The organism is Enhygromyxa salina (assembly GCF_002994615.1).
In the GTDB taxonomy this organism is placed as follows: Bacteria; Myxococcota_A; Polyangia; order Nannocystales; family Nannocystaceae; genus Plesiocystis; species Plesiocystis salina_A.
In genome coordinates this window covers 1-46,801 of sequence record NZ_PVNK01000290.1, presented here as the reverse complement: position 1 = coordinate 46,801, position 46,801 = coordinate 1, and the positions used below count along the sequence as shown (strand labels likewise).

The window sequence follows — 46,801 nt, the reverse complement described above, 5'->3', positions numbered from 1 at the left end:
TCCTCGGTCAGCTCCCCCGCCCCGCCCTCGCCCGCGCCTACGCCAGCGCCGACCTGTTCCTCTACCCGAGCACGACCGAGACCTTCGGCAACGTGACCCTCGAGGCCATGGCCTCGGGCCTGCCGACGGTCTGCGCCAAGGCGACCGGCAGCGACGCCCTCGTCGTCCCCGGCGAGACCGGCGAGCTCGCGACGCCAGGCGACCCCGCGGCCTTCGTCGCCGCGATCACCCCGCTGCTCCAGGACCGCGCGCGTCGCCAGGCCATGGCCCGCGCCGCCCGCTCCCGCGCCGAGTCGATGACCTGGTCCCGCGCCCTCGACCAGCTCGCCGGCCACTGGCGAGACGCCCGCGAGCCCTGAGCCGAGCTCCGAGCTCCCCTCGACCGCGGGTCCTGTCCAAGCGCCCGCCTGCATGCTACGCCCCGCCTCATGGCCCTGTCCGTAGGCATCGTCGGCCTCCCCAACGTGGGCAAATCCACGCTCTTCAACGCCCTGTCCGACGCCGGCGCCGAGGCGGCGAACTACGCGTTCTGCACGATCGAGCCCAACCACGGCATCGTCCCGGTCCCCGACCCTCGGCTCGACGCGCTCGTGAAGGTCATCGTGCCCAAGAGCATCGTCCCGACGACGATCGAGTTCGTCGACATCGCCGGCCTCGTCGCGGGCGCGAGCAAGGGCGAGGGCCTCGGCAACCAGTTCCTGGCCCACATCCGCAGCGTCGACGCGATCGCCCACGTCGTCCGCTGCTTCGAAGACGACAACATTCAGCACGTCGCCAACAAGGTCAGCCCGACCGACGACCTCGAGACGATCGACACCGAGCTGATCCTCCGCGACATCCAGTCGCTCGAAAAGCGGCTCGAGCGGGCGCGCAAGCAGGCCAAGAGCGGCGACAAGACCGAGAAGCTCGCGCTCGAGCTGTGCACCCGGGCGATCGATGAGCTCAACGAGGGCAAGCCCGCCCGCGCGCTCGAGCTCAGCACCGACGAGGCCGCGATCATGCGCGAGCTCGACCTGCTCACGTCCAAGCCCGTGTTCTACGTGGCCAACGTCGGCGAGGATCAGCTCGCCGCCGGGCTCGACGACCCGATCGTCGCGCGCCTCGTCGAGCGCGTCAGCGAGAGTGGCGCCGAGGTCGTCGTGATCTCGGCCAACCTCGAGGCCGAGATCGCCGCGCTCGAGCCCGAAGACCGGGCCGAGTTCATCGCCGAGGCCGGCCTCGACGAGCCCGGCCTCGACCGCCTGATCCGCACCGCCTACGCGCTGCTGGATCTGATCACCTACTTCACGGCCGGCGAAAAAGAGTGCCGCGCGTGGACGATCAAGCGCGGGACCAAGGCCCCGCAGGCCGCGGCCGTGATCCACACGGACTTCGAGCGGGGCTTCATCAAGGCCGAGGTCATCGGCTGGCGGACGCTGATCGAGCTTGGGTCCGAGGCCGCGGCCAAGGCCGCGGGCAAGCTCCGCATCGAGGGCAAGGAGTACGTCGTCGAAGACGGCGACGTCATGCACTTCAGGTTCAATGTCTAGCAGCCCGCCCTGCTAGCAGCCCGGCCCTCCCGGACAGGAGCCGGGCTGTGTCCGTCGGCGCTCAGCCGTCTTCGCGAACGAAGCGCTCGCCGAGGCCCGAGGACACGTGGAGCTGGCCGTCGGGCCCGATGATCACGGCCTCGAGCTGCGCGCGGGCCTCGACGAAGGCCAGGCCCTGCTCGGGGGTCATCACGCTGACGGCGGTGCAGTAGGCGTCGGCGTCGGTCGCGGTTTGGGCGATCAGGGTCACGCTCTTGGGGCTGCGATCGACGGGGATCGGCCAGCCGGTCCGAGGATCGAGGATGTGGGTGTAGTGGACGCCGTCCCACTCGAAGTAGCGCGCGTAGTTGCCCGAGGTCACGACGGCCTCGTCGCGGGCGACGATGTGGCCGACCCGGCCGACGGTCTCGTCGGGATCCTGGACGCCGACCCGCCACGACTCGGCGCCCTTCTTGCCGCTGACCTGGGTGTCGCCGCCGGCCTCGACGATGTGGTTGGCGAAGCCGCGCTCGTGGAGCAGCGCCGAGGCCCGGTCGACCGCGTAGCCCTTGGCGATCGCGCCGAGGCCGATCTTCATGCCCGGCTTGGCCAGGGCGACGGTCCCGGCCCCCGCGTCGAGCTCGACCGCGCGCCAGTCGACGCTGGGCAGCTGCGCGGCGATCGCCTCGGCCGGAGGCGGCTTGCTGCCGGCCTCGAAGCGCCACAGCTGGCCGACAGAGTAAAAGCTGACGTCGAACAGGCCCTCGGTGTCGGCCGAGATCGCGGCCGCCCGCCCGAGGATCTCGACGAGCTCCGGGGGGACCTCCACGGGCACGCCTTGGCCCCCGTCCTGGCGGTTCACGCGGCTCAGATCGCTGGTCTCTCGCCACTCCGACGCGATCGCCTCGATCCGCGCCATCTCGGTCATCGCGTCGGTGATCGCCTCGCTGGCCGCGAGCGCGTCGCCCTTGGTGCCGACCCACAGGTTGATCGACACGTGGGTGCCCATCAGCTCGGTCTCGGCGAAGATCGTGCCGTCCTTGCGGACGAGCGAAGCGGCCTCGCTCGCCGTCGCCCGCTCGGGCCCGGGCTTGGCCTGTGCGCGCTCGTCAGACGCCGCCGGCTCCCGCCTGCACGCGCCCGCCGAGGCCAACAAGACCACGACCACCGAGCACGCCAAGCACCTGGCCCCCCGCACCGCGAGCACGCTGCTACTTCTTCTTCCTGGGCGGTGGCGGCGGCGGCGGCAGCACGCCCGACTGGCTGGCGGCGGGATCCGGCGAGATCCTGTCGAAGGCGTCGGCGATGTCTTCGTCGTCATCGAACTCGCCGTGGATCAACGAGTCACCGGGGAGCTCCTCGATGTCGTCGATGTCGTCGATCTCCTCGAGCTCCTCGTCGTCGAGCATCGCGGCGAAGGGGTCGGCCTCACCGGGCTTGGTGACCCGCGGCGCAGGGCCAGTCCCGGCTCCCCCGGACCCGGTCGAGGGCGGCGCGACGGGCCCCTTGCCGGCCCCGCTGCCCTCGCGCTTGGGCAGGCGCGCGAGCAAGGACTTGGTCCCGCTCGCTTTGGGTCGCGTCTTGCCCGGCGGGGGCACGACCTCGGACTGCGCGCCGGGGATCGGCGGGATCGGGGCGACGCCCGACGAGCCGGCCCGCCGCGGGAGCTTGCTCGCCAGGCTGCCGCCGCCGAGGGGCTTGGGCGGCGGGAGCTTGGGCGCGTCGGCGCTCGGCGGAGGCGGGAGCTTGCCCGGCAGCGGTGAGGCCCCGCTCTCGCCCGACTTGCGACCTGGCAACCTGCTGGCCAAAGAGCCCCCCCGACGATGAGTCCCCGACTTGCTCGCGATCGGCCCGGTCCCGCTCTCGCCGGGCTTGGGCGCGAGGCCCGGAGGCCTGGGCGACACGCCGCTCTCGCCCGGCTGGCGCGACAGCCCCGGAGGCCTGCGCGACACGCCGCTCTCGCCCGGCTGGCGCGACCCCGAAGGCCTGCGCGACACGCCGCTCTCGCCCGGCTTGCGCACGGGCGCCTGGCTCTGCCCGGCGTCCAGCGGCACGGGCGGGTGCTCCATGGTCCCGAGGGTCGCCGCGCGACCGGAGGCGGCGTGCTTGCGCGGCTGGATCGTGGCCTCGACCTCGGCGTCCTCGGCCGCGAGCTCGGCCTCGGCCGCGGCCTCGGCGTCGAGCTCTTCGAGGAGGCCAGCGAAAGGGTCGTCGCCGCCGTCGAGGGCGACGTCCTCGACCGCGGGCAGCTCGTTGGCGCCGCTGACCTCCATGTCGGCGAAGCCCCGCCCGCCGTCGGCGAAGCCCGAGCCAGGCTCGAGGGTGTCGAGCGCGCTGGCCGAGTCGTCGGGCCCGGGAGCGCTGGGGGCCGCGTCGGACTCGTCGAGATCGATGTCGAGGTCGAGGTCGAACTCGAGATCATCGTCCGAGCCATCGAGGGCCTCGTCCCCGCCGACGCCCCAGAGCTTGGCGAGGCTCGGGTAGCGGCTCCAGTATCCGGCGGCGAAGCTGGCCCCGCTCTGATCGGGCACCCGCAGGCGCACGAGCCCGGCGACCACGGTCACGGCGAGGACGTGGCCCGCGTAGTAGGTGTCGATCGCCTCCTTGAACCGCCAAAACAGCGCCTGGGGCTTCTCGGCCCGGCCGATGATCGCCTTCCACAGGCGCAGCGGACCGTGCTCGATGACCGGCGAAAACAAGAACTCGCGGCCGCTGCGGAACAAGAGCTCGAAGCGCTCGTGCTCGACGACGAAGTCGCGCTCGCTGAAGCCGAGGGCCTCGAGCCCGGTGACCAGCTGCGAGGGCTTGGGTCGGCGGCGACGGAGCTTTTGCAAGGTCGCGACCTCGCGGCGCATGCCCTCGTCGCGGAGCATCTCCTCGAACAGATCTTCGACCTCTTGCCAGGTCCCGTACAGCGGCAGGGTCGTCATGACCTGACCGCCGGGCTTGGTCACGCGCACGAGCTCGGCGAGGGCCGGCTGCCACTCGACGACCTGCTCGCCGAGCACGAGGTTGGCGACGGCGAGATCGTAGGTGTCGTCGTTCATCCCGGTGACGTCGTCGATGTCACCGGACTTGAAGTACACGCGGCGCTTCCACTCGGGCCGCACGCGGGTCTTCGACACTTGCATCAGCCACGGGTCGCGGCCGAGGGCGACGATCCGCGAGCTCTCGTCGAGGCGCTGGAGCAGCTCGGCGGTCGTGTGGCCGGGGCCGCTGTGGATGTCGAGCGCGAAGGTCTCGGGCTCGCTCGGGAGCTCGCGCATCAGCAAGCGCGCGAAGCGATCGTGCCAGATCGGGGCGACCTCGCGGTCGATCACCCGCGCGAGCTTCTGCTCGCGCACGCTGGCTGCCGTGCTCCGCGGGTTGCTCACCGAGGCAGTCTAACGGGATCCGAGGGCCAGGGTCCGAGAGATCTCAGGGGTTGCCGGCGACGGGGTAGCCGACCACGTCGAAGTGGTATTTGGTCTGCGCGTTCTGATCGAAGTTCGCGCTGCCGACGTCGCAGTCGGCGCCATTGTCCGAGGTGCAGTAGAGCATCTCGAACGAGGCCACGAAGGGCCGGGTCGCGAAGCCCGCGCTCGGGGTCGGGCCCATCGCGGTCATCCCGTGGGTCATGCCCGTGTCGCTGCTTTCGGCGTTGAGCGCGAAGGGCGGATCGAAGGGCGAGCAGGTCACGTCGTAGCGGAACCCGTAGCTGTTGCAGAGCGCGGGGTCGTCGTTGCAGGCCGGGTCTTCGATGTCCCACACGTAGCTGCCGTCACCGAACAAGAGCGGCGCGTTGGGATCGAACTCGAGCAGCCCGGGCTTGAGGTCGGACTCCTCGACCGCGTTGGCGGTCACGGTGATGTCGTGGAAGGTGTCGACGTCGTTGCTCGCGCAAAAGGGCACGCGGGTCTTGAAGCCGCTCTGCTCGATCTCGACCATCCACACCCAGGTCCCGCGACGCTCGCCCGTGATGTTGCCCGAGTGGGTGCAGCTCGAGTCGTTGAAGGTGATCCCGGGCGGCAGGCGGCCGTTGCCGTCACCGAGCGGGCAGGGCAGATCCCCCGAGTTAACCGCGCTGCAGGTGATCTGCGTACCGTCGCCGCCGCCGAGCAGCGCGATCATCTCGTCGCGCGAGGAGGTGTGGGGGATGCAGTGCATCGGCTCGGTCAGGACGGCGTTGGAGTTGAGCGGCTCGTTGATCAGCAGCGGCCCGCAGCTGGCGTCGAAGGACTGGCCCTTGCCCTCGTCGAACACCGTGATCGTGATGTCCTGGTACTCCATGTTCCCGGGCGGCTCGGGGACGCCCATGATCTCGCCGGTGTTCGGGTCGATGCTCAGCCCGGGCGGCAGGTTGGTCGCCATCCAGTTGCTGTAGTTGCCGCTGCCGCCGCCGACCGGCGGGATGAAGCTGTAGGTCGCGCCGACGGCCCCGTCGGGGAACATCTCGCAGTCGACGCCGACCGCGGTGCCGCCGGGATCGGGGACCAAACAGATGCCCGTGTCCGGATCGATCTCGAAGCAGTCGGGCGCGAGGGCGTCGCGGCTGCAGCTGCTGGCCACGGTCAGGACCGCCAGGATCGGCAAACCTAGGCCTACAGTCCGCACCACGCTGGGGAAATTCTTGGGCTCGCGCATGTAGAACAGTCTCCGAGGAACGCCGCGCAGCATATCATGGCCGCTCGTGGGCGCGCCAGATTCGCAGGCCGCCGGGGGCCCGCGCCCCGGACCCTCCCGGACCGAAGCCTGGGTGCTGTGGTCGCTGATCGCGGCCGCGGTGGTCAGCCGACTCGTGTGGGTCGTGTGGGTTCATCCCCCGCGAGACCACGTGTTTAGCGACATGGCCCACTACGTCTATCGCGCGCGGCTGGTCGCGGCCCTCGAGGTCCACGCAGGCGCGCGCGAGATGGCCTGGCAAGCCTGGGGCACCCACGCGCTGCTGGCGATCCCGATCGTGCTCCTGGGGCCGGGCCAGTCGGCGCTCGAGCTCGCGGGCTTGATGTGGGCGGGGCTGTCCGCGGCGACGGTCGTGCTCGGCTACCGCCTCGCCGCGCGCGTGCTGCCCGGCGGCCAGCCACACTGGCCGGCGATCGCGGTCGGCCTCGCGCTGCTCGTGTGGGTGCCCCTGGTCTCGCACACGGGGTTCTTCGTCAGCGAGACTCCCTATACCTGCATGCTGCTCGCGACGACCCTGGGTGCCGTCCGGCTCATCCAGGACGGTCGCGGCGCGACCTCGGCGGGAGTGTCGGGCGCGGTCGCCTTCGTCCTCCGTCCGCAGTCGGCGGTGTTCTTCGCCCTGCTCGGCGCGGCCTGGCTGCTCGATCGTCGTCACCGCGACGCGCCCGGCGGGTCCCGCGGAACCTGGTCGCGGCGGGTCGACACCCGCGCGGCGCTGCTGTTCGCGCTGCCCCTGGCCGTGGCCCTGGCGATCTCGATGATCCGGGTCCGGGTCTACACCGGCGAGTTCGGCGGCGTGGCGGAGAACGCGAGCATGAACCTGACCGCGGGCCGCTGCCACAACATCGTGACCCGGGCGTACCCGAGCGAGGCGGCGCGCGCCTCGGCCGAGCAGACCGGCAGCCCCCGCGCCGACCGCCGGATCAGCTTGCCGGGCTTTCGCGCCCTCGGCCGCGAGGGGCCCGATCACCCGCTGGCGCTGCGCCCGGCCCTCGGCGGCGAGAGCATCGACGTGGTCGGCTACATCGGAGATCGAGGGGTCCACCGCGAGGTCCGTCGGCGCTGCTACGCGGCGACCGGCGTCGGCGGTCAGCTCCGCTACAGCGTCAGCAACGTCGCCCTGCTGTGGATCATCGCGCGGCCGTGGCCCGAGAGCTCCGACCGCGGCGCGCCCGAGTTGCTGCCGCTCGCCCTGCGCGGCCGCGATCTCGCCGCCTCGCTCGCCCCGCTGAGCCTGCTCGGGATGATCCTGGCGTTGGTGGCGTGGGCCCGGGCCTCGCCGCGCCCGGGCTCGCCCCCCTCGCCGAGCCCGCCTGCGGACCCCCGGCCCGCGGGTCTGGGCGTGTGCGCGCTGCAGCTCTTGTCGCTGCTGATCACGGCCGCGGTGTTCTTTGGCACGCCGCGGCTGCGCACGCCCTACGACCCCTATGCCCTGGTCCTGGCCACCGCCTTGGTCCTCGACCTGCTCGCCTGGCTGTGGACCCGACGCCGCCGCGTCGCAGCCAAGTCGTAGCCAAGGCGCGGATCTGCGGCTACCCTCCCGGCCCCAACGAGCTAGGCCGTCATGTCCGCCGCACGTCAGCACCACTTCGCCCGCCTGCGCATCGACCCGGACCGCCCGGACCCGCGCAAGCTGATGCCGGCCGTCGACGCCCTGCGCCGGGGCGAGGTCATCATCTACCCAACCGACACGGGCTACGCCTTCGGCTGCGCGCTGTCGAGCGCGCGCGGGATCACGACGCTGCGCAAGCTCAAGAACATCCACTCCAAGCACAGCAAGCCCCTGACCATGCTGGTCGAGAGCCTCAACGACATGGGCCGCTACGGGGCCATGAGCAACCAGGCCTTCCGCGTGGTCCGGCGGCTGCTGCCGGGGCCCTACACGATGGTCTTGCGGGCGACCTCCGACGTGCCGCGGGCGATGAAGAACCGGGCCCACGAGGTCGGCATGCGCCTCCCGGATCACAAGGTCTGCGCGATGCTGGTCGACCTGCTCGGTGAGCCGCTGTTGACCGGCTCGGTCACCCCGGGCGAGGAGCCGCCGGAGCTCGAGGATCCCGAGGAGCTCGAGCACCACCACGGCCACGACGTCGCCCTGATCATCGATGGCGGGCACATCTGGCCCGAGCCCTCGACGGTCCTGCGCTTCGATGACAACGGCGACATCGAGGTCCTGCGGGCTGGCCAGGGCCCGCTGCCCGACTGGTGAGCGCGCGCTCGGCCGCGGATCAGACGTCTTGGCCGACGCCCTCGAGCTCGTGCTCGAGCTCGTCGTGACGAGGCGCCACCGGCGAGGATTGCCGTCGCCCGAATCGCTGCATCTGCATGCGCCAGTCGACCCCGATCATCTCGCCGATCTCCATTGGCTCCCAGACATTGTCACCTTGCAGCGGCTCGCTCGAGAACACCAGGTGGCTGACGAAGCCGCCCTCGACCTTGCGCTCGCACTCCTCGGCCCAATAGGGGCAGCTGTCGCGCTCGGGGCAGTGCTTTTTATGAGTTGAGCAGTGCAAGAGCTTGCCACCTTGATGGGCGAGCATGGTCTGGCCATTGGTGATCACGAAGGTCAAAAAATTGCTCGTGATCGGATCGCCGCCGTCGTCTTCACACAGCTCCCCCGCGAGCTCGCGGACGATGTCGATCGCCGCGCGCGCGGCCTCGGCGAGATCGTCGAGGGGGTAGCCGCGGCGCTCGAGGTCGCAGCGCTCGGCCATCTTGCCCAGCATCAGGTAAAACAGCGCCTCGCTGTCGGTGTGGCCGAGGATGAAGCGACGCAGGACCGGCGGCACGCGGTCGAGGACCTGCTCGCGGATCTCGCCGAAGTTGGCGATGTTGCCGTTGTGGACCATGACCCAGCTGCCGTACTGAAACGGGTGGGTGTCGAACACCGTCAGCTGGCCCTGGGTCGCCTTGCGGACGTGGGCGAGCACGGTCTCGGAGGTCACGACCCCCGACACGCGGCGGAACATCTCGTCGGATACGGCCGTGGCCACGCTCTTGACCACGTGCGGGGCCCCGCCGATGTAGTAGGCCACGCCCCAGCCGTCGGGGTTGTTCTCGCTTTGCTGCATCAGCGCGTTGTCAGCGCTGACGAGGCTGCGATGCACCTGGCTTTGCATCACCGAGCGAAACCCGAAGATCCTGCACATCTTCTACAGGTTACTTTCTCTTCCACGCGAACCGAAACACGACCTGCGCGGGCGTGTCGAGCACCCGCTCGAGCAGCTCGACCTCGCCCTCGTGGTCGGCCCGCCCGCACAAGATGAGCAGCGCGTGCATGACCGTGGCCACGGCCGTCAACCAGGCGTCGTCGCTCGCGCACGCGGGCGGGAGCTTGGCCAGGCGCATCTCGACCTCGCGCCACTCGCGGGCGCGCGCGCGGTCGGGGTCGAGGCTTCGGCTCACGCTCCACTGCCCGCAGTCGCGGTAGAGCAGGCCCCACGCGGGCGGGACCAGACGCGCGAACGAGCCCGGGTCGAGGCCGAACAGGCCGACCGCGGTCTGGACCACGTTTTGGAGGATCGACGCGGCCATGAACTCGCGCAGGTTGGCGAGCACGAACTCGCGGGTCCGGGCCGAGCCGAGGACCGTGTCGAGCGCGCGCTGGAGGGCGAGGTCGGCCTCGATCGGCAGCCACACCAGCGGGCCCGCGCACTCGATGCTGGTCTGGTGGGTGTCGCCGAGGCGCTCGCGGATCTCCATCGCGGGCGGACCGAACTCGTCGCAGGCCGAGAGCAAGGCCCGGAGGTAGCTGGCCCGAACCGCGGGCTCGGGGCTCGCGTCAGCCTGCGTCGTCGCGCCGTCCTCGCTCACCCGGTGACGCTAGCAGGACCGGCCGCAGCTCTCCAGTGGATCCGAGCGGGTGCGGTATCCTCCCGCGCGATGTCGACCGGCCAAGCCGAGACCCAAGCGGACACGCGGCCCGCCCCCGCCCGCCCAGGCGGCTCGATGCCCCGCTGGTCGCTGGCCCTCGTCGCCAGCGTCCACGCGCTGATCTTCGCGTGGGCCGGCATGCAGCTGCCGTGGTCGGAGTGGTCCGGCTTCGCAATCGTCTGCTACCTGCTCGCGTTCGGCCACGGGCTCACGGCGGTCTCGGCCGCGCTCCGGCTGCGGCTGCTGACCCCGGTCTGGCGGGTGAGCTCGGTGTTCGCGTTGATCGTGCTCGGGTGGCTGGCGTGGGAGCTGACGAGCGCGGCGAGCTACCTCGCGGGCCTCTACGGCAGCCTCGGTGAGGGCCTCGGCGCCGCGCTCCTGGCCGTGATCGGCCTGGTCGCGCTCCTGACCTTGCCGCTGTCGTGCTGGGGTCTGGCCGCGACCTGGCGGCGCAGCTTCAACGCCGGCTTGTTCGGGGCCACGCCCCTGCTCTTGACGATCTGGACCCTCGGGGCCCTCCACCAGGCCAACGACGCGGTCGCCGAGCGCGTGCCGCTGCCGGGCACGAGCGAGGAGCTCGCCGGGCGAGACGACAGAGCCGTCAACGGTTTGGTCGAAAACCAGCTCCACGACGCCCTCGCGGCCGAGATCGACCACTGGGGCGTGCTCCCGCCGATCCCAGTCGACGGGCCGCTGCGCAAGGTCGAGGGCGGCTACCGCCACACCAAGCTGCGGGTGCCCTCGCTGTACACGGCCGCGCCGATCGCCTGCGTGCCCCAGCCCGGGGCCAGCGAGTCGGTCGCGGTCGTCACCTACCTGCGCCTGATCGAGGGCGAGCGAGAGCCCGCTCAGCGGTCCAAGCTCGCCCCGGTCGAGGCCGTGTCCCGCTGCGTCCGCGCGGCCCCCGAGCAGATCAGCGTGGCGATCGCTCGCCAGATCGCAGCCGAGTCGGTCCAGGGCCCGGTCAAGATCGATCTGATCCGCGGCCTCGCGCCGCTGCGCTCGCGCGCCCCCCTGCTCGACATGCTGGCCCTGCGCCCGGGCCTCGACGGCGTGTGCGACGAGGAGCACTGCCTGATGCCGTGGCAGCTCGTGGCCCTCGATCAATTCATCGTCAACGAGCCGCTGCCGTGGATCCCCGACTTTCGCTTTGGCATCTCGGCGGTCGAGCTCCGCGCGGCCCTCGGGTTCGAGGTCCCGGCCGAGGTCCTGGCCTGGGATCGCGAGCAGCGCGACCCCAAGCGGCTCGACAAGCTGCGCGAAGACAGCCGCGCGACCCCGCGACCGGCCGACGCCGCGTCGTGGCTGCTGCTCGACGGCCTCACGCGGATCGAGACGCTGAGCTACTTCGTCACCGACGACGGGGTGTTCCTGCCGCTGGTCCGAATGCACACCCGCGAGGTCCGGGTCAGCAAGGAGCGCCTCGACCACGCCCGCGAGCTGGCCGACGCCCACATCGCCAAGGCCCAGCTCCGCAACGGTCGGTTCCGCTACACCCTCGACCCCTTCACCGGCGCCCAGCAGACCAAGAGCTGGAACCTCCCGCGTCAGGCCGGGACGACCCTGGTCATGTGCGAGCTCGGCGGCGAGCCCAAGCGGACCCGGCGCGTGGCCTCGCGCTCGCTCGGGTTCATGGCCAAGCACGCCAAGACCTCCGGCGACGTCGTCGCGCTGGTCAGGCGCAGCCGCGGCGAGACGGCCGAGCTCGGCTCGACCGCGCTCCCGGCGATCGCCTTCGCTGCGTGCCGCGAGCACGTCGGTGAGCGCCACGACGAGCTCCTCGCCGGGCTGACCCGCTTCTTGCTGGCCATGCAGCGCGACGACGGGAGCTTTTACCCGCAGTTCGACCTCGTCGGCGGCGCGCCGATCGACGGGCCCGAGCCGATGTACGCGGGCGGCCAGGCGATCTTCGCGCTGTCCCTGGCCGAGAAGCTCGCGCTCGACGATCCCGAGGCCGCGGCCGCCGCCGAGCTGCCCAGCGCCGACTTGATCCACGAGGCCGTCGAGCGCGCGATGGCCTTCTACACCGGGCCCTACTGGGACACCTTCGTCCGCGACTTCTTTTGGCTCGAGGAGAACTGGCACTGCCTCGCGGCCCGGGCCTCGCTCGGGCATCACCGCAACGAGGCCTACGAGCAATACTGCGTCGACTACATGAGCTACAAAGCCCGGCTCGTGCTCGACGAGCGCAGCGCCGTGGCCAATGAGTTCATCGGCGGCTACTCGATGGGCAACATCTTGACCCCGGTCAACACCCCGGCCGCCGGGTTCGGCGAGGGCCTCGCCGCGGCGATGGCGATCAAGCACGCGCGCGGCGAGGACCTCGAGGCCGAGCGCGCCCAGATGCGCGCGGTCATCGAATTCCTGCTCCGCCAGCAATGGAGCGAGGACAACTGCTTCGCCTGCGCGCCCCATCGCACGGTCCTCGGCGGCTTCTCCGAGTCGATGAGCGCGCCGGAGATCCGCATCGACTACACCCAGCACAGCTGGGCCGCGCTCGGCCACGGCGGGTCGTGGATCTACGACGAGCTGCCGGACAAGGCGCCGGGCGATCCATGAGCGCGCCGCTGCGAAGGGCGCCCGCGCTGCTCGTGAGCGCGCTGTTCGTCGCCGCGGCGGTCTGGCCGGCGCTGCGCGAGCCCCCCCGCGACTCCTTCCCGCTGTCGAACTATCCGATGTTCTCGACCGTGCGCGACAAGCCATGGTTGGACGTGATCGTCGGCTTTGACGCCGAGGGGGAGGAGCACGAGATTCGCCCCAACCTGGTCGCCAACATCGAGGTCATGCAGGCGGCCCAGACGATCCGGCGCGCGGTTCGGGCCCGGCGCGCGAAGCTGCTGTGCGCGCGGGTGGCCGAGCGCGTCGCGGCCGACGGCGAGCTCGGCCACATCGTGCGATTGGAGGTTCAGCGGCGGCGCTTCGATCCGCGCACTTATTTCTTGGACCCCGAGGTCGATCCCGACGGCGCGACGCCCCTCGCGGTCCGACGAAAGGCGCGCTGCCGGGTCCCAGTCGCAAAGGACCGCTCATGACCGAGGCCGGGCCCTCACCTTCGATCTGGGGCCGCCTCGACCGCTGGTGGTTCGAGCCGGCGCCGGCCCTGCGCCTGGCGGTCCTGCGCGTGCTGATCCTTGGCTACGGGCTCATCTGGCTGATCGGCTTCTCGCCCATGCTGCTCGGCGCGCTGCGCTTCGAGCCCGACCGCTTCGCGCCGGTCGGGGTCGTCAGCTTGCTCGACGCGCCCCTCGGCGTGGGCGTCGGGGTCGCGCTGTGGCTGCTCGCGGTCGTGTCCGGGGTCGCGGCCTTGCTCGGCTGGCGCTTCCGCCTCGTCGCCCCGGTCCATGCCCTCGCGCTGCTGTGGGTGGCCAGCTACCGCAATTCGTGGGGCATGGTGTTCCACACCGACAACCTCCTGGTCATGCACACGCTGATCCTGGCGCTGCTCCCGGCCAGTGACGCGTGGTCGCTCGACGCCCGCCGCGGCGGCGCCCCAGCGACGAGCGCCCTCGATCCTCGCTACGGCTGGGGGCCCAAGCTGATGGCGACGATCACCACGATCGCCTACGTGCTCGCCGGGGTCGCCAAGCTCCGCAACGCGGGCGGCGCGTGGCTCGACGGCGGCGCGCTGCTCAACCACGTGGCCTGGGACAACCTGCGCAAGGTCGAGCTCGGGGCGACCCACTCGCCGCTCGGGGCGGCGCTGTGCGCCTATCCGGCCGTGTTCGTGCCGCTGGCGTGGATGAGCATGGTCCTCGAGCTCGGCGCCCCGATCGCGCTCTTGGGTCGGCGCCTGGCCTGGGCATGGACGATCGGGATGTGGTGCTTTCATATTGGCGTCGCGGCGATCATGGCGATCGTGTTCGCCTATCCCGTATCGGGCCTCGCGTTCGCGCCGCTGTTCGCCGTCGAGGTCCCCGCCCTCTCGCTCGCCGCCCGCGCCCGCGCTCGCTGGCCCAAGTCCAGGCTGCTCGCCTTGCTCCCCACCCCCGCTCCGACCCCCATCTCGCCAGGCTAAAGACCGTGCCGATTCGTCTGATCCGTGGTGACCAAGCCCTGCCCGATCCCGAAGACGCCGACGCGCGCGGGCTCGTGGCCGTCGGCGGCGACCTCCGACCCGAGCGACTGCTCGACGCCTACCGCCGCGGCATCTTCCCCTGGTATGGCGAGGGCCTCCCGATCCTGTGGCACTCGCCGGACCCGCGCTTCGTGCTCGAGCCCCGCCGGCTCCGGGTCAATCGCAGCTTGCGTAAGAGCATTCGTCGTCAGCCCTATCGGCTGAGCTTCGACACGAGCTTCGATCAGGTCATACGCCGCTGCGCCGAGGTCCCCCGGGCCGACCAGGACGGGACCTGGATTACCCAGGACATGATCGCGGCCTATGAACAGCTCTTCGCCCGGGGTCACGCACACTGTGTCGAGGCCTGGCAGGGCGAGCGCCTCGTCGGTGGTCTCTATGGCGTCGCGGTCGGAGCCGTGTTTTGTGGCGAATCAATGTTCGCGCTGGCTCCAGACGCGTCCAAGATCGCTTTCGTACACCTCGTCCGCCAGCTCGAGCGATGGGGCTTCGAGTTGATCGACTGCCAGGTCTATACCGAGCACCTCGAGCGTTTTGGCGCCGTCGAGTGGCCGCGGGAGCGCTTCTTGTCGACTCTGCGCGTCCTGCGAGCGCACGAAGTCGGACCGCGCAGTCCATGGGTCTACGACCCAGAGATCGCCAAAACCCCAGAAGGCGGAGCCTCCTGAGGTCTGACGTGATGATTGGTGAGGCTCAGGCCATCGAGTAGCGGGTGCCGCGAGCCTTGCCAGTGAAGGTCACGAGCCCGCGCTCGATCAGACGATTGAGCGAAGTGCGAAGCTGAGTCGGATCCGCGTTGAGGGATTCGCGCAACTGGGTCGCGGCGACGGTCTCACCACCGAGCGCAGAAAGCGCCTCGATAACCTCTTTGTCAAACGCCTCGCGGCCGGGCTCCGTGCGAACGTTGCGCTTGTGCGCGCTGCCCTTGCGAGCGGGGCCCTTGGCCGCCTTGCGCGGCGCCGCGGCCGAGGAAGAGGAGCCCTTGGGACGACCGCGGCCACGACCGCCGCTGGTTCCAAGCAGCTCAGCCAGCGTGATCCCACCAAGTGAGGGGTTGTCACTGACGAGTTGTTTCAGATCCTTGACCGAAGTCCGGGGGTTCTTTGCAACGATGTCGACCAGAGCGGCTTTGGCCTGGTCAGCGAGAGCATCCTGAAAGGCGCTGGAGAGATTGGCCATGACGGCATTTATGCACGAATGATCTCGAAAAGACAGGGCTTCAAGACGCTTTTTTTGCATAGAAGGTGTGCGGTCGATCCTAAGGGCCGATTGGGCCGCCCGGGCTGTCATTCCCGGTCATAGGGTGACCGGCGAGTTTGTGATTGGGAAGGACCCCCTATGAGACGTTGCGATCGGGCTATTGTAAGGTCGTAGAATTGCCGCGTGTGATCACGAATTCGGCCGCTTACACCGATTTTGGTCTTAGCTGGATCCACGCCGCCTCGGGCCGCGACATGGAACACCGAGGTAGGGTCATTGGAATGTTCTTAGATCTTCGATGTTCAAATACTGAACAATCAAACAGTGGTGCGTCGCCGAAGATCGAGCACAAAAAAACGCGGCCCGCGAGAGCGGCGCCGCGCGCGACATTCGGCCGGATCTTCAGCGAGACCCGGTCAGCGTCGGCGGTTTCCGATGTGGATGGCCTCGCCGAGCGCGTGCTTGGCCGCCTCCATCACCGCTTCGCCCAGGGTCGGGTGAGGGTGAACCGTCAGCGCAATGTCCTCCGCGAAGGCGCCCATCTCGATCGCCAGCGCCGCCTCGCTGATCAGGTCACTGGCCTCGGGGCCAACCACGTGAACGCCGAGCACCCGATTGTCCGACTTGGCGATGACGACCTTCACGAAGCCCGTGGTCTCGTCGATCGCCATGGCCCGACCGCTAACCGAGAAGGGAAACTTGCCGACCTCGATCGCGTGACCGGCTTGCTTGGCCTCCTGCTCACCGAGCCCCGCCGAGGCGATCTCGGGCTCGGTGAAGACCACATTCGGGATCGTCCGCGCGTCATTGACGGTCTTCTTGCCCGCGATGACCTCGGCCACGACCTCGCCCTCGTGGGATGCCTTGTGCGCGAGCATCGGCTGACCACAGACGTCGCCGACCGCGTAGACCCGCGCGACGTTGGTCTGCTGACGGGCGTCGACCTCGATGAAGCCGCCGCGCTCGGACAGCTTGACGCCGAGCTTGTCGAGGCCGAAGCCCTTGGTCACCGGGCGCCGCCCGACCGCCACGAGCACGACGTCGGCGGGGTACTCCTTGGTCTCGCCGCCGACCTCGGCCCGGACCCACTGCTTGCCGTCGCGCTCGCTCAGGCCCCGGGCCATGGCCTTGGTCACGATCTCGCCGCCGTCCTTTTTGATCTGGCGGGCGACGACCTGGGCCAGATCCTTGTCACAGACGCCGAGGATGCGGTCGAGGCCCTCGAGCACCGTCAGCTTGGTCCCGAGGCGCTGGAAGGTCTGGCCGAGCTCGAGGCCGATGATCCCGCCGCCGATGCAGACCATGTGCTCGGGCACGAAGTCGAGCTCGAGCGCGCCGGTGCTGTCGCGAACCTTGACCTGGTCGATCGCGAAGCCGGGGATCTCGATCGGGACCGAGCCCGTTGCGATCACGAGGTGCTCACACTCGACGATGTCGTCGGGCTTGGCCGGCTTGCCGTCGACGGCCGGGTAGACCAGCTTGACGCGGCCGGGCCCGAGGATCTCGGCGGTCGCGGTCACGTATTGGGTGCCCGAGCCCTTGACCAATTGCTTGACGCCGCCGGTCAGCTTCTTGACGATGCCCGACTTCCAGACCTGCATCTTGGTCATGTCGGCCGTGGGCGGGCCGAAGCTCAGGCCCATGTGCTCGGCGTGGGCCGCCTTGTGGGCCAGCTTGGTCGCCGAGATCAGCGCTTTGCTCGGGATGCAGCCCCAGTTGAGGCAGACCCCGCCGGGCTGGTCTTTCTCCACGAGCATGGCGTCGACGCCGAGCTGCCCGAGGCGAATGGCGCAAGGGTAGCCGCCGGTGCCGGCGCCGATGATGAGGGCCTTCTTTTTGATTGTTGCCATCTTGAATCTCAGATCCCGGCGAGCAGCAGCAAGGTCGGATCTTCGAGGTAGCGCCGGACCTCCTGGAGGAAGCTGGCGCCCTCGAAGCCATCGACGATGCGGTGGTCGAATGACACCGACAGGTTCATGATGTGGCCGATTGCGATCTGGTCGTCGTCGGTGACGACCGGGACCTTGCGGATCGCGTGGACACCGAGGATGCCGACCTCGGGGTAGTTGAGGATCGGCGTGGCGAGGACCCCGCCGATCGTCCCGAGGCTGGTGATCGAGAAGGTCGAGCCGGTCAGCTCGTCACGGCTCAGCTTGCCGTTTTTGGCGCCCTCGCCGAGGCGCTTCACCTCGCGGGCGATGTCGAGGAGGCTGAGGCGGTCGGCGTCGTGGATGACCGGGACCATCAGGCCCTGGGGCGTGGCCGCGGCCACGCCGACGTTGTAGCGCTTCTTGACCACGATCCGGGCGTTTTGCTCGTCGAGCTCGGCGTTGACGATCGGGTAGCGCTTGAGCGCGTGGCAGACGGCCTTGATGATGAAGGGCAGATAGCTGAGCGAGACGCCCTGCTCCTTGGCCGCGACCTTGGCTTGGGTCCGCAGCTCGACGAGCCGGGTGACGTCGATCTGCTCGACGTAGGTGTAGTGGACCGCGGTCGTGTACGAGCGGACCAGGCCCTCGGCGATCCGCCGCCGCATCCCGCGAAAGGGGATGATCTCGTCCTCGCCATCGACGGCCGGGGCCCGCCGGGCGGGCGCGGGCGCGGGCGCAGGCGCAGAAGTCTTGACGGGCGCGGGCGCGGGCGCGGGCGCGGGCGGAGCCGCCGCGGCGACCGCAGGGCTCGGGGCTGGCGTCGGGATGCCGTGCTCGCGGGCCTCGACGACATCGCGCTTGGTGATGCGCCCGCGCTCGTCGACGGGCAGCCGGGCGAGGTCGATGTCGTGCTCGCGCGCGAGCGCCCGGGCGGCCGGGGTCGCGAGGATCGCCGCGTCCGTCCGGCCCGGGGCCGGGCTGGCCGCGACCGCGGGTCCGGGCTGGGCGCTGGGCTGGGACGCCGCTGGCCCCGGGCTCGGGGCCGCAGCGCCGCCCTCACCGAGGATTGCGATGACCGATCCGACGGCGCACACGTCACCTTCGGCCGCGCGATGCTCCTGCATGCTGCCGTCAAAGGGGGCGGGGATCTCGATCGTGGCCTTGTCGGTCATGACCTCGACGAGCGCATCATTGGCGGCGAAGGAACGACCAGGGGCGATCAGCCACTGGACGATCTCACCTTCAATGACACCTTCGCCGATCTCGGGGAGCTTGAACTCAATCACACTCATGCGGGACTCGGGGGCTCTCAGGGGCTCAGTAATGGACGACGTGGTTGATCGCCGCAGCGATCGCCGACGCGCTGGGGCTGGCGCGCAGCTCCTCGTGACCCGCGACCAGCGCGGGCTCGAGCTCCCCGGTGACGCGGACGATCGGCGCGTCGAGGTGGAGGATGCAGCGATCGGCGAACAGCGCGGCGAGCTCGGCACCGAGTCCGCCGCGGCGGGGGCCCGCGTGCGCGATGACGATCTTCCCGGTCGCGCTGGCGTGCTCGACGAGCAGCTCCTCGTCGAGGGGCGCGAGGCGGCCGAGATCGACGACCTTGACCTCGATGGCTGGGTCGAGAGCGGCGCAGGCCTGGGCGGCCGCGAGCGCGGGCGCGAGCGCCTCGCCCCAGGCGAACACCGTGGCCCGATCGCCCTCGCGCACGAGCGCGGTCACCGAGCGAGGCAGCGCCTGGTCGAGATCGACGTCGACGAGCAGATCCCGGACGACCACGCTGCGCGGGAGCAACAGCACCCGCGGGCCGACCTGCGCGGGCCGAGCTTCGGCGCCGGAGAAGTCGGCGGCGCTGCGGAGGTAGGCGCACAGATCTTCGGCTCGCCCGGCGCACCACAGCTCGACGCCGGGGACCGCCGCCAGGGTCGCCTCGACGGACTCGGCGGCCTCACCGCCGACGCCGAAGCCGGGGCCGTTGGGGGCGACAAAGAGGGCCGGGACCGCGCGCTGCTCACCGCTGCGCCAGCGCAGGCGGCCGAGCTCGCGCAGGGCCGCGAGCGCCTCGAGCAGCGCCGTTGAAGACGGCAACAGCACGATCGGGCGCAGGCCCGCCAGCGCGAGCCCGCCAGCGTGGGCGACGTGGGCGCTGGCCGTCAGCGGCGAGCCCAGGACGCGCGCGCGCAGCTGCTCATCCTGAGCCGCGACGCGCGAGAGCCCGAGCATGCCGCCGCTGCGGACGTCCTCGCCGAGCAGGCAGCGGCGCTCGTCCTCGCGCAAGAGCGCGGCCACGAGGCGGGAGAGAGGCTGGAGCGCGCTCACGAGCTCACCTCGTCTTGCCCGGCATCTACGGCCTCTTGCACCGCCCGATCGATCAAGCCGTGGATCTCGGCCTCGGTCACATCTTGAAAGGGCTGGGTCCACTCGCCGCGGGCGTCGAGCAAGCGACGCAGGCGCTCGACGGGATCGCGCTCGGCCGGGGGGTCTTGGGCCAGGGGCGTGACCACGACCTCGACGAGGCCCGGGCCGGCGCCATCTTTGGCTCGGTGTAGGGCCGCGCCGATCGCTCGGCGCACACCGAGGGCGTCGGCGCCGTCACAGCGGCGGGTCCACAGCCCGGCCGCCCGCGCGCGATCGGACACGCTGTCACCGAGGAGCCCGGCCTCGGGCGGCGCGCCGTCGGGCCAGATCTGCGACTTGCACACGAACACCAGCGGCGCGTCGTGAGCCAGGGCCACGGCCACGCTCTCGTGGAACATCCCGGTCGTCGTCAGGCCCTCGCCAAACACGACCACGCTCGCGCGGCCGCGTCCAAACAGCGCCTGGCCGTGGGCGTGACCGACGGCCAGACCGAGGCTCATGCCCAGGGCCTCGCTGGCCCCGACGATCGCGTGGGCCTGCGAGCTGATCGAGCCCGGCAGCCCGCGGCCGCGGGTCTCGGAGCTGCCCCGCCCGAGCAGCTGGCTGACCAGCTCGGTCAGGGCCATCCCCCGGGTCAGACCGATCGCGGCGTCGCGGTTGCCGACGAACACCGTGTCGTCGTCCTCGACGAGGTCGCCGATCGCCACGCTGACCGCCTCTTCGCCGGCGGCCGACGCCCACATCGGCAGCTCGAGGCGGCGGAGCTTGACGTCGAGGACCCGCGCCGCGACCAACTTTTTATAATAGTCACGCAGATCGAGCCCGCGGACCGCGGCGGGGTCGGCCAGCGTCCCCTTCGAATCGAGGAGGGCCTCGACTCCTTCAGGTTCCCAAGCGGTCGGTTGCATGCATGTGCTCGCTGGCGTCGCGGCCAGCGCGACGCCGATGGGCTTGTATCTACGCACTGGCAAGGCCGTCAAGGCGGGCGCCCCGGTGCAGTGGCGCGGATCGGTCGACCGGGCCCGAGTCGGGTGTATGCTGATGAGGCTGAGCAGTGTGCAGGCGCCTTCCCACTGTCTGTCCGCTCACATCCACCGCGCAAATACCGACATGTTCGCCGTTCCAAGCCTGCTCGCCGCCATGACCATCGCCGGAGCGTTTTGGGTCGGCGTGCTCGCGGCTCGTCGATTGCGTGATTGGGGTGACAACACCCGCGCGCTCGAGCAGGGTGACGGTCCCCTGGCGCTGGCGGCCGCCAGCGGCGCACCATCGGACAATGCATCCGTGAAAAAAGTACGAGCCCGGGTCGCCGAACGGCTCCAGGCCTCGCTCGAGAGCGGGGCCGGGATCGCAGCCGCCGGGGGCAACGCCCCGCGAGGCGCAGAAGATCTCGACATTGACGGGCTGCGGGTCGGTGACGTGATCCTGATCGAGGCCAGCGACAAGCTCGTCGAGGGTGACTTCGTTGTCGAAGGAATCTTGCGCTTGCGCGAGGGCGGCACGACCACCGTCGTCGCGATCATGGCCGACGGCGCGCGCAAGCGCTGGCTGATCGGCTCGCGCGAGCGCGAAGATTGGTTCGCCGTCGAGCCGATCCTCGATCATGGCCTCGCTGGCGAGCCGCCCCGCAACATTCAGCCGCGCCGCGACAGCGCCCGGGTCTACGCGCTCTCGCGCCGGGGCCAGGCCAGCGTCGCCGCGGTCGGCAGCCACGGTCGGCCCCAGGGCTCGCGGGTCGGCACCTACGTCTATCGCGCCGGAGCCCGGGACGTGCTGTGGCTCGAGCGCTGGGGCGGCGAGGTCGTGATGGGCGAAGGCCTCGCCCTCGCTCGCCACGCGGTCTCGTTTTTGCCAGGCTCGTAGCCATGTGGACCCCGCCCGAGCGCACGCGCCACCCGATCGCGCCGAGCGAGTGGCCGAGCGCCCAGGAGGCCGCGGCGAGCAAGCTGTTTTCGCCCGTCGAGCTCGGCCCGCTGAGCCTCGCGACCCGGACCTGGGTCCCCGCGATGGTCCCGTGGCGGGCGAGCGCCGACGGCTTCGCAACCCCCGACGTGATCGCTTGGTACCGCCGCTTTGCCCGGGGCAAGCCCGGCGCGATCGTCGTCGAGGCGACCGGGATCCGCGACATCCCCTCGGGCCCGCTCTTGCGCATCGGCGACGATCGCTTTGTCGCGGGGCTGCGCGAGCTGACCCGCGCCGTGCACGAGGCCAGCGAGGGTCAGACCCGCGTGCTCATTCAGTGCATCGACTTTCTCGCGGTCAAGCGCCGACCGCCGCCAGACAAGTTCTTTGCCCGCTTCTTGAAACTCGACGCCGGCCACAAGGCCCGGCTCACCGCGCAGCTCGACGAGCCAAGCTGGCGCGAAGCCGACGACGCCGACGTTCGCCGAGCCCTCGCCCAAGCCGACGACGCCCTGCTCGACGCCGTCTTGCGTCCGCGCGAGCTTCGTGATCTGCGCTTTGGCTACCGCGAGCAAGTCACCGACACCGCGCTCGAGCACATCCGCACGCTGCCTCAGGTGCTGCCCGGGCTGTTCGCGGCCGCCGCCCGACGGGCGCGCGAGGCCGGCTTCGACGGGGTCGAGCTTCACTACGCGCACGCCTACACGATGGCCAGCTTTCTCTCCCGCGCGAACACGCGCGACGACGGCTACGGCGGATCCCGCGAGGGTCGGCTGCGCTTGCCGCTCGAGGTGTTCGAGGCCGTCCGCGGCGAGGTCGGCTCGGACTACGCCGTCGGCTGCCGGTTTTTGGCCGACGAGGTCATCGAAGGCGGCAGCGATCCGAGCGACGCCGCGCACTACGGGGTCGCGTTCGCGCGCGCGGGCATGGACTTTCTGAGCATCTCCAAAGGCGGCAAATTCGAGGACGCCAAGCAGCCCAAGGTCGGCGACGCGGTCTATCCCTATACGGGCCGCAGCGGCTACGAGTGCATGCCCACGGTCTACTCGGACGCCCGCGGGCCGTTCGCGCGCAACGTGCCCCTGGCCGCGGCGATCCGCGCAGCGGTCCACCGGTCCGAGCGAGCTGCGCCGCCGATCGTCGCCGCCGGGGGCATCAACTCCTTCTCCCTCGCCGAGAGCATCTTGCAGCGCGGCGACGCCGACATCATCGGCGCCGCGCGCCAGAGCCTGGCCGATCCTGACTGGTGGCTAAAGATGCGTGAAGGTCGCGGCGCCCAGATCCGGCGGTGCAAATTCACGAACTACTGCGAGGCGCTCGACACCAAGCACAAACAGGTGACCTGTCAGCTGTGGGACCGCGAAGCGCTCGACGCACCCGACGTGACCCTGTCCCGCGACGGTCGGCGCCGACTGCTCGCGCCCCCCTCGCAATAATTTTCGGTTGAGTTCTTCCTCCACGTAACCCCTGGTCCAACCCGCCGTACTGCCAGGTGTCCAGCATGGCCGAATGGGAGTCCGGCCGGATCGGATGAGGGAGTCTTCGCTCGGGCTGTGACCAGCCCCGGCGACACGAGACGGGAACCCGGGTGAGGTGCCAGCCTCACCCGGGGCTTTTTTGTAGTAGTTTGGCCAGATGTCAGCAATCCGTCTGTGCCGAGCCGCGGCTCTATCCTCGTGCCTCGTCGCGGTCGGCTGCAGCGGCGATGACGGGACCATGGTGACGGCGGACAGCGCCGAGACCCTCGGGGACGGCGACGGGGATCCCGGCGAGACCGGAGACGGCGACGGCGGCGACGGCGACGGAGATCCAGGCGGGGACGGCGACGGCGACACCGGCGAAGGGGACGGCGACGGCGACACCGGCGACGGCGACGGCGACCCACCCGATCCCGGCTTCGGCCCCTGGTGCGAGCCGCCCCCGGCCTGCGACGCGGCCCCGCCCGCGCCGGGCCCGGAGCTCGACTGGCAGCACCTCGATAGCAACCTCATCGTGCTCGCGGGCGATCCCCAACACCGCGTGCGCGACATGTTCTACGTGCCGGGCGAGACCCAGTGGTTGCTCGGCAAATTCACCTACGGAACCATCGACAAGGATCTCAAGGACGAGCGCGTCGACGTCTACGTGATGCGCGATTGCGCGGGCCCGTGGGAGTTCATGGGCGAGGCCTGGACGACCGAAGAGGGCAGCCACGCGACCGTCGAGGGCGTCGAGGACACGGGCGGCTGGGTCTACCTCGAGATCCCCGCCGACCAGGAGCTCGAGCTCGGCCGCCACCGGGTCCACATGGTCGTGCGCGGCGACGCGAGCACGGCCGAGGGCATCATCGAGGTCGTCGAGCCCGGCACCCCGATCTTCCTCAGCGACGTCGACGGGACCCTCACGACCTTCGAGACCGAGGAATTCGTCGACCTCCTGTTGGGCGTCACGCCCGACGCCAACCCGCAGTCGGCCGCGGCTTTGAGCACCCTGCAAGACAAGGGCTATCACGCGATGTACCTGACCGCGCGGCCCGAGTTCCTCGTCGAGCGAACCCGCGAGTTCATCGAGGTCCGCGGATTCCCGCCCGGCGTCATCCACACCAGCCTCGAGCTCGAGGGCGCGCTCGGCGACGCCGCGGTCGACTACAAGACCGGCGAGCTCGAGATGCTCGCTGGCAAGGGCCTGATCCCAACCTACGTGTTCGGCAACACCGACTCCGACGCCGAGGCCTACGACAACGCCGGGCTGATGCCCCTCGATCACCGCGTGTTCTTCCAGTTCACCGACCCCTGGGGCGGGCGGCGAATCGAGAGCTACGCCGAGCTCGTCCCCGAATTCGAGGCCCTCGCGGATCTGTGCGAGTAACGAGGGCGTGCGCACAAAAACTCACGGGCTCCTGCGAGCGACGGCGCTCGGGCTCGCCCTGGTCCTGTTCGGCGCCAGCTGCAAAGACCGCCCGAGCGCCGACGCGGCGAGCGAGCGGGCCCCGGTCCAGGCCGCGCTCAGCGTCGCCCCGGTCGTCGACGATCACCCCTGGGTGATCGCCTTCTTGACCGAGATCTCGATCACCCGCCCGCCCGGCGCCGACGCGCGCCTCGAGGGCCGGACCGGCACCGAGGGCCTCCGCCACCCCGAGCCGATCATCGAGGCCGAGACGCGCGAGGCCCTCGCCAGCGCGCTCTCGGCCTACGAGGCCCTCCACCCCCGCCCGCCCGAGCTTTGGCCCGTCTGGCAGCGCGACCCCTTCGGCCCCGGCGAGCGCGTCGCCTGGCGCCTGTACTTCGTCGATCGCGCCCGGGGCTTCGCCGTCGACGCCGAGGCCCGCGCCGGGATCCAGCGACACGACCACGGCCCCAGCGTCCACGTCCAGCTCGGCCCGGCCCAGTCCGAGCGCTTCGCCGCCCTGACCCAGGCCCACGTCGGCCAGCGCGTCGCGGTCGTGCTCGAAAACGAGGTCGTGATGCTCCCGGTCGTGATGGCCCCGATCCTCGACGGCGACATCCAGCTGATCGCCAAGCCCAGCCAGGATCCCGAGCTCACCGCCCCCGACTTGCTCGCGCGCCTGACCGGCAAATAGGTTTGTGCTAAACCGCGTGGCCCATGGCCGCCGCGACCTCCGAGCCCGAGCTGATGCAGAAGATCGTGTCCCTGTGCAAGCGCAGGGGCTTCGTGTTCCAGAGCTCCGAGATCTACGGCGGCCTGCGCAGCGCCTACGACTACGGCCCGATGGGCGTCGAGCTCAAGCGCAACCTCATGAGCGAGTGGTGGACCGCGATGGTCCACAGCCGCGAGGACATCTACGGCCTCGACGCGTCGATCATCATGCACCCCGAGGTCTGGCGCAGCAGCGGCCACCTCGCCAACTTCACCGACCCCCTCGTCGACTGCCTCGTCTGCCAGGAGCGCTTCCGGGCCGACAAGGCCCCGCGCATGGCCGCGGGCGCCGACGCGCCGATCGAGCTCGCCGACAAGGGCCGGGCCAAGGCCGCGCTCGCCAAGCTCACCGAAGAGGGCCACGTGCTCGAGCGCAAGGGCAAGATCCTGCGCGGGGCCAAGGCCGGCGATCGCGGCTACGTCTGCCCCAACTGCGGCTCGCCCCTGCTCTCGCCCGAGCGCGACTTCAACGGCATGTTCCGGACCAACCTCGGCGCCGTCGACCCCCTCGCCGGGGTCATCGCCGCGGTCGAGGCTGGCGTCGCGCGCGGCGACGATCAAAAGGCCCTGCGCGCGGCCGTCGACGCCGTGATCGCCGAGTCGGCGGTCTACCTCCGGCCCGAGACGGCGCAGGGCATGTTCGTCCAGTTCTTGAACGTCCAGCAGTCGATGTCGGCCAAGGTCCCCTTCGGGATCGCGCAGATGGGCAAGAGCTTCCGCAACGAGGTCACCGTCGAGCACTTCATCTTCCGCTCCTGTGAATTCGAGCAGATGGAGATGGAGTACTTCGTCGAGCCCGGCAAGGGCCGCGAGGCCCTCGAGTACTGGAAGAACGAACGCATGAAGTGGTGGCGCAGCATCGGCCTGAGCGCCGACAAGCTGAGCTTCCGCGAGCACGATCCGAGCGAGCTCGCCCACTACTCCGACGGCACCTTCGACATCGAGTACGAGTTCCCGTGGGGCTGGGACGAGCTCGAGGGTGTGGCCTCGCGGACCAACTACGACCTCTCGGCCCACGCCGCGGGCTCGGGCAAGAAGCTGGTCTATCACGACCCCGAGGCCCAAGATCCGAACACGGGCAAGAAGGGCTGGCGCTACACCCCCCACGTCGTCGAGCCCGCCGCGGGCGCGACCCGGGGCGTGCTCGCCGTCTTGTGCAACGCCTACGCCGAGGAGCCCGCCGACGCCTCGGGCAAGGGCGCGCGCACGGTCTTGCGCCTCCACCCGCGCCTGGCCCCGATCAAGTGCGCGATCTTGCCGCTGGTCCGCAAGGACGGCATGGACGAGACCGCCCGCAAGGTCGCCGACGAGTTCTTCACCGCGGGCGTCAACGCCAAGCTCGACATGCAGCACGCGATCGGTCGGCGCTACGCCCGGCACGACGAGATCGGCACGCCCTACTGCCTCACGATCGACGGCCAGACCGCCGAGGACGAGACCGTGACGATTCGCTATCGCGACGACCGCCGCCAGGAGCGGATCAAGATCGCCGCCGCCGTCGACGTCGTCCGCGCGGCCCTCCGCGAGGGTCGCGAGTAGCCGATCTGTGATGTGTTAGGGTCCCCCTCCGACAGGAAGCAACGATGAGCACTACGCCGCGCATGGTCCACTGCAAGAAGCTCAACGCCGAGCTCCCGGGCATCCCCTTCAAGCCCTTCCCGACCGAGTTTGGCCAGCTCGTCTACGACAACGTCTCGATGCAGGCCTGGCAGATGTGGCTGCAGGAGTCGCCGCGCTACATCAACACCTATCGCCTCGACCTCCAGACCCAAGAAGGTCGCGAGTTCCTCGAGAACCAGATGAAGGTGTTCTTCGGCTTCGAAGAGGGCGACCTCGCCGACACCGCCTGGCGCCCGCCCGAGTAGCCGGCAGCTGCGCTACGCGGGCACGCGAACGGTCCGCGCGACCTCGCGCCGCCGCATCGCCAGGATCAAGGGCGTGACCGCGGCCCCAAACGCGAAGCCGAACAGGTGCGAGAACCATGCGACGCCGACGTTGCGGGTCTCGACCAGGCCCATGACCGCCTGAAAGCCGGCCCACACGAACAGGTAGACCCAGGCGGGCAGCTTGAGCTGAATGAAGAGCACGACCTGAAACAGCTTGTTGCGCGGGAAGCACCACAGGTAGGCCGCCATGACCCCCGCGATCCCGCCCGAGGCCCCGACAATCGGCGCGGCCGTGTTTTGAGTCAGCAGGACCTCGGCGAGGCCGCCGACGATCGCCGCGGCGACGAAGAAGAGCGCGAAGCGCAGGCGGCCAAACAGGGTCTCGACGTTGTCGCCGAAGATATAGAGGAAGTAGCAATTGCCGAGCACGTGGGCCCAGCCGCCGTGCAAGAACCAGTGGGTTGCGAGGGTGTACCAGCTGCCCTGGGTGAGCGCCGCGGCGCCCATCGTCGCCCACTGCTGCGCGAGCGAGGCGGCGACCGGAGCGAGGCACAGATCCCGGACTGAAGCACCGTCGGCCAGATCCCCGAGCATTGCGCCGCTCGGCATCCCGGCCACGCCCGGCGCACAATTGCTGAGGTCGATCACGCCGAGCAGCTGCAGCCCAAACGCCGACAGGAGCACGGCGAGGATCGTGATCACCACCCACGGGGTCCGATGAACCGGGTTCTCGACCTCGACCGGCAGCTGAACGAGCAGCTGCGCCGCCCAGATCGCGCCGCGCCGGGCCAAACGCTTCTTGGGATCCTCCTGGCCCTCGCGGGTCGTCGACTTGGCCAGCTTGCGGCGCTCGTGGCCGTCGAGCCAGATGCCTCGGCAGACCGGGCAGTGATCCACCGGAGTCCGGATGATCCCAGGGAGGTCGTGTTCGCGCATGAGCGCGCAGCCACGCGGGCACATCCGCTTGCTCGGGCGCGACTCGGGATCGAGCGCGCGCTCGATCTGCGTGGCCTCACCCGCGAGCAGATCGAGCTCGCCAGCGTCAAACCACGCCCCGTTGCAGACCGGGCAAGCGTCGATTTGCACCACATCGCGCTCCCCCGCGACGACCTGCTCCCAGCGCTGCTCATCGACCTTGCGCAGGGCCATCGGCACCAAGGCGTGCAGCCGGCAGGCTGGACACTGGGCGTCGACGTGGTCGTGTGAGCTCACGGGTGCGAGTGTACGCGCTCCGACGGCGCCCCGGCGGGTCGAGCTCGTCTCCGGCTCAATCCGCCCCACCAGGATCGTCAAAAACCGAGCCCCCTTCTAGGGGGCCACGCAAACGACAGCGAAGCTCATACCAGCCCACCGAGCGACCGGCCGCGCAGCGGCCGTGCGTGGCAGAGTCGCTGACGTCTGTGGGGGTCTAAAGGAACCGCTGACGCCTGTGGGGCGTCTAAAGGAACCGCTGACGCCTGTGGGGGTCTAAAGGAGCCCCCTTCTAGGGGGCCACGGAGGCGACTGCGAAGCTCATACCAGCCCACCGAGCGAGGGAGCGCAGCGACCGAGCGACCGGCCGCGCAGCGGCCGTGCGTGGCAGAGTCGCTAACGCCTGTGGGGGTCTAAAGGAGCCCCCTTCTAGGGGGCCACGGAGGCGACTGCGAAGCTCATCCCAGCCCACCGAGCGAGGGAGCGCAGCGACCGAGCGACCGGCCGCGCAGCGGCCGTGCGTGGCAGAGTCGCTGACGCTTGTGGGGGTCTAAAAAGAACCCCCCCCCCACCACCCCCTCACTCATCGATGACGTTTAGGAACATGTCGGCGAGTTCGTGGTGTCCGGTTGGGGTGGGGTGGATGCAGGTGAGGTCGAACCAGGTCTCCTGGTCCGGGCCGCGGTAGCACTGCGAGGCCGGGTCGTCGGCGTGGAAGCCGTGGCCGCAGAAGCCCTCGAACATGAACACCATGTCGGTCCCGGTCTCGACGGCGAGCTTGGCGTACTCCGCGTTGATGTAGGTCATCATCTCGATCAGCTGCGCGGGGTCCTCGGGGTTGGCGTCGAAGCCGGCGAGGCCGGCGGCCGGGCACGAGAGCAGATCCGCGGTCGCGTCGGTGAACTCGTAGACGTTGGCGAATACGACAAACACACCGTTGGGGAATTTCTCGGGGTCGTCGGTGAACCAGTGGACCATCTGCCGCTGCCAGTCGAGCATGCTCTCGACGTCTTCCCACAGCGCCTCCTCGCTCACGCCCTCGATCGAGTCCTTGGCGATCGCGGCCACGTCGTTGCCGCCCATCGTGGTCACGATCAGCGTCCGCTTGTCGAAGTCGTCGCCGCTGAAGCAGTCGGCGATCTGCATGCCGCCAGCGAGGTAGTCATCGGTCCGCGCGCCCCACTCGGCGCACGAGGCGAAGTCGCCGTCTTCCTTGACCAGGGCCTTGCCCTCGATCGGGTTGGCGGTCATCCACAGCAAGTTGGGCGCGTCGATGCCGAACAGGAAGGACAGCTCCTCGGCCAGGACCGAGCGGTAGAAGTCTTCGGTTGAGGTCGGCGGGCTGCCGACGGTGACCGAGTCGCCGATGAAGACCACGCGCTCGATCCCCTCGATGTCCTGGTGGTTGCTGCCCTGGCAATGGGAGCCGATGTCGACGCCGATGTCGCCGTAGCCGGGGTCGGGAGGCATGCCGTCGACGAACTGCTCGGCGATGCAGTCGACGACCGGGTCGCCGTCGCCGTCGCCGTCGCCGTCGCCGTCCCCGTCGCCGTCGCCGTCGCCTGAGTCTCCGTCCCCATCTCCGGAGTCGCCGTCGCCGTCGCCGGGGTCGCCGTCGCCGTCGCCTGGGTCTCCGTCGCCGTCGCCCGGATCTTCGTCGCCGTCGCCCGGATCTCCGTCTTCGGACTCACTCATCGTGCCGGTCTCGCCGCCCGCAGCCAGGGCGACGTCGTCGCCGCAGCCCGCGAGACCGAGCACCGCGCTCAAACAGACAGGGACCAGGAAAATCTCAATGTTCGTACGCATGGTCAGCAGCAATCACTGCAATCTACATCAGCGCGAAGAGCACTGACTGGCCTTTGGACGAATTGCGGGCTCCCTGCGCATTCGTGAAGTTTGCGCGGGGACAAAAGCCACCAAAAACAACGTTCATCGCCGATCTCGCCGGGCAGAAGAGCAAGCGACGCACTCGCAGCCCATGGTGCAGGCCGTGGGTGGCAGCGCCGCTGACGGCTGTGGGGGGCCAAGGTTCTTGCTAGGGTGGACGCATGAGCACCTCGCCATTTCGGCGGATCCTGGTCCCGATCGACTTCACCGAAGACACCGACGCCTCGGTTCACTCGGGCTTCGAGGTCGAGGTCGACGGAGGCACGGTCGCGGTCGCCCCAGCGAGCGCCCGGGCGCTGGAGCTCGCGGCCGGGATCATCGACGACGAAGGTTCCCTGTGTCTGGTCCACGCGACCCCGACCTACGAGAGCGCGCGGGTCTACACGGGCGGCGCGGGCATGGGCGTGCTCGGTGCCAGCGACATCGCCGAGATCCACGCGAGCGCGCGGGCGGCCTCGCTCAAGGTGCTCGAGGCCCTGGCCGAGCGCTTCGCCAAGGGCATCGCATGTACCAACGTGGTGCGGCCCGGGGTCGCGCTGCAGGTGATCCTCGAGGAGGCCCAGACCTTCGACGCGCAGCTCGTGGTCATCGCGGCGAGCGGTCGCAGCCGGGTGGCTCGCTTCTTCCTCGGCAGCACCGCGGATCGGGTGATCCGGCAGTCGCCGTGTCCGGTCATGGTCGTGCCCCCGGTCCACGACGAGGGCTGAGCCGCTCTACACGGCCAAAAACAGGGCGCGTCGGGGCTGGCCCGGGGCCGCGTAGAGCTCGAGCACGCCGCCTGCGTCGATGTCGAGCAGGGCGCCGCGAGGGTCGGCGTGGCGGTCGGGCTGGCCGTGCTCATCGAGGGGTCGAAGCATGCACGGGACCTGTTCGCGCGGGGCCTCGATGACGGCGGTCTGGATGGTGTCGTCGTCGCGGAGCTCGGGATCGATCGCGGTGATCCGGCCCGAGTCGACGCGCAGCAAGGCCACCGCCTCGGCGCGGTCGAGGGGCGCAGGAGTGTCGAGCTCGCGATCGTGAGTCAGGAGCACGAAGCGAAGCGTCCGCGCCTCAGCTGGGCCACCGTGGCCCGGCTCGTAGGCGACGAGGACCTGCCAGACCCCGGGCTCGACCTCGATCTCGGCGTCGAGGCCGACCTGGGCCTGGCGCGCGCCAGCGAAGCGCGAGGGGAAGTAGTCGACGTCGCACAGGAGCAGGCGACCGTCGCTGACGAAGGTCCCGACGTGCTCGAACTCGAGCTCGCCGCCGGGCGTGAACCGGCCCTCGTCGGGGCCCGGGCGGCCGGCGCTCACAGGCCCCTGACCTCCAGCGCCTTCGCCGAGATCATCCGGCCGCCGTCGCCGAGCTGGCCGTGGGCGTTGGCGCCCCAGCACGCGACCTCACCGCTGCGCAGGCGCGCGCAGCTGTGGTCGAGACCCAGGGCCAAGCTCGCGACGTCGAGGCCCTGGACACCGGGCCGGGGCGTCGGCGCCGAGGCCCCGGCGAAGCCGCCCTGGCCCGAGCCGTTGGCGCCCCAGCACGACACCCGGCTCCCGCTGGCAGCGCAGGCGTGGGCCGGGCCGACCGCCAGCGCCGAGGCGCCGCTGAGATCCCGGACCGGCACGCGATTGGTCCAGACCGAGCTCGCGGTCCCGCTGCCGAGCTGGGCCGCGTCGTTGCGACCCCAGCACACGGCATTGCCGCTACTCAGCCGCGCGCAGCCGTGCTCGGGGCCCACGGCGACCTCGCTCGCGTTGCTGACTCCGGACACGTTGGCGGGGAACTGAACCGGGGTCTTGAGCTGGGCCGCCCCTGCGCCGTTGCCGATCTGGCCCTGGTTGTTGGCGCCCCAGCACACGATCGAGCCGCTGCGCCGCAGGGCGCAGGTGTGGGCCCGGCCGCTGCTGAGCGCGACCGCGTCGCTGAGTGAGGCGACCCGGCCACCGCGGCTCCCGGCCCCGTCGCCGAGCTGGCCCTCGGCGTCGCTGCCCCAGCAGTAGACCTCGCCCGAGCGCCGCAGCGCGCAGCCATGCTCGGCGCCGAGGCTCACGGCGGTCGCGTCGTCGAGCTTGGGGATCGGGCTCGGGCGCACGAGCGGGGCCCCGGCCGGCCGCCCGAGCTGGCCCTTGTCGTTGACGCCCCAGCACACGACCGCGCCGGTCTTGCGCACGGCGCAGGCCTGCTCGAGCCAGACGCTCAGCCCGACGCCGTCGTCGACGCCCGCGATCGGCCCGGGGAAGGGCCGCGAGGGCTCGCCGCTGGCGTCGCCGAGCTGGCCCTTGTCGTTGCGACCCCAGCAGCTCACCTCGCCGGTCTTGCGCGCGGCACACGAGAAGCCGTCGCCTGCGGCCAGCGCGACGGCGTCGTCGAGGTTGAGCACCCGCTGGACGCCGCTGCGCTCGGGCGGGGTGTCGCCGTCGGGCTCGCCCTGTCCGAGCGCGCCGCTGGCGTCGTCCCCCCAGCACGCGACCTTGCCGTCGCTTCGCAGCGCGCAGCTGTGGCGCTCGCCGAGGGCCAGATCCGTGACCGGCCCGATGTCAACCGCCCGCGCGTAGGCCCGCGAGTTGTAGCTTCCGTCGCCGAGGCGACCGTCCCGGTTTTGCCCCCAGCAGCGCGCGACTCCGCTGGTGTGGCGAGCGCACGCGTGCTCGGGCCCGAGCTCGAGCTCGGCGATCGCGTCGCCCGAGCCGGCCTCGGCGACCTTCTGCGGACGCGGCGAGCTCTTGCCCTCGATCTCGCCCCAGCAGTACACGGCCTGGTTGGTGAACCCGCAGGTCCGCGAGCCCGCGCCCGCGAGCCCGACGAGCCCGGTCAGATCTGCGACCGCCGAGGGCCGCTCGTGGCCCTTGGTCGTGCCATCGCCGAGCTGGCCCTTGTCGTTGGCGCCCCAGCAGATCGCGCCGCCGTTTTGACGCAGGGCGCAGGTGTGCCGGGCCCCGGCGACGATCGAGACCGCGTCTTCGAGCCCGCGGATCGGCGCCGGCTCAATCCAGGTCTTTCGGGTCAGGTTGCCGAGCTGGCCGTCGGCGTTGTTGCCCCAGCACACGACCGCGCCGGTCGCCCGCAGCGCGCAGCTGTGATCGTCGCCGCTGGCGAGCGCGCTCGCGTCGGTCAGCCCGCGGACCGCGACCGGCCGCGCGCTCGAGTGCTCGCTGCCCGAGCCGAGCTGCCCGCGCGAGTTGTCGCCCCAGCACACGACCGCGCCCGACTTGCGCAGGGCACAGCTGTGGGAGCGTCCGAGCCCGAGCCACTCGGCGTCGTCGAGACCCTGGACGGTGACCGGCTCGCTGCGGTCGACCTTGGTCCCATCGCCGAGCTGGCCGGCCCCGTTGGCGCCCCAGCAGGCCACGGCCCCGGACTGCCGCGCGACGCAGGTGTGACCCGAGCCCGCCGCGATCATGGCGGGCGTGGGGGATCCGCGCACGCCCCCGTCTTGGCCCGTGCCCGGCTGCTGACTGCCTCCGCCGGAGCTCGTCGTGCAGGCCAGGGCGCTGGCCAGGGCCGTGAGCGCGAGCCAGCGACCGGCGCCCGCCGACAGCCAACGCCGGGGCGAGGGCCTCGCAGCCCGGGGTCCCAAGCCCACCACCGCGGCGCTCTGGCTTCGCGCCCTCGGCGACAATTCCGGCGCGAGGCGACCCGAGGCACGGCCCCCCCGGCTGCTGGCTTCAGTCTTCATCGTCTCCCGGACTGCGGTCTGGGATTGGTCGCAAGGCGCGGTCATGCGCGGGCAGGATAGCAGCGCTCCGGCCCCGCGGGCGAAAGCGTCTGCACGCTCGCAGCGGGCCACGAGCGCCGACGAGCGCGGGTGTGCTCCAGGCGGCAGACGGCGAGGCGCTGCTCTCGTATGCTCGCCCCCAATGCGACCTGGCGACGTCTTGTCAGCTGCGCGGCACTACCTTCGGACTCACCCCGAAGAGCTCAGCCGCGTGCTCCGCAACGCCATCGGCATGCGCTTCGGCGTGCCACTGGCGTCATTTCGGTGGCTCGCCGATCAGCTCGCCGATCCCGAGAAGGTCGAGGACCTCGAGGTTGGAGCGGTCCCGCCGGGCCTGCGCATGGGCGCGACCTTCGATCTGATGAGCACCCGCGTCCGCGCCGGGGCGGTGCTCTACATCGATCGCATCCTGCTCAGCGGCGACGAGATGCGGCTCGAGCTGCGCCTCGAGGACGTGTCGATGATCCCGGTCGACACCCACAAGAGCCAGATCGCGGCGCTGCTCGTGACCCGCTCGCTGGATCTCTCGCGGCCTGGCGACCTCGTCCAGCACCTGCCCGACATGCCCGACATGATCGTCGACTCCCACGGCAACCGCGTGGTCCTCGACCTCATGCGCGTGCCCAAGCTCGCCGAGGATCCCCTGGTTCGCCACGCCCTCGGGCTGATGACCGCGCTGATGACCCTCGACGGAGTCGAGACCGAGGGCGACCACCTCGATCTGCACTTCAAGCCCCTGCCCGCGGGCTTCGTCGCCGCCGCCGACGCGATCGGCGACCACCTCGTGGTCCCGGTCCTGTCCCGGGCCCGCTCGGTCATGCCCAAGTCCCTGCGCGGCGGCATGCGACGAATGCTGAGCCTGATCGCCGGCTCCGACCAGGCCCGGGTCTGACAGGGCCGGTTCGCACCAAGCCCGCCCCTGCAAAGTGCAGGGCGACCGCGGGGGTCCAAAACAGCCGGGCGGCCGCGGACATCTAAAACGAATGCGCGAGGGACTCGGCCTGCTCGAGCGCGGGTCCGTAGAGCTCGTGGTCTGGATCGCGGGCGACGGCCTCGCGCAGGGCGTCGCGCGCGTCTGCGTAGCGACGGGCCTCATAGTAGAGGCGCCCGAGGTAGGCCCAGTGATCGGCGGGCGTGCGCCAGTAGCCGACGCCGCGCTCGGCCCAGGCGATCGCGGCCTCGAGGTCGTCGTCGGCCTCGGCGCGCTCGGCCTGAACCATGGCGTCGAGGCCCGCGTAGGCGCTGATGTTGACCCACGGCCGGAGCACGGTCGCGCTCGCGAGGCACAGTCCCAAAGTTGCGATCGTGAGCCCGATCGGCGCGGCCCGCTTGACCCCGCGCGCGGCGATCCCCCAGCCGACCAGGACCCCGAGCGCGGCCCCGCCCGCGTGGGCGAAGTTGGCGATCGGCATGACCTCGAGCACCGTCGCGACCACACAAAACACGAACCACCCAACGAAGAATTTGACGGTCCGCGAGTCGATCATCCCGGCCCAGCTCGGGCTCCGCCGCGCCAGCACCCACAGCATCCCGACGAGGCCATAGACGACCCCAGACAGCCCGACCGAGGACCAGTTGAAGCCGTACTCGAGCGCCCCGCCGCCGACCCCGAACAGCGCGAGCAAGGCCAGGGTCCGCAGGTGGCCGAGGCGCTGCTCGACGCCCGTGCCCAGCAGCCACAGCCAGTAGCAGTTGAACCCGACGTGGACGAGGCCCTGCAGCCAGCGCTCGCTGTCGAGCTGGCCGCCGTGGACGAGCGCCGAGGTCAGCAGCCGCCAGGGCTCGGACCAAAACGCGCGCAGATCGAGCCGCAGCGGATCGAGCATCTCGGGCGAGGCCAGCCCAAAGATGCCCAGGGCGATCAGGGCGACCCCGCCGATCGCCGGGTACCGAGGCAGCTGGGCGAGCGGGGCCGCCTCCATCGGATCAGTCTCCTCGACCCGCCGTCACTTGCAGTTCGCCTCGACGTCGGCGATCGAAGTTTGGGCCATCACGCACTCGACCTCTTCGACGCTACCGTCGGACACGCAGGCCGAGATGACCTTGTCGCGCTGGTCGTTGGCGAGCTTCTTGATCCGGGAGTCGGGCTTGTCGCGCGACTCCTCGAGCAGCTTCACGAAGTGGTCGGCGAACGCGTCGCACTGCTCCTCGCTCGGCTTCTTGGTGCAGGCCGTGAGGACCACGCTGACGCCCAGTGTGGCCAAGAGTAGGGCTAGACGTGAACGTGGCATGCGGCTCGATCCCCACGCTAACCGAAGTGCCTGGCGCGGCCAAGCGCAGGCCCTTCGCCGTCCGCCGCGGCGCTCGCGCAAAGCTCAGGTCTTCGGGCTCGCGCCCTTGCGGTCGAGCTCGAGGTTGAGATCGTCGAGGGTCATCGTCTGGGTCGTGGTCATCCGCGCCAGGCTGAGCTCCTTGGGCGTGCGGTACTTGGCCTTGGCCGCGGGCGTCTCGAGCCAGCGCTCGAAGGTCGCCTTGATCTGGTGCCAGTGCTTGGTGTCGCGGATCTCGTACTCCTCGAAGAGCGAGGCCCGACGGTCGTGGTAGGCCCACGCGGTCTCGACGCGGAACTCGGCCGTGAAGTAGCGCGCGATGTCCTGCTCGAAGTCGAAGCTGCCCGAGTCGTCCTGGGCCTCGAGCTCGGGGTCGCGCTCGTCGTCCGCGCTCGGGGGCTCGGGGGCCTCGGCGAGCTCCGCGGACTCGGCGAGCTCCGCGGACTCGGCGGCCTCCGCGGGCTCGGCCGCCGGCGCGGCCTCAGCCTCTGGACCATCATCGCCAGGCAGGTTTTCGGAGCCGTCGGCCGACTTCGTGCGCAGACCGAACGCCGCGCGGATCGAGTCGAGCAGTCCCATCCCCGCCAGGTTAGCAGGTGATCACGCCGAGTCGCTGACCGATCTTGGTGAAGGCCGCGACCGCGCCGTCGATCTGCTCGCTCGTGTGGCCAGCCGACAGCTGGACGCGGATCCGGGCCTGGCCCTTGGGCACGACCGGATACGAGAAGCCGATCACGTAGATGCCCTCGGCCAGCAGCTGGTCGGCGAACTCGACGGCGAGGCGAGCCTCGCCGAGCATGATCGGAACGATCGGGGTGTCGCCGGGCTTGAGCTCGAAGCCGGCCTTGGTCACGCCGGCCCGGAAGCGCTTGGTGTTGGCCTCGAGCTTGTCGCGCAGCTCGGTGCTGGCGCTGAGGGTGTTGAGGACCGCGAGGCTAGCCGAGACGATCATCGGCGCGAGCGAGTTGGAGAACAGGTAGGGCCGCGAGCGGTTGCGCAGCAGCGCGACGATCTCTTTGCGGCCCGAGGTGAACCCGCCCGAGGCGCCGCCGAGGGCCTTGCCGAGGGTCGAGGTGATCACGTCGACGCGGCCCATCACGCCCTTGTACTCGTGAGTCCCGCGCCCGGTCGCGCCGATGAAGCCGGTCGCGTGGCTGTCGTCGACCATGACCATCGCGTTGTACTTGTCGGCGAGATCGCAGATCTGGTCGAGCTTGGCGATGTTGCCGTCCATGCTGAACACGCCGTCGGTTGCGATCATCCGCAGGCGCTTGCCCTGGGTGTCTTTGAGGCGCTGCTCGAGCTCGGCCATGTCCGAATTGGCGAAGCGGTGGCGCTCGGCCTTGCACAGGCGGATGCCGTCGATGATCGAGGCGTGGTTGAGCGCGTCGGAGATGATCGCGTCTTCTTTGGTCAGGAGGGTCTCGAACAGCCCGCCGTTGGCGTCGAAGCACGAGCTGTAGAGAATCGTGTCTTCGGTCCCGAGGAACTCGGTCAGGGCCTGCTCGAGCTCCTTGTGCCTGTCGAGGGTCCCGCAGATGAAGCGCACGCTCGACATGCCGTAGCCGCGCTCGTCGAGGGACGCGCGCGCGGCCGCGATCGTGTCGGGGTGGCTCGACAGGCCCAGATAGTTGTTGGCGCAGAAATTGAGCACCTTGCGCTCGTCCCCCGCGACCGAGATCTCGGCGCCCTGGGGCGAATCGATGATCCGCTCGTGCTTGGTCAGGCCGGCGTCGTCGATCTCGGCCAGGATCTTCGCGTAGTGGGCTTTGGCTTCCTCGAACATGGCTGCGCTCCTCGCTAGCGCCGATCTAACACGTCTGCGGGGTCCGAGTCAGGCCGTGGAGCAGCACGGCCGTGGCCGCGGCCACGTTGAGCGAGTCCGAGCCGGGCGCGACGGGGATCCGCACGCGATGCTCGGCGCGGGCGAGCAGCTGCGAGGACAGGCCCGCGCCCTCGTTGCCGACGAGCAGCAGCAGCCGGGCCGGGGCCTCGAACTGTCCGAGCGCCGTGGCCTCGGGCGCGGGCGTGGCCGCGACGACCGCGGCCGGCAGCGCGCCCGCGAGCGCGTCGATCATCGCGGGCAGCTCCTCACACACCAGCGTCGGGACCCGAAACACGTTGCCGACGCTGGCCCGGATCGTGAGCCGCGCGTAGAGGTCGGCCCCGCGCGCGTCGGCGATCACCAGGTCAACCCCGAAGGCCGCGGCGTTGCGGATCAACGCGCCGAGGTTGCGGGGGTCGGCGAGGCCCTCGGCGACGACGATCCTGGCGCGCTCAGACCCCCGCAGCCGGTCGAGCTCGCGGGGCTCGAGCGCCCGCCGCAGCGGCGGCCGCCTCGCGCAGGCGAGCACGCCGCGGTGAAACTCAAACCCGACCAGCTCGGCGATCTTTGCCCGCGACAGCTCGACCACGGCCGCCCCCGTCGGCAGCTCGAGGCGCGCGCGCTGGCTCGGCGTGCACACGAGCGACTCGAGCTCGAGCCCGCTGGCGATCAGGCGCTCGACCGCCAGCGCGCCCTCGACGACGAAGCGCCCCGGCCCGGGACCGCGGCGCAGGTCCCGATAAGGCTCCAGGATGTCGGCGTCCACGCGTCAGCTGACGCGGCGCCCGGCCGCCGTGGCGATCGCGGTCCCGACCTCGCTGCACTTGGCCGCGGCCTCGTTGCCGACGAGGTCGTAGGTCAGCGGCTTGCCGGCCTCGAGCACCTCGATGACCGCGGCCTCGATCGCGGCGGCGGCCCGGGTCAGGGCCGCGTCACCCTTGCGCGCTCCGAGCCAGTCGAGCCCCTCTTTGACCGAGAGGATCATTGCGATCGGGTTGACCTTGTCCTTGCCCGCGTGCTTCGGCGCGCTGCCGTGGATCGGCTCGAACATCGCGTGGTCCTTGCCGGTGTTGGCGCCCACGGCCATGCCCATGCCGCCTTGGAGGGTCGACGCGAGGTCGGTGACGATGTCGCCGAACATGTTGGTCGTGACGCACACGTCGTAGTACTCGGGCTGGCCGATCAGCCACTGCGTGAACGCGTCGACGATCGCCGTGTCCTTCTCGATGTCGGGGTACTCCTCGCCGATCTCGAAGAACACGTCGCGGAACAGCTGGCAGCCGTGGAGGACGTTGTCCTTGATGATCGCGGTCACGCGCAGCTTGCCGTCCTTGGGCGCGCCGCCGTGGCCCTGCTCGCCGCGCCGCTTGCACAGCTCGAAGGCGTGGCGGATGACCTGCTCCGAGGCCCGCCGCGTGATCACCCGGGTGTCGATCGCGACGTCGGCCACGCCCCCGGGGCTGAGCTTGCCGCCGGTCGGGGCGTAGAGGCCCTCGGTGTTCTCCCGGATGATGACCATGTCGACCTTGCCCGGCTCCCAGATCTGCTTGTGGCCGCCATGGATCCGGTGCGAGACCCCCGGGTAGAGCTTGATCGGGCGGACGTTGGCGTAGAGGTTGAGCCGCATCCGGTTGCCGATGACCGGCGAGAAGCCCGCCATCTTGCCGTCGCGCATCAACACCGGACCGCCGGTGCCCTCGGGGTCGGGCCAGCCGACCGCGCCGAGCAGGATCAAGTCCGAGGCCGCGCAGCGCTCGGGGCTGTCCGCCGGCCAGTCGAGGTCGCCGTGCTCGAGGTAGTACTGCCCGCCACAGGGGATGTCGTCGATGTCCCACTCGATGCCCAGCGGCTTCGAGACCGCGTCGAGGACCTTGAGGCCCTCGGCCATGACTTCGGGACCAGTTCCATCTCCACCGAGCGTGACGAGCTTGTAGGGCATTGGCCTGACGGTAGTTAATGCCGCCCCGCGCTGGAGCCCCCTCGCGGGTGAGCTTGTTCACTGTCTTCGACCTGGGCGTCCTGCGGTGACGCGCGCACACGCGAGCAGAGCCCCCTTCCAGGGCGCCACCCCGACGGGTGCGCAGCCCATGCCCAGCCCACCGCGCGGAGCAGCGAAGCGACGAAGCGACCGGCTAGCGAAACAGGCGCGAGAGCTGCTCGTGGTGGTGTGCGGCGTCGGCGTAGCCGAGCTCGATGATGCGGTTGATGAACTCGGCTTCGAACAGCAGGTAGGAGGCGAGGTCGCTCTCACCGCCTTCGGCGCGCTCGTCGGCCTCGACCGAGCGACGGATGATGTTGGCGGCGACGCTGTTGTAGCCGCGCAGCTTGGTGTCGCGGACGACCTCCCAGGCGATCCGTCCGAGGTCCTCGCTCGGCTGGATCACCAGGGTCTCGACCTCGTGCCAGGCCGAGTCGCGCCCGACGGCCCGGCTGACGCGCTCGCTGAAGTCCGAGCCAAACTCGGCCGCGCCCGCGCGCAGGAGTCGGTTGGTCTGCTGGATCCGCTCGAGGTCGGCCTCGACCTTGTCGAGCATCAAGGAGTTGAGCAGCTTGCCGAGCAAGAAGAAGGCGTTGGGGTAGAGCGTCTCGGCCTCGACCCGCTGGCGCGCGCGCCGTTCGGCTGGGGACTCGTTGTGGCGCAGGCCGATGACCAACATCCGCCGGGCCCCGAGGCGCAGGGCCGGACGCAGCGGCGTGTTCTGGCGCAGGGCGCCATCGACGAAGAACTGATCCCCGATCTTGACCGCTGGAAACAGCACGGGGATCGCCGCCGAGGCCAGGGTGTGCGCGGCGGTGATCCCGGTCCGCACGATCGTCTCGTTGGCGGTCTCGGACCAGGGCTCGAGCCGCCGCCGCCCCGACTGAATGTAGACCGTGGAGATGCCGGTCGCGACCTCGGTCGCGGTGACCGAGAACGCGCGGAGGCGACCGGCCGCGAGGTTCTCGGTCAGGCGCCGCCAGGGGATCTGCTCGCGGACCAGGCGCTGGAGCCCCGACGAGTCGACGAGCCCGCCGACGCTGCCGCCGTGGGGCGTCTTGGGCAGGCTGCGCCCGAACAACACCCGGGGCAGCGAGCGGAACTGGGCCCAGCCAAAGTCGTAGACCCGGTCGATCGTCAGCTGCGACCAGACCCGCTGCAGCGCCCGGGCCTGAGCCTTGGGCCGGTCGCAGGTGGCCGCGATGTAGGCCCCGTTGATCGCGCCGACCGAGGTCCCGGTGATCACGTCGAAGTGGGCCTGGACGTCGAGGCGCTCGCGCACGTAGCGGAGCACGCCGACCTCGTAGGCCCCGCGCGCGCCCCCGCCCGACAGGACCAGGGCCGTGCACGGCCGCTCGCTCATGAGCGCAGCATCCCTCGCTCGATCCGCAAGAAGCCCAAGAAGGGGTTCGAGCGCAGCTCGGCCGCGAGCGTCGTGACCGGACCGTGGCCGCTGTGAACCCGGAGCTGCCCGGGCAGATCGAACAGCCGTCGCAGGCTCGCGCGGGCGAGATCGGGGTCACTCATGGGGAAGTCCGTGCGTCCGACGCTCCCGGCGAACACCGTGTCACCGACGACGATGTCCTCGTCGTCGTAGTAGCAGCCCTGGCCCGGCGTGTGACCGCCGGTCGAGAGGAAGCGCAGCTCGAGCTCACCGATCTTCACGGTGTCGCCGTCGTCGAGCAGGTGGTCGACGCGCCCGCAGGGGCGGTTGAGCTGCGGCATCCCAAACCATGTGCCCTGCTCGGGCAGCGCGTGAAACAGCGGCAGCTCCGCCCGGGGCAGATAGGTCGGGACGTCGAAGCGGCGCTGAAGCTCCTGGAGGGCGCCCGCGTGGTCGACGTGGCCGTGGGTCAGCAGGATCGCCCGGATGTCGGGGGCCGGCTCGAGCGCCGCGAGCCGATCACCGAGCTCGGGCCCCTCGCCCGTGTCGACGATCGCCGCCGCGCCCGTCCGCGGATCCGTGATCAGATAGGTGTTGACCTGGAACAGGCCGACGGTGAAGCAGCGAATGTCCACGATGCCGAGCGAGAATTGAACGAAGTCCCGCGGACTGTCCAGGAGTCCGTCCCCATCCGGGGTGTGCGCAGCGTTGCGCCCCCGTGTTCAGCTTGGCTCCCGGAGCTATCTGCGCTGTTTGACCTCGCGGGCTCCATTCTGCGAAAGTCTTCGAGATCCCTGACGGCAAGCGAGTCAACCGACACTTGCCGCTCGGCGACGGTCGAGCTCAACCAGAGAATTTTTGGAGAACACATGATGCGAAAGCTTTCCAGCCTTGTCACTTGCGCGGCCCTGACTCTCACTGCGGGTCTCACCGGATGCGTCGACGTCAGCGATCCTCTCGACTCGTTCACCACGAGCACCGCCAACACCCTCGGCGACGCCGACGCCGACGCTGACGGCGACGCCGACGCCGACGGCGACACCAGCGGTGACGGCGACGCTGGCGACGGCGACGGCGACCCCGGCGACGGTGACGGCGACGCCGACACGGGCGACGGCGACGGCGACGCCTGCGGGGCCTTCGGCTGCCCCTGCAGCGACGACAGCACCTGCGACGAGGGCCTCGTGTGCGGCGACGACAACACCTGCGGCACCCCCCCGCTCGACACCGGCGACGGCGACACCGGCGACGGCGACGGCGACACCGGCGGTGACGGCGACGCCTACGATCCGAACACCTGCGCAGAGCCGTCCGAGCTGCTTGGCGTCATGGACATCGACGGCAACTTCTGCTCGCCTCCGTGCATGGCTGATCTCGACTGCCCCGCCGGTCCGGTCGGAACCACGGCCGCCTGCGCGCTCGTGGGCGAGGGTGAGGACACCCCCTCGAACTGCGCGCTGATCTGCATGCCGGGCTCCACGTCCTGCCCCACGGGGTCGTCCTGCAAGGACGTGCCCGGGCAAGACGGCGTCGGCATCTGCACCTATCCGTGACCAGGTCCTGACTCCGGCCTCCACAACCCCCCAAAAAAAGCAGGGCCGCAACCTCGAGGTTGCGGCCCTCATTTGTGGGGGGGCGTGAACGGGGCTCAGGACTCGACGACGAGCACCTTTTGCAGCTCGCCGCTGTTGTGCATGTCGGTCACGATGTCGCAGCCGCCGACGAATTCGCCGTCGACGTAGACCTGCGGGATCGTCGGCCAGTCCGAGTACTCCTTGATGCCGGCGCGGACATCGGGATCACTGAGCACGTTGAAAGTCTCGAACTCGGCGCCGTGGTGCTTGAGGATCTGAACGACCTGGGCCGAGAATCCACAGCTGGGAAACACCTTGTTGCCCTTCATGAACACCATCACGCGGTTGTTCTTGATCAGTTCATCGATGCGGCTGCGAACTTCGTCTTGCATGGGAATTTCTCGTGGCAGGTAGCAGGGGGTGGGAACTGCGCACTCGGCGCGCCTGCTCTTCATAGATAGCCCCCGCGACCTCACGGCGCAAGGGTAGCGTCATCGAATAGGATGGGCCGGACCTGCGAAAGGCCCGCTCTACGATGAAAGCTCGAACCATACTCACCCTCGCGACCTCCAGTCTGCTCCTGCTCCCCCTCGGCTGCGGCGACGACTCGACCTCCACCTCCGAAGGCGCGAGCGCGAGCGAGACCGCCGACGAGACCGCCGACTCCAGCTCGGGCATGGAGGGCATGGAGGGCATGGACAACGATCAGGGCGACGGCGACGGCGACCCCGGCGACGGTGACGGCGACCCCGGCGACGGCGACGGCGACCCCGGCGACGGCGACGGCGACGGAGACGGCGACGGCGACGGCGACGGCGACGGGGATGGCGACGGCGACGGCGATGGCGATGGCGATGGCGACGGGGACGGAGACGGCGACGGCGACGGCGACGGCGACGGCGACGGCGACGAGATGGCGTGCCTCGACATCGGCGACGACTGCTGCCCCCCGAACCCGAACGCCGACGCGACCTTGTCGGGCCAGGTGTTCGCGCCCAACGGCACGGTCCCGGTCTCGGGCGCGGTCGTCTACACCTCCGACGCCCCGCCCGCGCCGATCCCCGACCACGTCTACTGCGCCGAGTGCCTCGAGCTCAGCTGCGGGCTCGAGGACTACACCGAGACCAACCCCGACGGCACCTTCAACGTCCAGGCGCAATCGGGCGACAAGTACCTCGTCGTGCAAAAGGGCCAGTTCCTGCGCGTGACCGAGATCAATATCGCGCCCGGCGCCAACATGCTGCCCGACGCTGTGCTCGAGCTGCCCGGCGAGTGGGATCCAAACAACGGCCTGTACATCCCCAAGATCGCGGTCGCCAACGGCTCCTACGACCGGCTCGAGGACGCGCTCGGCAAGATGGGCCTCGGCGACACCTCGATCGGCAACTTCGTCGAGAACACGGTCCCAGGGACCGAGAGCTTCGACCTGTGGGACAACGGCCGCGATCCGGGCCAGGACGGGTTCCAGTCCCAGGGCACGATGACCCAGCTGATCTCCAACCCCGATCTGCTCGACGACTACCACATCATCTTCGTGCCCTGCTCGTCGGACGCCTACATCGCCTCGCTCAGCAACCAGAACAAAGAGAACATCCGCGCGTGGGTCGAGGCCGGCGGCCGCTGGTACGTCGCGGACTGGGCCAACGAGTGGCTCTCGGAGGTCTTCCCCGAGTACCAGACCTTCTATGACAACGGCTTCGGCGCGGACCTGGGCTCCTACGACTCCCTCGCCGACGTCCTCGACGATGGCCTGCTCGCCTGGCTCGAGGCGATCCCCGAGCCGCTCAAGGACATCAACCCGCTCAACGACGAGGCCCACCCGACCCTCTTCGACCTCCCGCAGGTCGAGACCGTCGACAATTGGTCCGGCATCCAATACCCGCTGCCGGAGATCCTCGTCGACGACGGCATGGGCAACATGGTCAACGTCGGCCACACCGCGTGGCTCGAGGGCACCGCGGACAACGGCGACATCCCCGCGAACACGGACCTGCCCCTGACTGTCACCGCCCAGTACGGCTGCGGCAAACTCCAGTTCACGAGCTACCACACGGCCGAGTTCTTCGACTACGTCGGGCTTTCACCCCAGGAGCTCGTCTTGATGTACACGATCCTCGAGATCGGTGTGTGTCAGGAAGACCTGCCGCCGCCGCAGTGACCCGGGCGCGGGCGCCCTGCGCAGGGTGCCCGCGTCGTCGCTTTGTCCGGAATTTGTCCGGAATTTGCCTGGGATTTATCTGGGGTTTCGCTGGGATTTAGCGAGGATTTGGCCGGGATTGGGCCGATCTGGTCGCGTAATTACACACGCGGCCCGATTCGACGTTACGTTAGACCGGCTCCTTCGGAGATATCACCATGGATTCGTCGACTCGTCCCACCCTCGTGTTGCTCTCGCTCCTGTCACTCGCCCCGCTCGCGCTCGGCGGCTGCTCCGACCCTGGCGGGGACGGGGACGACACGACCGGCCCCGGCAGCGAGGGCATCGGCGGAGACGGGGACGGCGACACCAACGAGAGCGGCGAGTCCATGGGCGAGTCCATGGGCGAGTCCATGGGCGACGGCGACGGCGACGGCGACCCGGGTGACGGCGACGGCGACCCGGCCGACGACGGCGGGACCGGGCCAAAGTTCGACATCTTCTCGACCCCCGACGGCGGCGGCGAGTGTGGGGACGGCGGGGGCAACAAGGACGCGACCCTGACCGGGACCGTGTTCGCGCCCAACGGCACGATCCCGGTCGTCGGCGCCCTCGTCTACACGACCGGGACCCCGCCCGAGGGCATCCCCGACCAGGTCTACTGCGCCGAGTGTGTCGAGCTCGAGTGCGGGGTCGACTTCACCGAGACCGACCTCGAGGGCAACTTCTCGCTCCCGACCAACTCGGGCGGCGGCAAGTACCTCGTGGTCCAAAAGGGCCAATTCCTCCGGGTCACGCCGATCAACATCGCGCCCGGCAACACCAACCTGCCCGACGCCGACGTCGAGCTGCCCGGGGTCTGGGACCCCGACAACGGCCTGTACATCCCCAAGATCGCGATCGCCGACGGCAGCTACGACCGGATCGAGGACGCGATGGGCAAGTTCGGCCTCGCCGACACCAGCATCGCCAACTTCACCGAGACGACCGTGCCCGGGACCGAGAGCTTCGACCTGTGGGACAACGGCCGCAACCCGACGAGCGACGGGTACGCGTCCCAGGGGACCATGACCGAGCTGGTCTCGAACCCCGACCTGCTCGACAACTATCACATCATCTTCGTCCCCTGCTCCAGCGACACCCACGTCAGCGCGCTCAACGACCAGCAAAACGTCGACAACATCCGCGCGTGGGTCGAGGCTGGCGGGCGCTGGTACGTCGCCGACTGGGCCAACGAGTGGATGCGCCAGGTCTTCCCCGAGTACCAGGAGTTCTACGACGACGGCTTCGGCGCGGACCTGGGCTCCTACGACTCGCTCGCCGACGTCCTCGACGACGGCATGCTCGAGTGGCTCGAGGCCCTGCCCGAGCCGCTCAAGGACATCAACCCCCTCAACGACGAGACCCACCCGACCCTCTTCGACCTCCCGCAGCTGCTGACGGTCGACAACTGGTCGGGCATCCAATACCCCCTGCCCGAGATCCTCGTCGACAACGGCATGGGCGACATGGTCAACGTCGGCCACACCGCGTGGCTCGAGGGCCCCGGCGGCGGCTGGGACATCCCCGTCAACGACATCCACCCGCTGACGGTCACCGGCCAGTACGGGTGCGGGAAGATCCAGTTCACCAGCTACCACACGGCGGAATTCTTCGACTACGTCGGGCTGTCGCCGCAGGAGCTGGTCTTGATCTACACGATCCTCGAGATCGGGGTCTGCCAGGATCCGCTGCCGCCGCCCCAGGGCTGAGGGGCGCATCCGGCTAGCAGCCCGGGGTGCAATGCATCGTGTCGCCTCGCGCCGGAATGTTCGCCGAGGGCGCGAAGCCAAAACGCCGCTGTACCGGGCGTACTGCAAGTTTTGGCGACAAAGCCCTCGGCGAAGAGGC

Annotated in this window: 42 protein-coding genes; 19 read left to right on the top strand and 23 right to left on the bottom strand. The window is 70.1% G+C overall.

Features of this window, described 5'->3' with window-relative positions; all coding sequences use genetic code 11:
• Positions 1 to 359: glycosyltransferase (locus tag ENSA5_RS33610; RefSeq protein ID WP_146156395.1), on the top strand; the 359-nt coding region annotated here is incomplete at its 5' end.
• 69 nt (positions 360 to 428) lie between these two features.
• Positions 429 to 1,529 (top strand): redox-regulated ATPase YchF, encoded by a 1,101-nt coding sequence (gene ychF / locus ENSA5_RS33605; protein WP_106395814.1) that lies wholly within the window; start codon positions 429 to 431, stop codon positions 1,527 to 1,529.
• A 61-nt stretch (positions 1,530 to 1,590) separates the two neighbouring features.
• Here the strand turns inward: ychF and ENSA5_RS33600 are convergent, their stop codons facing one another.
• Genes ENSA5_RS33600 through ENSA5_RS33590 form a run of 3 tightly spaced genes read right to left on the bottom strand, consistent with a single transcriptional unit; the run spans position 1,591 to position 6,131 of the window.
• Positions 1,591 to 2,688 carry an FAD:protein FMN transferase gene (locus tag ENSA5_RS33600; RefSeq protein WP_181198431.1) on the bottom strand — a complete coding sequence of 366 codons (1,098 nt, stop codon included), beginning with the start codon at positions 2,686 to 2,688 and terminating at the stop codon, positions 1,591 to 1,593.
• 31 nt (positions 2,689 to 2,719) lie between these two features.
• A complete protein-coding gene (locus tag ENSA5_RS33595; protein ID WP_146156394.1) occupies positions 2,720 to 4,882 on the bottom strand; it encodes a class I SAM-dependent methyltransferase in 2,163 nt (720 codons plus the stop codon).
• Between the two features lie 43 nt (positions 4,883 to 4,925).
• Positions 4,926 to 6,131: an Ig domain-containing protein gene (locus ENSA5_RS33590; RefSeq protein ID WP_146156393.1), complete on the bottom strand. Its 1,206-nt coding sequence runs from the start codon at positions 6,129 to 6,131 to the stop codon at positions 4,926 to 4,928.
• A gap of 46 nt (positions 6,132 to 6,177) precedes the next feature.
• Here ENSA5_RS33590 and ENSA5_RS33585 point away from each other — a divergent pair, with 46 nt between their 5' ends.
• Both ENSA5_RS33585 and ENSA5_RS33580 read left to right on the top strand, forming a co-directional pair.
• Entirely contained in the window at positions 6,178 to 7,683 is a 1,506-nt protein-coding gene (locus tag ENSA5_RS33585) for a hypothetical protein (protein WP_146156392.1), read from the top strand.
• A 51-nt stretch (positions 7,684 to 7,734) separates the two neighbouring features.
• On the top strand, positions 7,735 to 8,379 hold the full coding sequence (locus ENSA5_RS33580) for an L-threonylcarbamoyladenylate synthase (protein ID WP_106395809.1): 645 nt from the start codon (positions 7,735 to 7,737) through the stop codon (positions 8,377 to 8,379).
• A 19-nt stretch (positions 8,380 to 8,398) separates the two neighbouring features.
• Here the strand turns inward: ENSA5_RS33580 and ENSA5_RS33575 are convergent, their stop codons facing one another.
• Both ENSA5_RS33575 and ENSA5_RS33570 read right to left on the bottom strand, forming a co-directional pair.
• Positions 8,399 to 9,319 carry a class II glutamine amidotransferase gene (locus ENSA5_RS33575; protein WP_106395808.1) on the bottom strand — a complete coding sequence of 307 codons (921 nt, stop codon included), beginning with the start codon at positions 9,317 to 9,319 and terminating at the stop codon, positions 8,399 to 8,401.
• Between the two features lie 10 nt (positions 9,320 to 9,329).
• Complete coding sequence (locus tag ENSA5_RS33570) at positions 9,330 to 9,983, bottom strand: hypothetical protein (protein ID WP_106395807.1); 654 nt, start codon at positions 9,981 to 9,983, stop codon at positions 9,330 to 9,332.
• A gap of 69 nt (positions 9,984 to 10,052) precedes the next feature.
• Between ENSA5_RS33570 and ENSA5_RS33565 the strand changes: the two genes are divergently transcribed.
• Genes ENSA5_RS33565 through aat form a run of 4 tightly spaced genes read left to right on the top strand, consistent with a single transcriptional unit; the run spans position 10,053 to position 14,786 of the window.
• On the top strand, positions 10,053 to 12,602 hold the full coding sequence (locus ENSA5_RS33565; protein ID WP_106395806.1) for a prenyltransferase/squalene oxidase repeat-containing protein: 2,550 nt from the start codon (positions 10,053 to 10,055) through the stop codon (positions 12,600 to 12,602).
• Positions 12,599 to 13,075 (top strand): hypothetical protein, encoded by a 477-nt coding sequence (locus tag ENSA5_RS33560; RefSeq protein WP_106395805.1) that lies wholly within the window; start codon positions 12,599 to 12,601, stop codon positions 13,073 to 13,075. Before ENSA5_RS33565 ends, ENSA5_RS33560 begins: the two co-directional genes overlap by 4 nt.
• Positions 13,072 to 14,058, top strand: a complete 987-nt coding sequence (locus ENSA5_RS33555; RefSeq protein WP_106395804.1) for an HTTM domain-containing protein — start codon at positions 13,072 to 13,074, stop codon at positions 14,056 to 14,058. Before ENSA5_RS33560 ends, ENSA5_RS33555 begins: the two co-directional genes overlap by 4 nt.
• Before the next feature lie 5 nt (positions 14,059 to 14,063).
• Positions 14,064 to 14,786, top strand: a complete 723-nt coding sequence (aat, locus tag ENSA5_RS33550) for a leucyl/phenylalanyl-tRNA--protein transferase (protein WP_181198430.1) — start codon at positions 14,064 to 14,066, stop codon at positions 14,784 to 14,786.
• Positions 14,787 to 14,811: 25 nt separating this feature from the next.
• On the opposite strand, the gene ENSA5_RS33545 is transcribed toward aat, so the two are convergent.
• From ENSA5_RS33545 to ENSA5_RS33525, 5 genes are all read right to left on the bottom strand, one after another.
• Positions 14,812 to 15,297, bottom strand: a complete 486-nt coding sequence (locus ENSA5_RS33545; RefSeq protein ID WP_106395802.1) for a helix-turn-helix domain-containing protein — start codon at positions 15,295 to 15,297, stop codon at positions 14,812 to 14,814.
• 437 nt (positions 15,298 to 15,734) lie between these two features.
• Entirely contained in the window at positions 15,735 to 17,168 is a 1,434-nt protein-coding gene (gene lpdA / locus ENSA5_RS33540; RefSeq protein ID WP_106395801.1) for a dihydrolipoyl dehydrogenase, read from the bottom strand.
• Between the two features lie 8 nt (positions 17,169 to 17,176).
• Positions 17,177 to 18,481, bottom strand: coding sequence for a dihydrolipoamide acetyltransferase family protein (locus ENSA5_RS33535; RefSeq protein ID WP_106395800.1), 1,305 nt, complete (start codon positions 18,479 to 18,481; stop codon positions 17,177 to 17,179).
• Positions 18,482 to 18,506: 25 nt separating this feature from the next.
• Entirely contained in the window at positions 18,507 to 19,508 is a 1,002-nt protein-coding gene (locus ENSA5_RS36655; RefSeq protein ID WP_181198429.1) for a transketolase C-terminal domain-containing protein, read from the bottom strand.
• On the bottom strand, positions 19,505 to 20,455 hold the full coding sequence (locus ENSA5_RS33525) for a thiamine pyrophosphate-dependent enzyme (RefSeq protein WP_106395799.1): 951 nt from the start codon (positions 20,453 to 20,455) through the stop codon (positions 19,505 to 19,507). The genes ENSA5_RS36655 and ENSA5_RS33525 overlap by 4 nt, the downstream gene beginning before the upstream one ends.
• A gap of 202 nt (positions 20,456 to 20,657) precedes the next feature.
• On the opposite strand from ENSA5_RS33525, the gene ENSA5_RS33520 reads away from it, so the two are divergent.
• The 6 genes from ENSA5_RS33520 to ENSA5_RS33495 all read left to right on the top strand — a co-directional run bounded on the left by ENSA5_RS33520 (position 20,658) and on the right by ENSA5_RS33495 (position 26,950).
• Positions 20,658 to 21,410 (top strand): DUF4178 domain-containing protein, encoded by a 753-nt coding sequence (locus ENSA5_RS33520; protein WP_181198428.1) that lies wholly within the window; start codon positions 20,658 to 20,660, stop codon positions 21,408 to 21,410.
• A 2-nt stretch (positions 21,411 to 21,412) separates the two neighbouring features.
• Entirely contained in the window at positions 21,413 to 22,885 is a 1,473-nt protein-coding gene (locus ENSA5_RS33515) for an oxidoreductase (RefSeq protein WP_106395797.1), read from the top strand.
• Between the two features lie 199 nt (positions 22,886 to 23,084).
• Complete coding sequence (locus ENSA5_RS38715) at positions 23,085 to 24,296, top strand: LNS2 domain-containing protein (RefSeq protein ID WP_181198427.1); 1,212 nt, start codon at positions 23,085 to 23,087, stop codon at positions 24,294 to 24,296.
• Between the two features lie 7 nt (positions 24,297 to 24,303).
• A complete protein-coding gene (locus tag ENSA5_RS33505; RefSeq protein ID WP_106395796.1) occupies positions 24,304 to 25,008 on the top strand; it encodes a SecDF P1 head subdomain-containing protein in 705 nt (234 codons plus the stop codon).
• A gap of 23 nt (positions 25,009 to 25,031) precedes the next feature.
• On the top strand, positions 25,032 to 26,624 hold the full coding sequence (locus ENSA5_RS33500; protein WP_181198426.1) for a glycine--tRNA ligase: 1,593 nt from the start codon (positions 25,032 to 25,034) through the stop codon (positions 26,622 to 26,624).
• Between the two features lie 44 nt (positions 26,625 to 26,668).
• The gene (locus ENSA5_RS33495; protein WP_106395795.1) at positions 26,669 to 26,950 is read left to right on the top strand and encodes an oxidative damage protection protein; all 282 of its coding nucleotides are present in this window, start codon (positions 26,669 to 26,671) and stop codon (positions 26,948 to 26,950) included.
• Positions 26,951 to 26,962: 12 nt separating this feature from the next.
• Here ENSA5_RS33495 and ENSA5_RS33490 read toward each other — a convergent pair whose 3' ends face one another.
• Positions 26,963 to 28,183, bottom strand: a complete 1,221-nt coding sequence (locus ENSA5_RS33490) for a rhomboid family intramembrane serine protease (RefSeq protein WP_106395794.1) — start codon at positions 28,181 to 28,183, stop codon at positions 26,963 to 26,965.
• Positions 28,184 to 28,741: 558 nt separating this feature from the next.
• Positions 28,742 to 29,920, bottom strand: a complete 1,179-nt coding sequence (locus ENSA5_RS33485) for an SGNH/GDSL hydrolase family protein (RefSeq protein WP_106395793.1) — start codon at positions 29,918 to 29,920, stop codon at positions 28,742 to 28,744.
• 290 nt (positions 29,921 to 30,210) lie between these two features.
• Here ENSA5_RS33485 and ENSA5_RS33480 point away from each other — a divergent pair, with 290 nt between their 5' ends.
• Positions 30,211 to 30,756 (top strand): universal stress protein, encoded by a 546-nt coding sequence (locus tag ENSA5_RS33480; RefSeq protein WP_106395792.1) that lies wholly within the window; start codon positions 30,211 to 30,213, stop codon positions 30,754 to 30,756.
• 6 nt (positions 30,757 to 30,762) lie between these two features.
• Here ENSA5_RS33480 and ENSA5_RS33475 read toward each other — a convergent pair whose 3' ends face one another.
• Together ENSA5_RS33475 and ENSA5_RS33470 are read right to left on the bottom strand one after the other, a co-directional pair.
• A complete protein-coding gene (locus ENSA5_RS33475) occupies positions 30,763 to 31,341 on the bottom strand; it encodes a hypothetical protein (protein ID WP_106395791.1) in 579 nt (192 codons plus the stop codon).
• Positions 31,338 to 33,611, bottom strand: coding sequence for an RCC1 domain-containing protein (locus tag ENSA5_RS33470; protein WP_181198425.1), 2,274 nt, complete (start codon positions 33,609 to 33,611; stop codon positions 31,338 to 31,340). Before ENSA5_RS33470 ends, ENSA5_RS33475 begins: the two co-directional genes overlap by 4 nt.
• Positions 33,612 to 33,885: 274 nt before the next feature.
• Between ENSA5_RS33470 and ENSA5_RS33465 the strand changes: the two genes are divergently transcribed.
• The gene (locus ENSA5_RS33465; protein WP_106395789.1) at positions 33,886 to 34,635 is read left to right on the top strand and encodes a hypothetical protein; all 750 of its coding nucleotides are present in this window, start codon (positions 33,886 to 33,888) and stop codon (positions 34,633 to 34,635) included.
• An 82-nt stretch (positions 34,636 to 34,717) separates the two neighbouring features.
• Here the strand turns inward: ENSA5_RS33465 and ENSA5_RS33460 are convergent, their stop codons facing one another.
• The 8 genes from ENSA5_RS33460 to ENSA5_RS33425 all read right to left on the bottom strand — a co-directional run bounded on the left by ENSA5_RS33460 (position 34,718) and on the right by ENSA5_RS33425 (position 41,835).
• Positions 34,718 to 35,665 (bottom strand): rhomboid family intramembrane serine protease, encoded by a 948-nt coding sequence (locus ENSA5_RS33460; protein ID WP_106395788.1) that lies wholly within the window; start codon positions 35,663 to 35,665, stop codon positions 34,718 to 34,720.
• Positions 35,666 to 35,689: 24 nt separating this feature from the next.
• Entirely contained in the window at positions 35,690 to 35,947 is a 258-nt protein-coding gene (locus ENSA5_RS33455; protein ID WP_106395787.1) for a hypothetical protein, read from the bottom strand.
• Between the two features lie 111 nt (positions 35,948 to 36,058).
• Entirely contained in the window at positions 36,059 to 36,592 is a 534-nt protein-coding gene (locus tag ENSA5_RS36650; RefSeq protein ID WP_146156389.1) for a hypothetical protein, read from the bottom strand.
• A 10-nt stretch (positions 36,593 to 36,602) separates the two neighbouring features.
• Positions 36,603 to 37,799 (bottom strand): glycine C-acetyltransferase, encoded by a 1,197-nt coding sequence (gene kbl / locus ENSA5_RS33445; RefSeq protein WP_106395786.1) that lies wholly within the window; start codon positions 37,797 to 37,799, stop codon positions 36,603 to 36,605.
• Positions 37,800 to 37,824: 25 nt separating this feature from the next.
• Complete coding sequence (locus ENSA5_RS33440; protein ID WP_106395785.1) at positions 37,825 to 38,604, bottom strand: TrmH family RNA methyltransferase; 780 nt, start codon at positions 38,602 to 38,604, stop codon at positions 37,825 to 37,827.
• Between the two features lie 3 nt (positions 38,605 to 38,607).
• The gene (locus ENSA5_RS33435) at positions 38,608 to 39,777 is read right to left on the bottom strand and encodes an isocitrate/isopropylmalate dehydrogenase family protein (protein WP_106395784.1); all 1,170 of its coding nucleotides are present in this window, start codon (positions 39,775 to 39,777) and stop codon (positions 38,608 to 38,610) included.
• A 193-nt stretch (positions 39,778 to 39,970) separates the two neighbouring features.
• Positions 39,971 to 41,179 (bottom strand): patatin-like phospholipase family protein, encoded by a 1,209-nt coding sequence (locus ENSA5_RS33430; protein WP_106395783.1) that lies wholly within the window; start codon positions 41,177 to 41,179, stop codon positions 39,971 to 39,973.
• Positions 41,176 to 41,835 (bottom strand): MBL fold metallo-hydrolase, encoded by a 660-nt coding sequence (locus tag ENSA5_RS33425; RefSeq protein ID WP_106395782.1) that lies wholly within the window; start codon positions 41,833 to 41,835, stop codon positions 41,176 to 41,178. The genes ENSA5_RS33430 and ENSA5_RS33425 overlap by 4 nt, the downstream gene beginning before the upstream one ends.
• 234 nt (positions 41,836 to 42,069) lie before the next feature.
• Here ENSA5_RS33425 and ENSA5_RS33420 point away from each other — a divergent pair, with 234 nt between their 5' ends.
• Positions 42,070 to 42,753: a hypothetical protein gene (locus tag ENSA5_RS33420; RefSeq protein WP_106395781.1), complete on the top strand. Its 684-nt coding sequence runs from the start codon at positions 42,070 to 42,072 to the stop codon at positions 42,751 to 42,753.
• Positions 42,754 to 42,848: 95 nt separating this feature from the next.
• On the opposite strand, the gene grxD is transcribed toward ENSA5_RS33420, so the two are convergent.
• Complete coding sequence (gene grxD, locus ENSA5_RS33415) at positions 42,849 to 43,166, bottom strand: Grx4 family monothiol glutaredoxin (protein ID WP_106395780.1); 318 nt, start codon at positions 43,164 to 43,166, stop codon at positions 42,849 to 42,851.
• Positions 43,167 to 43,309: 143 nt separating this feature from the next.
• On the opposite strand from grxD, the gene ENSA5_RS33410 reads away from it, so the two are divergent.
• Together ENSA5_RS33410 and ENSA5_RS33405 are read left to right on the top strand one after the other, a co-directional pair.
• On the top strand, positions 43,310 to 44,932 hold the full coding sequence (locus ENSA5_RS33410; protein WP_106395779.1) for a carboxypeptidase regulatory-like domain-containing protein: 1,623 nt from the start codon (positions 43,310 to 43,312) through the stop codon (positions 44,930 to 44,932).
• A gap of 197 nt (positions 44,933 to 45,129) precedes the next feature.
• A complete protein-coding gene (locus ENSA5_RS33405) occupies positions 45,130 to 46,662 on the top strand; it encodes a hypothetical protein (protein ID WP_258183101.1) in 1,533 nt (510 codons plus the stop codon).
• Positions 46,663 to 46,801: the final 139 nt, after the last annotated feature.

Bases quoted from the DNA above. Each gene is read 5' to 3' on its own strand.
- ENSA5_RS33525 (WP_106395799.1), bottom strand. From the start codon at position 20,455: ATGCAACCGACCGCTTGGGAACCTGAAGGAGTCGAGGCCCTCCTCGAT.
- ENSA5_RS33545 (WP_106395802.1), bottom strand. From the start codon at position 15,297: ATGGCCAATCTCTCCAGCGCCTTTCAGGATGCTCTCGCTGACCAGGCC.
- kbl (WP_106395786.1), bottom strand. From the start codon at position 37,799: ATGTTCGAGGAAGCCAAAGCCCACTACGCGAAGATCCTGGCCGAGATC.
- ENSA5_RS36650 (WP_146156389.1), bottom strand. From the start codon at position 36,592: ATGGGACTGCTCGACTCGATCCGCGCGGCGTTCGGTCTGCGCACGAAG.
- ENSA5_RS33520 (WP_181198428.1), top strand. From the start codon at position 20,658: ATGTTCGCCGTTCCAAGCCTGCTCGCCGCCATGACCATCGCCGGAGCG.
- ENSA5_RS33565 (WP_106395806.1), top strand. From the start codon at position 10,053: ATGTCGACCGGCCAAGCCGAGACCCAAGCGGACACGCGGCCCGCCCCC.
- ENSA5_RS33500 (WP_181198426.1), top strand. From the start codon at position 25,032: ATGGCCGCCGCGACCTCCGAGCCCGAGCTGATGCAGAAGATCGTGTCC.
- ENSA5_RS33555 (WP_106395804.1), top strand. From the start codon at position 13,072: ATGACCGAGGCCGGGCCCTCACCTTCGATCTGGGGCCGCCTCGACCGC.
- ENSA5_RS33410 (WP_106395779.1), top strand. From the start codon at position 43,310: ATGAAAGCTCGAACCATACTCACCCTCGCGACCTCCAGTCTGCTCCTG.
- ENSA5_RS33575 (WP_106395808.1), bottom strand. From the start codon at position 9,319: ATGTGCAGGATCTTCGGGTTTCGCTCGGTGATGCAAAGCCAGGTGCAT.
- ENSA5_RS33430 (WP_106395783.1), bottom strand. From the start codon at position 41,179: ATGAGCGAGCGGCCGTGCACGGCCCTGGTCCTGTCGGGCGGGGGCGCG.
- ENSA5_RS33590 (WP_146156393.1), bottom strand. From the start codon at position 6,131: ATGCGCGAGCCCAAGAATTTCCCCAGCGTGGTGCGGACTGTAGGCCTA.
- ENSA5_RS33460 (WP_106395788.1), bottom strand. From the start codon at position 35,665: ATGGAGGCGGCCCCGCTCGCCCAGCTGCCTCGGTACCCGGCGATCGGC.
- lpdA (WP_106395801.1), bottom strand. From the start codon at position 17,168: ATGGCAACAATCAAAAAGAAGGCCCTCATCATCGGCGCCGGCACCGGC.
- ENSA5_RS33465 (WP_106395789.1), top strand. From the start codon at position 33,886: ATGCGACCTGGCGACGTCTTGTCAGCTGCGCGGCACTACCTTCGGACT.
- ENSA5_RS33560 (WP_106395805.1), top strand. From the start codon at position 12,599: ATGAGCGCGCCGCTGCGAAGGGCGCCCGCGCTGCTCGTGAGCGCGCTG.
- ENSA5_RS33405 (WP_258183101.1), top strand. From the start codon at position 45,130: ATGGATTCGTCGACTCGTCCCACCCTCGTGTTGCTCTCGCTCCTGTCA.
- ENSA5_RS33495 (WP_106395795.1), top strand. From the start codon at position 26,669: ATGAGCACTACGCCGCGCATGGTCCACTGCAAGAAGCTCAACGCCGAG.
- ENSA5_RS33515 (WP_106395797.1), top strand. From the start codon at position 21,413: ATGTGGACCCCGCCCGAGCGCACGCGCCACCCGATCGCGCCGAGCGAG.
- ENSA5_RS33480 (WP_106395792.1), top strand. From the start codon at position 30,211: ATGAGCACCTCGCCATTTCGGCGGATCCTGGTCCCGATCGACTTCACC.
- ychF (WP_106395814.1), top strand. From the start codon at position 429: ATGGCCCTGTCCGTAGGCATCGTCGGCCTCCCCAACGTGGGCAAATCC.
- grxD (WP_106395780.1), bottom strand. From the start codon at position 43,166: ATGCAAGACGAAGTTCGCAGCCGCATCGATGAACTGATCAAGAACAAC.
- ENSA5_RS33580 (WP_106395809.1), top strand. From the start codon at position 7,735: ATGTCCGCCGCACGTCAGCACCACTTCGCCCGCCTGCGCATCGACCCG.
- ENSA5_RS33420 (WP_106395781.1), top strand. From the start codon at position 42,070: ATGATGCGAAAGCTTTCCAGCCTTGTCACTTGCGCGGCCCTGACTCTC.
- ENSA5_RS38715 (WP_181198427.1), top strand. From the start codon at position 23,085: ATGTCAGCAATCCGTCTGTGCCGAGCCGCGGCTCTATCCTCGTGCCTC.
- ENSA5_RS33435 (WP_106395784.1), bottom strand. From the start codon at position 39,777: ATGCCCTACAAGCTCGTCACGCTCGGTGGAGATGGAACTGGTCCCGAA.
- ENSA5_RS33535 (WP_106395800.1), bottom strand. From the start codon at position 18,481: ATGAGTGTGATTGAGTTCAAGCTCCCCGAGATCGGCGAAGGTGTCATT.